At 40.1% G+C, this 42,835-nt stretch carries 34 protein-coding genes, 5 tRNA genes and 1 riboswitch; of the genes, 29 read left to right on the forward strand and 10 right to left on the reverse strand.

What is annotated here, in order from left to right:
• Positions 1-184 precede the first annotated feature (184 nt).
• The 11 genes from IE222_RS23620 (at position 185) to IE222_RS23670 (ending at position 7,160) form a co-directional block, all read left to right on the forward strand.
• Positions 185-258: transfer RNA gene (locus IE222_RS23620), tRNA-Met, on the forward strand.
• Between the two features lie 3 nt (positions 259-261).
• A tRNA-Asp gene (locus IE222_RS23625) sits at positions 262-338 on the forward strand.
• A 78-nt stretch (positions 339-416) separates the two neighbouring features.
• Positions 417-489 (forward strand) — tRNA-Phe (locus IE222_RS23630).
• A 9-nt stretch (positions 490-498) separates the two neighbouring features.
• Positions 499-589, forward strand: a tRNA-Ser gene (locus IE222_RS23635).
• Between the two features lie 8 nt (positions 590-597).
• Positions 598-671, forward strand: a tRNA-Arg gene (locus IE222_RS23640).
• Positions 672-969: 298 nt separating this feature from the next.
• Positions 970-1,159, forward strand: a riboswitch (cobalamin riboswitch).
• A gap of 166 nt (positions 1,160-1,325) precedes the next feature.
• A complete protein-coding gene (locus IE222_RS23645; RefSeq protein WP_191276849.1) occupies positions 1,326-2,324 on the forward strand; it encodes an ABC transporter substrate-binding protein in 999 nt (332 codons plus the stop codon).
• Positions 2,321-3,361 carry a FecCD family ABC transporter permease gene (locus IE222_RS23650; RefSeq protein WP_191276850.1) on the forward strand — a complete coding sequence of 347 codons (1,041 nt, stop codon included), beginning with the start codon at positions 2,321-2,323 and terminating at the stop codon, positions 3,359-3,361. The genes IE222_RS23645 and IE222_RS23650 overlap by 4 nt, the downstream gene beginning before the upstream one ends.
• A 3-nt stretch (positions 3,362-3,364) precedes the next feature.
• On the forward strand, positions 3,365-4,204 hold the full coding sequence (locus IE222_RS23655; protein ID WP_191276851.1) for an ABC transporter ATP-binding protein: 840 nt from the start codon (positions 3,365-3,367) through the stop codon (positions 4,202-4,204).
• A 103-nt stretch (positions 4,205-4,307) separates the two neighbouring features.
• A complete protein-coding gene (locus IE222_RS23660; RefSeq protein ID WP_191276852.1) occupies positions 4,308-4,856 on the forward strand; it encodes a cob(I)yrinic acid a,c-diamide adenosyltransferase in 549 nt (182 codons plus the stop codon).
• A 106-nt stretch (positions 4,857-4,962) separates the two neighbouring features.
• A complete protein-coding gene (locus IE222_RS23665; protein WP_191276853.1) occupies positions 4,963-5,793 on the forward strand; it encodes a cobalamin-binding protein in 831 nt (276 codons plus the stop codon).
• Entirely contained in the window at positions 5,772-7,160 is a 1,389-nt protein-coding gene (locus tag IE222_RS23670; protein ID WP_191276854.1) for a cobyrinic acid a,c-diamide synthase CobB, read from the forward strand. Before IE222_RS23665 ends, IE222_RS23670 begins: the two co-directional genes overlap by 22 nt.
• Positions 7,161-7,267: 107 nt before the next feature.
• Here the strand turns inward: IE222_RS23670 and IE222_RS23675 are convergent, their stop codons facing one another.
• Positions 7,268-7,873, reverse strand: a complete 606-nt coding sequence (locus IE222_RS23675) for a trimeric intracellular cation channel family protein (protein ID WP_191276855.1) — start codon at positions 7,871-7,873, stop codon at positions 7,268-7,270.
• A 457-nt stretch (positions 7,874-8,330) separates the two neighbouring features.
• Here IE222_RS23675 and IE222_RS23680 point away from each other — a divergent pair, with 457 nt between their 5' ends.
• From IE222_RS23680 to wrbA, 10 genes are all read left to right on the forward strand, one after another.
• Positions 8,331-8,681, forward strand: coding sequence for a DUF485 domain-containing protein (locus IE222_RS23680; RefSeq protein WP_191276856.1), 351 nt, complete (start codon positions 8,331-8,333; stop codon positions 8,679-8,681).
• Positions 8,678-10,231: a solute symporter family protein gene (locus tag IE222_RS23685; protein ID WP_191276857.1), complete on the forward strand. Its 1,554-nt coding sequence runs from the start codon at positions 8,678-8,680 to the stop codon at positions 10,229-10,231. Before IE222_RS23680 ends, IE222_RS23685 begins: the two co-directional genes overlap by 4 nt.
• Positions 10,232-10,481: 250 nt before the next feature.
• Complete coding sequence (locus tag IE222_RS23690) at positions 10,482-11,786, forward strand: hypothetical protein (RefSeq protein ID WP_191276858.1); 1,305 nt, start codon at positions 10,482-10,484, stop codon at positions 11,784-11,786.
• Between the two features lie 304 nt (positions 11,787-12,090).
• The gene (locus IE222_RS23695) at positions 12,091-13,335 is read left to right on the forward strand and encodes an MFS transporter (RefSeq protein WP_191276859.1); all 1,245 of its coding nucleotides are present in this window, start codon (positions 12,091-12,093) and stop codon (positions 13,333-13,335) included.
• A 50-nt stretch (positions 13,336-13,385) separates the two neighbouring features.
• Positions 13,386-14,813 carry a M20 family metallopeptidase gene (locus tag IE222_RS23700; RefSeq protein ID WP_191276860.1) on the forward strand — a complete coding sequence of 476 codons (1,428 nt, stop codon included), beginning with the start codon at positions 13,386-13,388 and terminating at the stop codon, positions 14,811-14,813.
• Between the two features lie 71 nt (positions 14,814-14,884).
• Positions 14,885-15,883, forward strand: a complete 999-nt coding sequence (locus tag IE222_RS23705) for a glutaminase (protein WP_191276861.1) — start codon at positions 14,885-14,887, stop codon at positions 15,881-15,883.
• A 312-nt stretch (positions 15,884-16,195) separates the two neighbouring features.
• Positions 16,196-16,594, forward strand: coding sequence for a DoxX family protein (locus IE222_RS23710; protein ID WP_191276862.1), 399 nt, complete (start codon positions 16,196-16,198; stop codon positions 16,592-16,594).
• A 76-nt stretch (positions 16,595-16,670) separates the two neighbouring features.
• Positions 16,671-17,639: a ring-cleaving dioxygenase gene (locus tag IE222_RS23715; protein ID WP_191276863.1), complete on the forward strand. Its 969-nt coding sequence runs from the start codon at positions 16,671-16,673 to the stop codon at positions 17,637-17,639.
• Positions 17,640-17,672: 33 nt separating this feature from the next.
• Positions 17,673-18,296: an alpha/beta hydrolase gene (locus IE222_RS23720; RefSeq protein WP_191276864.1), complete on the forward strand. Its 624-nt coding sequence runs from the start codon at positions 17,673-17,675 to the stop codon at positions 18,294-18,296.
• Between the two features lie 43 nt (positions 18,297-18,339).
• The gene (gene wrbA, locus IE222_RS23725; RefSeq protein ID WP_191276865.1) at positions 18,340-19,005 is read left to right on the forward strand and encodes an NAD(P)H:quinone oxidoreductase; all 666 of its coding nucleotides are present in this window, start codon (positions 18,340-18,342) and stop codon (positions 19,003-19,005) included.
• A 65-nt stretch (positions 19,006-19,070) separates the two neighbouring features.
• Here the strand turns inward: wrbA and IE222_RS23730 are convergent, their stop codons facing one another.
• Positions 19,071-19,448 (reverse strand): YkvA family protein, encoded by a 378-nt coding sequence (locus IE222_RS23730; RefSeq protein ID WP_191276866.1) that lies wholly within the window; start codon positions 19,446-19,448, stop codon positions 19,071-19,073.
• 248 nt (positions 19,449-19,696) lie between these two features.
• Between IE222_RS23730 and IE222_RS23735 the strand changes: the two genes are divergently transcribed.
• The 3 genes from IE222_RS23735 to IE222_RS23745 all read left to right on the forward strand — a co-directional run bounded on the left by IE222_RS23735 (position 19,697) and on the right by IE222_RS23745 (position 26,301).
• Positions 19,697-23,080 carry a S8 family peptidase gene (locus IE222_RS23735; RefSeq protein WP_191276867.1) on the forward strand — a complete coding sequence of 1,128 codons (3,384 nt, stop codon included), beginning with the start codon at positions 19,697-19,699 and terminating at the stop codon, positions 23,078-23,080.
• 307 nt (positions 23,081-23,387) lie between these two features.
• On the forward strand, positions 23,388-24,968 hold the full coding sequence (locus IE222_RS23740) for an amidohydrolase (protein ID WP_191276868.1): 1,581 nt from the start codon (positions 23,388-23,390) through the stop codon (positions 24,966-24,968).
• Between the two features lie 181 nt (positions 24,969-25,149).
• Positions 25,150-26,301, forward strand: coding sequence for a C40 family peptidase (locus tag IE222_RS23745; protein ID WP_191276881.1), 1,152 nt, complete (start codon positions 25,150-25,152; stop codon positions 26,299-26,301).
• Positions 26,302-27,031: 730 nt separating this feature from the next.
• Here the strand turns inward: IE222_RS23745 and IE222_RS23750 are convergent.
• Entirely contained in the window at positions 27,032-28,276 is a 1,245-nt protein-coding gene (locus IE222_RS23750; protein WP_191276869.1) for an aminopeptidase, read from the reverse strand.
• 109 nt (positions 28,277-28,385) lie between these two features.
• A complete protein-coding gene (locus IE222_RS23755; RefSeq protein ID WP_191276870.1) occupies positions 28,386-29,228 on the reverse strand; it encodes an alpha/beta hydrolase in 843 nt (280 codons plus the stop codon).
• 383 nt (positions 29,229-29,611) lie between these two features.
• Between IE222_RS23755 and IE222_RS23760 the strand changes: the two genes are divergently transcribed.
• Together IE222_RS23760 and IE222_RS23765 are read left to right on the forward strand one after the other, a co-directional pair.
• Positions 29,612-30,787 carry a DedA family protein gene (locus IE222_RS23760; protein WP_223282872.1) on the forward strand — a complete coding sequence of 392 codons (1,176 nt, stop codon included), beginning with the start codon at positions 29,612-29,614 and terminating at the stop codon, positions 30,785-30,787.
• 404 nt (positions 30,788-31,191) lie between these two features.
• Positions 31,192-31,626, forward strand: a complete 435-nt coding sequence (locus IE222_RS23765) for a hypothetical protein (protein ID WP_223282873.1) — start codon at positions 31,192-31,194, stop codon at positions 31,624-31,626.
• Positions 31,627-31,738: 112 nt separating this feature from the next.
• Here IE222_RS23765 and IE222_RS23770 read toward each other — a convergent pair whose 3' ends face one another.
• Both IE222_RS23770 and IE222_RS23775 read right to left on the reverse strand, forming a co-directional pair.
• Positions 31,739-33,139: a sigma-54 interaction domain-containing protein gene (locus IE222_RS23770; RefSeq protein ID WP_191276872.1), complete on the reverse strand. Its 1,401-nt coding sequence runs from the start codon at positions 33,137-33,139 to the stop codon at positions 31,739-31,741.
• A 189-nt stretch (positions 33,140-33,328) separates the two neighbouring features.
• Positions 33,329-34,486, reverse strand: coding sequence for a trans-sulfuration enzyme family protein (locus IE222_RS23775; protein WP_191276873.1), 1,158 nt, complete (start codon positions 34,484-34,486; stop codon positions 33,329-33,331).
• A gap of 338 nt (positions 34,487-34,824) precedes the next feature.
• Here IE222_RS23775 and IE222_RS23780 point away from each other — a divergent pair, with 338 nt between their 5' ends.
• Positions 34,825-36,117 (forward strand): Glu/Leu/Phe/Val family dehydrogenase, encoded by a 1,293-nt coding sequence (locus IE222_RS23780; RefSeq protein ID WP_191276874.1) that lies wholly within the window; start codon positions 34,825-34,827, stop codon positions 36,115-36,117.
• A gap of 177 nt (positions 36,118-36,294) precedes the next feature.
• Here the strand turns inward: IE222_RS23780 and IE222_RS23785 are convergent, their stop codons facing one another.
• Positions 36,295-37,044 (reverse strand): SDR family NAD(P)-dependent oxidoreductase, encoded by a 750-nt coding sequence (locus IE222_RS23785; RefSeq protein WP_191276875.1) that lies wholly within the window; start codon positions 37,042-37,044, stop codon positions 36,295-36,297.
• A gap of 209 nt (positions 37,045-37,253) precedes the next feature.
• On the opposite strand from IE222_RS23785, the gene IE222_RS23790 reads away from it, so the two are divergent.
• The gene (locus IE222_RS23790) at positions 37,254-38,132 is read left to right on the forward strand and encodes an alkaline phosphatase family protein (protein ID WP_191276876.1); all 879 of its coding nucleotides are present in this window, start codon (positions 37,254-37,256) and stop codon (positions 38,130-38,132) included.
• Positions 38,133-38,212: 80 nt separating this feature from the next.
• Here the strand turns inward: IE222_RS23790 and IE222_RS23795 are convergent, their stop codons facing one another.
• Positions 38,213-38,755: a flavodoxin family protein gene (locus IE222_RS23795; protein ID WP_191276877.1), complete on the reverse strand. Its 543-nt coding sequence runs from the start codon at positions 38,753-38,755 to the stop codon at positions 38,213-38,215.
• A 121-nt stretch (positions 38,756-38,876) separates the two neighbouring features.
• On the opposite strand from IE222_RS23795, the gene IE222_RS23800 reads away from it, so the two are divergent.
• Positions 38,877-39,770, forward strand: a complete 894-nt coding sequence (locus tag IE222_RS23800) for a LysR family transcriptional regulator (RefSeq protein ID WP_191276878.1) — start codon at positions 38,877-38,879, stop codon at positions 39,768-39,770.
• Positions 39,771-39,855: 85 nt separating this feature from the next.
• Here the strand turns inward: IE222_RS23800 and IE222_RS23805 are convergent, their stop codons facing one another.
• Together IE222_RS23805 and IE222_RS23810 are read right to left on the reverse strand one after the other, a co-directional pair.
• On the reverse strand, positions 39,856-41,964 hold the full coding sequence (locus IE222_RS23805; RefSeq protein WP_191276879.1) for an MMPL family transporter: 2,109 nt from the start codon (positions 41,962-41,964) through the stop codon (positions 39,856-39,858).
• 120 nt (positions 41,965-42,084) lie between these two features.
• The gene (locus tag IE222_RS23810) at positions 42,085-42,636 is read right to left on the reverse strand and encodes a TetR/AcrR family transcriptional regulator (RefSeq protein WP_191276880.1); all 552 of its coding nucleotides are present in this window, start codon (positions 42,634-42,636) and stop codon (positions 42,085-42,087) included.
• Between the last annotated feature and the right edge of the window lie 199 nt (positions 42,637-42,835).

The following is a 42,835-nucleotide window of genomic DNA, read 5'->3' on the forward strand; positions in this document are numbered from 1 at the left end:
CTCTTCCTCCGCCATATTTTTTTAAAGAATAATATTTTTTACTATCGCGGGGTGGAGCAACAAGCGTTGCTTCGTTGAATAATCTGCGAGTTGTACCGACTGAACCGCCGCTTGAATTAACTTTCTGAAGTCGGGACAGTCCTTGTAATTAAGGGCATGATCAATATTTGATATTTTCTACTATCGCGGGGTGGAGCAGTCCGGTAGCTCGTCGGGCTCATAACCCGAAGGTCGCAGGTTCAAATCCTGCCCCCGCAATACGGTCTGGTAGTTCAGTTGGTTAGAATGCCTGCCTGTCACGCAGGAGGTCGCGGGTTCGAGTCCCGTCCAGACCGCCACTTATACATAATTAAGTTGGTTTTAGGGAATAGTAACAAACTACAGTTAATCTATCTGTAGGGTACAAAATTTAATATGGCTCAGTAGCTCAGTCGGTAGAGCAAAGGACTGAAAATCCTTGTGTCGGCGGTTCGATTCCGTCCTGAGCCATCTTTTTATGGGGAAGTACTCAAGAGGCTGAAGAGGCGCCCCTGCTAAGGGTGTAGGTCGGGTAACCGGCGCGAGGGTTCAAATCCCTCCTTCTCCGCCATATATATTGCGCCTTTAGCTCAGCTGGATAGAGCATACGCCTTCTAAGCGTACGGTCAGAGGTTCGAATCCTCTAAGGCGCGTAATGATAAAAAACGATTGGATTTGTATATTTCTTTATTATGAACCTCCAGATGATGGAGAATGGCATTTGAATTATATTATTTCCTTTTTGAATTGTTTTTTAGTGATTAGGTCAGATAACGGAAAAAAAGCCCGCTCTTCATTGTTAATGAGTTGGCTTTTTTTGTTTTAATTGCTGCATTTCATATGTATGGCTGCTGTTAGGTTTGTGTATTAATAATTATGCAAAATATTGTTATCATTTTAACCGAAATTATTGCTATAATACTAGTTGAGAATATTGCTTGACCAATTGAATCTTATATAAGCTCATAGGTGCCTTGTCATTGGATAAGGTTAAAAGGGAAGCCGGTGTGATTCCGGCGCGGTCCCGCCACTGTTAATCGGGGACAACCTCGCAATACCACTGTTCCATCAAAAGGAATGGGAAGGAGAGGAAGTCGCGTTACCCGTAAGCCAGGAAACCTGCCTATCTAGCTTGCCAACGAAATCCTTCGCGGAAAAGGATAGGCATAATCAGTATAATTATTTTATTTGTCTGGTTTTCGCACGCCTTGTTTCCGAATGGAAGCAGGGCTTTTTTCGTTGTTCAGGACAAGACTTCAAGATATCAAGCTCATCTCGAACCATAAAAGAAGGGAAGAGGATTGAGTATGAAAAAGTTTGTGGCATTACTATTAACTGTATTGGCAGCGATGTCAATCAGTGCTTGTGGGTCAGGAGATGACGGGGGAGGAAATAGTTCTTCTCAGAAAGTATCTTCAGAAGTTGAAAGTAACGGAAAGGTTAAAAATGAATCGAGTGAGAAAGCAACGGTTTATCCGCTGACAGTGAAGGATGCAACGGGCTTAGAGTTAACCTTTAATAAAGCACCAGAGCGTATCGTTTCCACTTCTCCATCTGAGACGGAAATTCTCTTCGCTCTAGGCTTGGGCGATAAAATTTACGGTGTATCAGATTATGATGATTACCCGAAAGAAGCATTAACGAAGCCAAAAGTAGGAGGAGTAACAAAGCCGAATGAGGAAGCAATTATAGCTGCCAATCCAGATCTGGTAATTGGCGGCATTTCAATGAAAGATGATATAGTGGAGAAATTTCGTGGTTTAGGTCTTCCATTATATAAAACGGAGCCGAAAAAGATAGACGATATTTTAAACAATATTATCCAAATTGGCGTCATTACAGATACACAGGTAAAAGCAGAAGAACTTGTTGCACAAATGAAGAAGGATATTAGCGCTGTAACAGATACTGCTGCAGCTCTTAAAGAAGAAGATAAGAAAAAAGTATATATTGAATTTTCCCCAGGATGGACGGTTGGGAAGGGTGAATTTATGGATGAACTGATTACGATGGCCGGAGGCATTAATATTGCCTCAGATATGAAAGGCTGGAACGCCATCAATGAAGAGAAAATCATTCAGGATAACCCAGAAGTGATTCTGTACACCGCTAATGCTGTTGATAAGTCCGGCAAAACGCTGGAAGAACTAATTAAATCAAGAAATGGCTGGGAGAGGATTACAGCGATTCAAGACAACAATTTGACAGGGATAGAAGGAAATATTATGTCTAGACCTGGTCCGCGGATAACAGAAGCTCTTACAAAAATTGCCGAATCCATTTATCCGGACTTGTATAAGAAATGAAACGAAGATTAGCAATATGGGGGGGAGCGGGGGTCGTTCTCCTGCTTCTTTCAGTGATTGTTAGCTTGTCACTTGGATCTGCAAACCTGCGTCTTTCGCATGTTTGGGGAATTATCCTGGACCAGCTTCCTTTTCTAGAAGGTATCATAGATACAAACTGGGCGGCATCATCTGAGCAAATCATCTTAAAAGTCCGGTTGCCGCGGGTTTTTCTTGCCATCCTTGTTGGAGCGTGTCTGTCACTTGCCGGTGCTGGTTTTCAAGGGGTATTACGCAACCCGTTAGCTGACCCGTATACATTAGGGGTAGCCTCGGGTTCTGCAGTAGGTGCTGCTTTCCTCATTTTATTCGACTTTCATACGATTTTATTGGGTGTTTGGACCATCCCATTGGTTGCATTTGTGACAGGATTAATCAGTTTGCTTGTGGTGCTTCGTTTAGCAAATGTACAGGGAAAGTATAAATTAGAAACAATCATTTTATCTGGTGTTGTTGTTTCGGCTTTTCTAGGTGCCATTGTTTCCTTTATGGTTTCAATGTCGGATCAGGTGGTAAATGAAATCGTTTTTTGGCTAATGGGGAGTTTAGCCCTTAGAGGCTGGTCATTTACCTTTGTGCTTATACCTTATTTAGCCATTGGCCTTGTAGTACTGCTCTCATATGGACGAACATTGAATTTATTTGCATTAGGAGAAAGGCAGGCAGCACATTTGGGTGTCAATATTAAACGTACACGGTTAGTTGTATTGATTGTTTCCACCCTCATTACTGCTGCTGCAGTGTCTATTGTTGGAACGATTGGCTTTGTCGGACTTGTCGTCCCGCATTTACTCAGACTGATGGTCGGGCCAGATTACCGACTATTACTGCCTTTGTCAGTGATCTTCGGTGCAATATATGTTCTTTGGGCGGATACGATTGCCCGTACATTACTTAGCCCCACGGAGATTCCACTCGGAGTTGTGACCGCAGTTCTTGGCGCGCCATTCTTTGCATACTTGCTTCGTAGAAACAAGCAAATGTCAGGGGGAAATTGATGGATGTTTATTGAAGTCGATATGCTGTGTAAACGGTTTGACAATCAGTCAGTGCTTGAGGAAATTAGCTTTTCAGTTAATCGTGGAGAATGCCTGGGGATTATTGGACCGAATGGAAGCGGAAAGTCTACATTACTAAAGCTATTGTCAGGAGTGGAAAGTGCTACAGCTGGAAAAATTGAAGTAAATGGGAAACAGATTGAACAATATCCTCGAAAAGATCTGGCCAAATGGCTGGCAGTCTTGCAGCAGGAATCTCTGCCTCCCATTGGTTTTACAGTAAGAGAGGTAATCGAGATGGGACGGTTTCCTTTTCAAAATTGGCTCGGAGGAGAAGAAGAAGCCGACATTGAACGGCTTATTGATTCAATTCTCGATAAAATGGGGTTAAATGATTTAAGTGATCGGCATCTTGAAAACTTAAGCGGCGGAGAACGTCAGCGAGTAGCTCTTGGCAAGACCATGGCCCAGCAGCCAAAGCTCCTCATGCTTGATGAACCAACCACTTATCTCGATATTGGCCATCAGATACTCCTAATGGATCGAATTCGAGAATGGCAGCTGGAGGATGATTTGACAGTTATTTCGGTTTTGCATGATTTAAATATAGCTGCGCTCTATTGTGACAGTTTATTGCTTTTACATAATGGGAGAGTTGTAGCAGCGGGATCTCCAGAGGATATTATTCGAACGGATTTGATTGAGGAAGTTTACGGTACTGCACCCATTGTGATGAACCATCCTGTTTATGGATTACCGCAAATTATCCTTCAGGGAGAAAGTATCGCTCAGCGGACGATTCCTGCACAAAGGAAAGTAGAAAAGATGGAAATCGTCCAATAACTGAATGGCACAATGGAAGTTATACGTGAGTGCTGCGATTTGGGGTTATTTTTTTAATAGATATGTGAAAATGTGTTCAAAAAACCAAGAGGAGGGGTTAGTAATGAGTAAACCTAGTAAGGAGCGGGGATTAACACTTGTTTACACAGGTGATGGTAAAGGAAAAACAACGGCTGCTGTGGGGCTTGCTATACGGGCATTGGGTCGAGGGAAGCGAGTGTTAATTATTCAATTTATTAAATCACCCCAGCGTACTTATGGAGAAAAACTCGTATTTGACAAGCTGGGAATTGAAATGGTCCAAAAAGGGATTGGGTTCACTTGGACAAAGACGCCTGATGAGCATCGTGATGCGCTCAAAGATGCATGGACATATACGAAAGAGAGGGTGATGGCAGGTGAGCATGACCTTGTCATTTTAGATGAGATCAATAACGCACTTGCTATCAATAATTTCCCAATTGATGATGTACTTCCAATTAGTGAAGTACTCGAGCTAATTGCGAATCGCCCACAAGGGATGCATCTTGTCCTTACTGGAAGAGGCGCTAATTCGAAGATTATTAAAGCAGCTGATCTAGTTTCAGAAATCAATGTAAATAAGCATTATTATGATGGGGGTATACCAGCTGTTATGGGAATCGAGCTATAAGATGAAGTTAAGTTGATTATTTGCTGGCATTCTCAAAAGAATGTATGAAACCTAGTGAGTTAATTAGCAATCGGCAAAAAGAAATGAGAGAGGAGAGTGAATCATAATGAGAATTGTATCGCTATGCCCAAGTAACACTGAGCTTTTAGGTTTTATGGGATTGACATCATATATCGTCGGTGTTGATAACTATTCGGACTGGCCTGTGGAGATTAACGGTTTGCCTAGAATAGGTTCCGATTTGGATATCGACATTACTGCTGTCGAAGCCCTCCAGCCAGATTTAGTTCTCGCTTCATTGTCGGTGCCTGGCATGGAGAAGAACATTGCTGGCTTGAAGGAGAGGGGATTACCTTTTATCACGCTTAATCCTAAGAGTTTGTCTGAGATTGGGGATAATATGCTTGAGGTGGGGAATGCGACGGGACAAGAAGTAATTGCGCATGCTGCCCACCGTAAATATTTTACATTGCTGGAGAAGTATGCAGAGATTGGGCGAATGATTGAGGAACGGCCCTTGTTGTATTGGGAATGGTGGCCAAAGCCGGTATTTACACCGGGTTATGCGAATTGGTTAACAGAAATTAGCGATATAGCTGGTGGCCGTAATATTTTCGCTGATGACGAGCGGGCTAGTGTCAAAACAGATTGGGAGGATGTCCGAAAGCGTAATCCTGATTATATATTGCTGGCATGGGTTGGTGTGATGGAAAAACAAGTTAAACCGGAATTGCTTAAACAACGACCAAATTGGCCAGAATTGAAGGCGATAAAGGATAATCGGGTAATTGTGATGGAGGAGTCGCTTTATTGTAGGCCATCTCCTCGTTTAATACTCGGAATTCAAAAGTTGGGTGCCCTGCTTCATCCGAATCTTTTCACCGTATATGATGAGCAGAAAGCGGAGGAATGGTTATGTCCATCAATAGAATTGTAGTGGCAGGAACGGGAAGTGGTGTTGGGAAGACAACAGTGGCTATAGGCCTTATGGCTGCGTATAAAGCAAAGGGCTATACGGTGCAGGGATTTAAATGCGGACCAGACTATATTGATCCGACTTACCAAACCGCAGTGACCGGCAGAAAATCTCGAAATTTAGACAGCTGGATGTGTAGCGATTTAGCCGTAAAGGAGATTTTTGTACGCGGTTGTCAAGGCGCGGATGTAGCGATTATTGAGGGGGCAATGGGATTATTTGATGGGAAGGATCCTCTCTCAGATACGGGAAGTGCTGCGGAAATTGCCGAGATTACAAATAGCCCAGTGCTGCTCGTTGTTGATTGCGGCGGAATGGCACGGAGTGCAGCTGCAATAGTGAAGGGATTTCAAACATTTTCCCCTGCTATTCGCCTTTGTGGGGTTGTTGCAAACCGTGTGGGGAGTGTTGGTCATTACGAGTTAGTTCGGAAAGCAGTAGAAAAAGAATGCGGGATTCCTGTCATTGGCTATTTATCAAAGGATGATCGGCTTTGTATGCCAGAGCGCCATCTGGGACTTGTTCCTTCCATTGAACGTGGAGAACTTAAGCCTTTCTTTGACTTACTCTCAGAAACGATTCGAAATAACTTTGACTTGGATCGTCTTTATCAAATGATGGGCTCAGAAAAAATTGAATCACCGTCTATTTTATTTGGAACTCAAAAAAAGCAAGAGGGTAAAGTAAGAATCGCCGTTGCAATGGATGAGGCGTTTCATTTTTACTATCCCGAAAATTTGGAGCTATTAGAGTATTATGGAGCGGATCTAGTCTTTTTCTCACCACTTAACGGGGAACGGGTCTCTCCGGATGTACAGGGGCTCTATATAGGTGGCGGGTTTCCAGAAGAGTTTGCAGCATCGTTATCAGCGCAGGAAGATGTACTCATGTCTGTTCGGGAGGCTATCCAAAGCGGCATGCCAACGGTCGCGGAATGCGGCGGATTTATGTTTTTGTCCGAATCTATTGAAACAGTTGGCGGAGTGGTATATCCGTTGGTTGGCATGATTCCCGGCAAGGTGAAGATGCATACGAAGCTTGCCGCACTTGGTTACCGGGAAGTAACAGGAATGGACAAGAATTTCTTAATTGGACCGAATGACAGAGCCAGAGGGCATGAGTTTCATTACTCAACCTTCGAGTCATCACGAGCGATTACTCCATCCTATATTACAACTGGATTACGGGGCATGAAGCATGAAGGCTTCTTGTTAAATAATCTTGTAGCAGGCTATACACATTTACATTTTGCTTCTGCACCAGTATTAGCTCGGCGCTGGGTAGAACAGTGTACGATGTTTAAAAACGGTGTCTGTGAGCGCCTATAATAAGTCTAAACCTTACGAGGTTTGCTAATGCTTATAAACGAAGAAGCAGGTCCCAATAAAGGATAGCCTGCTTCTAAATATTAAATCGACGGGGCATCCGTCGATTTTTAATGTGTTCTTAGTCCTTTTACTGGCAGCTTCCAATCATAAGTATATGAGAGAACCCGCAGGCCCGTAACGATAACGAACAGAGTATATAATTGCCAAGGCTCAACGGCTATTTTTAAACCAATAATGACTCCTGCTACAATGGCCCAAAGGGCGTAAATCTCTTCTCTTAGAACAATTGGTTTTCTTCTGGCAAGCAAGTCACGAATAATCCCTCCGCCAATTCCAGTGAGTACAGCGGCAACGATGACAGCACTAAGCGGGTGTCCCATTTTTGAAGCGTAAATGGCTCCCTGTATAGCAAAGGCGGACAAACCAATTGCATCAAACATATTCCCCCACTTTTGCCAATGTTTTAATAGGTTTGTTGGAAATAGCATAATTGCGGTAATTGATAGTAAAGCAATTATAAATAGTAATCCCTGACTCCATAATGCCGAAACCGGGACTCCAATTAACAAATTCCGAACGGCCCCGCCTCCAAAGGCAGTTACAGTTCCTAAAATATAAACACCTAAAATATCATATTCCTCTTCCATTGCAACAATGGCCCCGCTGACAGCAAATGCAATGGTGCCAATCATACTAAGTACTTCCCATGTCATTTTCTCTGATGTCACCTCTATATTCCTTTAAGTTAACACATTGTGTTTAATAGTTTAGTAAGTAGTAAAACAGTTTGATTTTAACACTTCTCCAGCAAAATACAACTTATTTTTATATAAATTCTGATTAAGTAGTAAAGATGGGGACACGAGGGTGATTAAAAACCTTGTTTTCGCAGTTCACAACTTGTGGTCATCACTTAATTTGAAGAAGATTTGTTAGGCTGATATAATGCTTTTCTTATTATTCTAAATATTTTAAATAAACATTTACACCAATTTGAAGTTGTGCTATATTCAGTAAGGTATAACAATATTTACTATGAACGTAGTAAAAACGTATAGTTGGTAGCCGTGAAAGGAGGAGTGTCAAGTATTCTCAGTAATTATATCTCATAAAAAGTATGTATCGTATAATTGTGAAACTTAAAAAAATGTTATAAATCGGGGTGAGATTATGGAACAAAGGATACAAGAGATACCATTAAATAAAATGCAGAATAATATTTCTTATGAAACACTAATTCAAACGAGGGAATTCAAAGAGCTGGTTCAAAAGAAAAAATCATTTATTCTTCCAACTACAATCTTTTTTCTGATCTTTTATTTTACATTACCTTTATTGGCTGCTTATACGAAATTATTGCATTCAGAAGTGGTTGGACCTATTACTGGTGTATGGATTTTTGCCGCCTTACAATTCTTACTTGTCTGGGTATGCGGTTTAATTTACGTTAAGAAATCCGAAAAATATGATAATTTTGCCGAGGTTATATTACATAAATATAGAAAGGAACTGAGTGAATGAGTATTCTTTCGATTCTTTTATTTGTAGGAATTATTACTTTAACACTAGCAATCACCTATTTTTCTTCAAAGAAGACTAAAAGCACCAGTGACTTTTATACAGCTGGAGGTGGACTTACCGCTACCCAGAATGGTTTAGCTATAGCCGGGGATTTTATGTCGGCCGCATCCTTTTTAGGAATAACTGGTGCGATTTCTTTAATTGGATTTGACGGATTTTATATGAGTATTGGAAATCTATTAGGCTTTCTATTTTTACTTTACTTAATTGCAGAACCTATGCGCAATTTAGGAAAATATACATTGGCTGATATGATTACCGCTCGTTTTAAATCCAATAAAGTTCGTGGTACGGCAGCAGCCAGCACATTAGTTATTTCAATCTTTTATATGATTGCCCAATTAGTCGGCGGCGGCGCCCTGATAAGTTTAATGCTGGGAATCGATTATTGGATAGCTGTTGTGATTGTAGGAGTCTTAATGACTGTCTATGTTATTTTTGGCGGGATGACCGCAACAAGCTGGGTTCAAATTATAAAGGCCGTACTTTTGCTTGGCGGCTCGCTTGTGTTAACCTTTTTAGTATTTGCCAAGTTTGACTTCAGCATTATTAAAATGTTCCAGCAAATTAAATCAGCTAGTCCATTTGGTGCAGAATTAGCGAATCCAGGTAACAAGTACAGTAATGGATTGGATATGATTTCTCTTAATATGGCACTTGTCCTTGGAGTTGCAGGACTGCCGCATTTGTTGATTCGCTTTTTCACTGTAAAGGATGCGGCAACAGCAAGAAAATCAGTGTATTATTCCACTTGGTTTATCGGAGCATTTTTTCTAATGGTTGTCTTTTTAGGATTTGGAGCAACTGTTTTTGTCGGCTGGGACGAAATTATGGCTGCTAATCCTGCTGGGAATATGGCCGCGCCAATGTTAGCGCTTTCGATGGGCGGGGACTTCTTATTTGCCTTTATTTCGGCCGTTGCTTTTGCGACTATTCTAGCCGTTGTTTCGGCTCTTGTTTTAACGTCTGCGTCAGCATTCGCCCACGATATTTATGGACAAATTATTAAAAAAGGAAAGATTACAGAGAAACAACAAATGAAGGTAGCTCGTATTTCGTCTATCATTGTTGCCGTTGCTTCAATCCTTTTAGCATTAGTAGCTAAGAATTTAAATGTGGCGTTTTTGTCTGTGCTGGCTCTAGGGATTGCAGCAAGTGCTAACCTGCCTGTAATGTTATGTACAATTTATTGGAAACGCTTTAATTCGACAGGTGCTGTAACAGGAATGTTAGTGGGATTAATCAGTTCGGTTGTGCTTGTTTTGTTAAGCCCGAATGTCTGGAACCCAGAAGCAGGTAAAGCGATTTTAACAGGAGATCCTTTATTTCCATTAACAAACCCGACTATTTTTACAGTGCCGCTAGGTTTTATTGGCGCATTCTTAGGCACGGTCCTATCTTCTAAGAAGAAGGCTGAAACAGGATGCTTTGAAGAAGTATTATTTAAAACCAACACTGGATTTGGAATCAGCACACCTAAAGAACATTAGAAAATTAATAAAATTAAGTTCCCCAATCCAAAGGTTTGTCCGGTATTTATACGGTGAGCCTTTGGATTTTGTTGTGAAGCGAGGTAAAGTTAGATAATTATAAGTGGTGTCGAGGAACGCCAGGCCGGTTAGGGCAGCTGTGAACTCAGTTACAATGGTATAATAGACTCGTTGGCAAAGGGAATGGATTTACTCAGAACCGGACGTTAGAATATTCTTATATAAGTTTCTAGAAAGTAGGAATGAAAGAATGTATCGAATCGGCGTGGTTGGTCCAAGTGTGTCAGTAAATAGAATTCTTAAACTGGCAAAAGAAATTGAACAAGAAATGGAATTTAAACCTTACTCTTATTCAGAGGCAACAGAGGTAGAGAAAATTGTAGTAGAACATGATGAACAAGTTGATTTCTGGCTCTTTTCAGGGTATATCCCGTATATGGTTGCTAAAAAAACATTATCCTCAGATGAAAAAATGGTATATATATTCTCCACGGAATCCAGTACCTATAAGAGTTTCATGGAGCTGGTTTATTCTCAAGGGAGACTATTGGATCGAGTAAGCATCGACATGATTCCAGCCACAAATGTAGCCGAAGGCGATAGCTTGCAGCAATTAAAAGAAACGGTAAAAGAGCTTTATGTGAAAACCTTTGATGCTGATATTGATTCCAGGGAATTGTTTACCTTCCATTATGATTTATGGAAACAAAAAAAGATTGATGGAGCTTTGACATGTTATCCAAGTGTGAACGAGGCTCTAAATAAAGCAGGTGTTCCTGCAAATTTGATGTCACCTACCCGTATAGAAATTTTTCAAACCATCAGGATCTTTTTCGAAAAGATAAAGACTTCTTACTATAAAGATACTCAGATTGGCGTTGAAAAAATCGAGGTAAAAGACTTTGATTCTATTAAAGAAAAAATGGAGAAAACCTATCAAATCCAGTATTTAGAGCTAAGGTTGAAGGAAACGCTGATCCAGCTTTGTGAGAAAATAGATGGCTCTCTCTTTGAGGAAGGAAATGGGCGATATACGATTTTTAGTTCCCGCGGTGCTATCGAACGGGAGATTCAGACATTAAAAGATAAAGTCCACTACTTGTCGCTTGAAGCGAATACAACTGTTTCTGTAGGAATTGGTTTTGGAAAAACTGTATTAGCAGCAGAAATAAATGCTCATCGTGCTCTGCAGCAGTCGAAGAAAAAAGAGGAACAAGGGATTGTTGTTATTGTTCAGGATGATGGAACGATCATTGAGTCAGCTGGACAGGACGAAGAACTGACTTATAGCTATCGGACAGATGATAAAGTTTTATTGGAGAAATTGAAGAAGGGAAACATCAGTGTCAAAACGTTTAAGAAAATTGACGCTTTAATCCAAAAAATGGGCTGGCGTGATTTTACAACGAGGGATTTGTCGGTAAATCTTCAGATGGGTGAACGAAATGCCCAGCGGATTGTGGCTGAATTATGTGATGCAGGCTTAGCAGAGAGTATTGGTGAAGAGTCGCAACACGATCGAGGAAGGCCAATTAAAATATATCGATTGAAATAAGCACTCCTATTTAAGGATGCTTATTTTTTATGCGTTTGGAAAAAAAAAACTATTGAATGGGGTCGGAATATTTCGTAAAATAAAAACATAAAGCGAAAATTTCGTTAAATATTCGCAAATGGATTCTGAAATCCCACGTGTTGTGATCCCTTAAGAATCAATACCCTAGACGTCACTGAAATGAAAGCACTTCCAATTTTATTCCAAAAATGTGGGGGGACATTCTTTAACAATCGAATCCGCATATAGTTTCATTTTATCGTCGAAAAATTATTTTATTTTTAAAAATAAGGAGCTGCATCATATGATATCAAAACGTACAAGAAATTGGATTCTAGCTTTACTTTTTCTAGGTTGGTCTTTAGGTAATCTAGATCGTTATATTATGAATTATGCCGTTTTGTCCATTACGGAAGACTTACATTTGAGTGCTTCCTCTACCGGACTCTTACTTAGCAGTTTTTTTGCCGGATATGCAATTATGCAAATGCCAGGAGGCTGGCTGGCAGACCGATTTGGGCCTAGAAAAGTTCTACTTTCCGCCGTTATTCTATGGTCCATTTTTACAGGATTAACTGGTGCGGCGTGGTCCCTAGCCTCCATGGTGATGATTCGTTTCTTATTTGGTATCGGAGAGGGTGGCTTTCAGCCTGCCAGCTCGAAAATCATATCACTTACGTTTCCTAAAGAAGAACGTGCTCGAGCCATGTCGGTTATGCTGTCATCAAGCGGTATTATTGCACTTATTATCCCGATCGCATCTGCAGCGCTCCTTACGACGATAGGCTGGAGGACCACGTTTGTCATTATGGGGATCTCCGGTGTTATTATTGCCGCTCTATACTGGTACTTCATTAAACTTCCACATAGTGGGTCAAAAGGGGGTATCACCCAAACTTCAGTTTCGGGCCAAAAGGGATTATTCAGTTCGTTGTTTAAAACACCGATGGTATGGAATTTGGTTGTTGCCTATTTTTGTATTTATGCCGTTAACTGGGGACTTGCAACATGGATCCCAACCTATTTAGTTAAAACGCGTGGTCTCGATTTAATTTCACTTGGCTGGGTTCAGACGATTCCAGGTATCACCATGTTAGCAGGGATTTATTTAGGTGGTTATATCATTGATAAGATGCCAAAAGGATGGGAAAGATTGGCGGGAGGCTTTGCTTGCGCATGTATTGGAATATTGCTGTATTTAATGTTTACCGCTTCAAGTGTCACATCCTTTATTACGTATCAAACCATTGTTAATCTATTTATTGCCTTTGTCATTATTCTATTACCGGCAATCGTGCTTAAACAACTGCCGTCTTCTGTCACTGGAACGGCTATGGGAATAGCCAATACAGGCGGTCAATTGGCTGGTTTTATTACCCCAATGGCGATAGGTTTCATCGTTGATGCGTTTAATGGTTCATTTCATGCTGCTTTTTGGATGTTAATTGGATTCGCCATTGTCTGTATTGGGGCACTATTAACCATAAGTGATAAAAAAGGGGATCTTCTTAAACAAAACGAAGAAGAGGCTCTTGCATTAGAAGCCTGATCAATAAAGGGTATTAATGCTGGAAACACTTTTTATTGGAGGTCTTGTAAGTGAATTTACAAACAGTTATATCTAATCTTGTCGAAGAAAAAAGAGATAAGATTATCAAACTAAGTGATAGAATTTGGAATTGCCCAGAAATCTACTTCGAAGAACATCAATCATCGGAATATTTATGTAAAGCGTTGAAAGCTGAAGGTTTTCAGGTTGAGCAAAATGTTGCCGGACTGCAAACAGGGTTTATTGGAACCTATGGAACTGGTAAACCAATAATTGCTATTTTAGGAGAATTTGATGCTTTATCAGGCTTAAGTCAGAAAAAAGGCCTTGCCGAACATGCCCCGGTTGTTGCAGGCGGCCATGGGCATGGATGCGGTCATAACTTGCTAGGATCCGGGGCTTTTGCGGCTGTAGTTGCCGTTAAAGATTATATGGAGCAAACAGGTTTGAAGGGGACGGTACGTTATTATGGCTGTCCGGCGGAAGAAGCGGGCTCTGGTAAAGCATTTATGGCACGTGCGGGATTGTTTGATGATGTTGATCTTGCGTTTTCCTGGCATCCTTCATCAATACCTAGTATATGGAACGTCAGCACGCTTGCAAACTACTCTGCGACTTTCAAATTCAATGGGAAGAGTGCACATGCTGCCGCTGCTCCTCATTTAGGCCGCAGTGCTTTAGATGCGGTGGAATTGATGAACGTCGGTGTCAATTATTTACGAGAGCATATGATTCCGGAAGCGAGAGTGCATTATGCGATTACAGATACAGGCGGTACTTCGCCGAATGTTGTACAATCCCATGCTGAAGTTGTCTATTTAATCCGCGCATCAAAAAAGCAGCAAGTAAAAGAATTATACGAACGTGTTTATGATATTGCAAGAGGTGCGGCCTTGATGACTGGAACAACGATGGAAGTTGAGTTTGAAGGGACTGCTTCGAATTTAATCCCGAATACAACATTAGCAGAGATGATGTACAAAAATTTAACTGCCGTCGGTGTTCCTTCTTATGATGAATTTGACCAGCATTTTGCTAAAGAAATCCGCGCCACTCTTTCCCAGGAAGACATTGATGCCGATTTGGCAGGGTTGGATAAAGAAACGGCAAAGAAATTAAAAGATAAAGCCATTGTAGACATCATTCCTGCACTCGGCGATGAGGCGGCATTATCAGGATCAACTGATGTTGGTGATGTTAGCTGGGTTGTTCCAACGATGCAATGTTTGACAACATGCTTTGCGCTTGGAACCCCCCTTCATACCTGGCAGGTAGTGTCGCAAGGTTCCATGCCAATCGCCCACAAAGGCATGCTGCAAGCGGGGAAAGTTATCGCTTGCACCGCAATTGAAGCGATGCAAAATCAAGATATCATTGAAAAAGCGAAGGCAGAATGGAAAGAACGCTTGGACGGGGAAGCATATGTTTCCCTCATTCCAAAAGATGTGGTCCCGCCTCGAAAAGAAGTCCACATATAAAATCGATTTATGATGAGAATTTATTTAATTCTCATCATTTATTTTGCCTCTAAAGAAAGGAATGATGGAATATGGCTGTAGCAATCCCATTTGATCAAGATAAAACTTGCGAAAAACAAAGGGATATTGTCGATTTAGATAAATGGGTAGAGCACTATCGCTCCTATGCTGAAAAAGGTCAATGTGCTACCTATATACCAGCTTTAGAAAAGATAAATCCATCCCAATTAGGTGTTACGATGGTGGGACCTGATGGAAAGGTCTTAAAGTCTGGAGAGTGTGAAGTCGCTTTTACCTTACAAAGTATTTCGAAAGTCATTAGCTTTATAGCTGCCTGTTTAGATTTTGGAACTCCATATGTTCTAGATCGGGTAGATGTAGAACCTACGGGAGACGCTTTTAATTCTATTATTCGTTTAGAAATGCATAAGCCGGGAAGACCATTTAATCCTATGATTAATGCGGGCGCCCTTACCGTGGCTTCTTTACTTGGAGGAAGATCGTCCCTGGAAAAGATAGAATCGTTCTTATCTTTATTAGAAAAAATGATAGGAAAACGCCCGGCTATCAATGAGGAAGTGTTTCTGTCTGAATGGCAAACGGCCCATCGAAATCGGGCTTTGGCTTATTACTTAAAAGAAACTGGATTTCTGGAATCAACTGTTGAGGAATCTTTAGAGGTATATTTAAAGCAGTGTTCTATTGAAGTCAATACAGAAGATATAGCCATGATTGGATTAGTTCTTGCTTATGACGGATTCCATCCAATCCGAAAGGAACAGATTTTCTCCAAAGAAGTAGCCAGGTTAACAAAAGCATTGATGGTCACGTGTGGAATGTATAACGCTTCTGGTAAATTTGCAGCTAATATCGGTCTGCCGGCCAAAAGCGGAGTTTCTGGAGGAATCATGGCAGCCGTCCCAGCACGAGTTAGTGCTCACAATTCTCCCTTTCCACATGGATGCGGAATCGGACTTTATGGGCCGGCTATAGACGAATATGGTAATAGCGTAGCAGGGAGTATGCTGTTAAAACATATTGCAAGAGAATGGGATCTTAATATTTTCTGATGATATTATTTATGTAAATTGAGGTAATTCTCTGATCAGAAATAGCAACACGGCATTTAGAAGAGAGACGATTATAAAAAGAGCACAAAATTGTGTTCTTTTTTGTACTTTTTTTCAGCAATAATGTTTGGAAGGAATTTGTAATAAATGATAAACAATAACAAAAACCTATTGACATAAAAGTTTTTAGGTAGTAATATTATCTTGAATTCGAGATAAATGTTGTTTTATAAATAGCATAGAGAAGAAAATTAATTTTTTTGACATAATATCTTGAATTCGAGATAAAATTACATTTAGGAGGATTTTATAATGATAAATCTTGGTTTATTATTCATTCGCTTGGTAATTGGTTTGCTTTTTGTGGGTCACGGGGCGCAAAAATTGTTTGGCTGGTTCGGTGGTTACGGATTAAAAGGTACAGGCGGCTGGTTTGAATCTATTGGCATAAAACCAGGAGTTATCATGGCGCTATTCGCAGGATTAGCGGAACTGATCGGCGGCATTTTGTTTGCTTTAGGACTCCTAACACCGCTTGCTGGAATTATGATTGCCGGAACCATGGTTATGGCGATTGCTAAGGTGCACGGTGTAAACGGATTATGGGCAACATCAAATGGCTATGAATATAACTTAACCTTGCTTGCAGTTGCAATTGGAATAGCTTTAATCGGTCCTGGCCAATATGCTTTAGATGCCTTTTTATTCTAAAATATCTCGATCCCGAGATAAATGCAATTAACCTTGAATATAATGGACAAATTAATATTAAGAAGGAGTGAGTGAGATGAAACTATTAGGCTTACATCATGTATCAATTATGACTGGCAAAGCGGAAAAGAATTATGAGTTCTTTACAAAGATTTTAGGGATGAGATTGGTGAAGAAAACAGTCAATCAAGACGATACAAAGTCCTATCATCTATTCTATGCCGATGCCGAAGGTACTCCTGGTACAGAGGTCACTTTTTTTGACATCCCAGGGCTAGGAAATTCATACAGAGGAACATCTGATATTTCCACTGTATCTTTAAGAGTTCCAAGTACAGAGTCATTACTGTTTTGGAAAGAACGTTTTATTCAGTATGGGATTGAACATGGTGAGATTGAAAAAAGAGCGTATCGTGATACGTTAGCTTTTAGAGATTACGATGGAACTCGAATCATTCTTGTTGCTGATAATGGTGAAAAAGGTGTAAGAGCGGGTATTCCTTGGCATCGTGATGATATTCCGTTAGAACATGCCATTATTGGCCTAGGACCTGTAACCCTTACGGTTGGAATCGCGGAACCAACGATTGGAGTGCTTACTGAAGTGATGGGATTCCGCTTTGTTGGCTCCTATCCATCTCTTGAAGGAGATCATCCTGAGATTTTAGTTTATGCCACTGGTGAAGGCGGCACCGGGGCTGAAGTTCATATTGAAACAAGACCAGACCTGCCAAGAGCACGACTTGGCCGTGGTGGTGTGCACCATGTTGCATTCCGAGTCCCGAATGAAGAAGAATATGATCAATGGGCTCAGCGTTTAAAGGATAACCGCCTCCCAAACTCAGGTAAGGTGGAACGTTATTATTTTAAAGCGTTATATTTTAGAGAGCCAAATGGTATTTTGTTTGAATTATCGACAGACACACCAGGGTTTGCTACAGATGAACCAATGGAAACAATGGGGCAAACATTGGCCTTACCGCCATTTTTAGAGCCGCGCCGCAAAGAGATTGAAGCAAACTTACGGCCTCTAGAATTAAATTGAATTAGGACAATGAAGTAAAGAGGGAGATACCTAATGAAACATATATTCAATAAGGGTAAAGATCCGACAAAGCCAACGTTAGTATTGCTTCATGGGACTGGCGGCAATGAATTAGACCTGCTGCCGCTTGCGGGAATAATTGATGATAAGGCATCTGTTTTAAGTGTCCATGGGAATGTATTAGAGAATGGAATGCCGCGATTCTTTCGAAGATTAGCGGAAGGTGTGTTTGATGAGGAAGATCTTATTTTTCGAACGAAGGAATTAAATGGATTTCTTGATGAAGCGGCGGAAAAGTATAGGTTTAACCGTGATAATATTATTGCTATTGGCTATTCAAACGGAGCGAATATTGCCGCCAGTTTATTGTTTCACTATCAACATGCATTAAAAGGTGCGATTCTCCATCATCCAATGGTGCCGAGAAAAGGAATTGATCTGCCTGATCTATCAGGAAAGTCCGTGTTTATTGCTGCTGGAACGAATGACCCTATTTGTTCACCTTTAGAATCAGCTGAATTGCAATCATTATTAGAAAAGGCAAATGCAAAGGTGGAACTTCACTGGGAGAATCGGGGGCATCAATTGACAAATGAAGAAGCGGCGGCTGCGGCCCGGTGGTATAAACAATTCTATAATAAAAACAATAGTTTTTAGGGATATTATTTGAGAAGAGCGAAATAATAAGGCAGGGATAAAAATGAGTTTTTTATCAAAGTTATTTGGAAGTTCATCTGAAAAGGAGACAAAAACAATGACAAATGTGAAATTGGCAGTGATTTATTACAGTATGGGTGGAACAAATTATCAATTATCAAAGTGGGCCGAAGAAGGAGCAAAAGAAGCTGGGGCAGAAGTAAAGGTATTAAAAGTTCCTGAACTAGCCCCACAATCAGCGATTGAAGGGAATCCTGTTTGGAAAGCACATGTAGAAGCAACAAAAGATGTACCAGAAGTTAAATTGGATGACCTTGAATGGGCAGATGCTATTATTTTCAGTGTGCCAACTCGATTTGGTAATATGCCATCACAAATGAAGCAATTCCTAGACACAACTGGCGGCCTTTGGTTTAATGGGAAGCTGGTGAATAAGGTTGTGAGCGCCATGACATCGGCGCAAAATCCTCATGGCGGCCAAGAGGCAACCATTTTATCACTCTATACGTCAATGTATCATTGGGGTGCAATTGTTGCTGCTCCTGGTTATACTGACCCTGTAACATTTGGAGCAGGCGGTAACCCATATGGAACAAGTGTTACAGTTGGCCAAGATGGAAAAATGATTGAAGATGTGCAGGCAGCAGTAAAACACCAAGCGAAGCGGACTGTAACGGTTGCAGAATGGGTGAAAAAAGCAAATCAATAATAGATACGAGAGCTAATCGACAAGTTCGATTAGCTTTTATTTTGGGAATATTTTCCAAGTCCTAATTACAAAAATAATGATACAATCCAGAATAAAATGCCAATCCAAAGTAGTATGATGATGGTCCCCGCAATCCAGTTTTTCTGTTTTACCTTTTCAGACTTCTCCACATTTTCCCGGCATTCCTCTAGAACTTCTTTTGGCATCAACTTCAATACTAAAATAATTCCTAATGGGACCAAGATCATATCATCTAAATAACCTAATATAGGAATGAAATCAGGAATTAAATCAATCGGACTAAAGGCGTATGCTACAACAAACATTGCCAACAATTTAACATATATAGGGGTAGTCGGATGTTTAGCTACTTCAACTAAAACGAAAATATCCCTTTTCATCTTTTTGGCTTTTGTTTTTAAATTAGCAAGCGCCTCTCCCATTTTATCTCCCCCAAACAGAAATCATGTCTCCATACCTCACTCATTCTAAGTTTATTATAAAATATCAATACGTAGAAGGTGAAACATAAGGGACGGTCTGCTGCTTTATTCGAAAGGAAGCGAGGAATTGTTCATTTCATTTCGTTTTTCTAAATATGGATTTATAACCCTAAACTAGAAATATATTCTATTATTTGGTAAACTATTCTAGTGTTTTGCTAATTTAATAGAATTTGGAGGGGGATTGTATGAATAAAAGAGTTTTTGGAAGGTTTGCATCATTGGTGCTTATCTTTTCCTTATTTGTCAGCTTGCTTCAGCCGATTGCTGCGAAAGCTGACATCGACATACCGGATGAGACGTTTCAATTGGAAAAAGGACAAGTTATTGAGAAGGAATTTAATCAACCTGGGCAAATTCATTGGTACAAAGTAGTCCCAACTCAAGCTGAAATCGCTAAAGATACCCATATGAGAATCAAAATGACGGGGTCGTTTGAGGGGGCAATCTCGGTATATTCTAATCTCGAACGGGCAAAAAAAGATGAAACATTTGATGCTTATCGGGCATACATAAGTGAGGGGCCGGTACAAATTGATATGCCTCATGCTTGGAAGGGTCCTTATTATATTAAAGTAGAGTTTTACGGCGGATATTATGGTGAAATGGAAATGGATCCAGAAACAGAGGAACCTTTTGAGCCGATAAACTCCATCTATCAAATTGGTTATGAGGGGATCAACCTGCCTCCGGGGTCGATAGTAGGCGAAGCATGTCCTGTTGAATTAAGTACGGAAAAAAAGGCATCAGGTGTAGAAATTTTATCACAGCTTCGGTCTGTAAGAGACAACCTTTTATCAAAAACAGAGCAAGGAAAACAACTATCAGCTCTTTATTATAAGGCGGCACCGTATCTTGTAACAAAAATGGTCTTGGATAAAGACGTAAAAGAGACGGTGTACAAAGATCTTGTTCAACTGAAACCGTTCTTTAAGGACATCGCAGCAAACAGCGATCAAAGCAGCTACCGCTTCTCAGCTGATGATCAAAAAGCAATTAACGAGTTATATGAAATTGTTTTGAAAAATGTACCTGATCATGTAAAGGCAGAAATTGAAAAGAAGGCAAAAGAAATTGGGCTTGTCACACTTACCAATCAAAAAGTTTCGGATGTTTTTAAAAAGTCAAACTTGGCGTTTTCAAACAGTGACACAAATCGAATCATCGTAAAACTGAAAGATGGAAAAATGGTAAGCAACCTTCAGCAAAAGTCTAGAACACTTGGCTTTTCCGCAGCGTCATTAAAATCAAATGACCCTGTACTTGGCAGCACATTTGTTTTAAAGGTAAACAGCAATGTACAGGCACTGGCAAATCAATTTGCGAAATTGCCGGAAGTTGAATATGCGGAGCCGGTTCATAAATATCATAAACAAGCTCAAGATATTTACTATCAAAATCAGTGGTCCTTGGAAAATACAGGACAAGATTCGGGCAAAACAGATGCAGATATTAAATTTGGGAAATTACAGCAGATAGTAAAACAAAGAAAGCTTCAAGATGTTTTAATTGCCGTTGTTGATACAGGCGTTGATAATACATTGGCTGATTTTGAAGAGGAGACAATAAGTTCAGAAGGCTATGATTTTGTCAATCGTGACAACGACCCGTATGACGATGAAGGTCATGGGACACATGTGGCTGGTATTATTGCGGCTGCTGCTGATAACAATTATTCCATAGCCGGTATAAACCCAAAAGCAAAAATTTTACCGGTAAAAGTACTTGATGCCTCTGGATCCGGCGATAGTGACCAAATCGCTTTAGGGATTAAATATGCTGTAGACCATGGCGCAAAAGTCATTAATCTTAGTCTAGGCGGAGGGAAAAGCAGGGTTATTGAGGATATGCTGAAATATGCTGCGTCAAAAAATGTGACTGTTGTCGCAGCATCCGGAAATGATGGAAGTATGCAAGTATCTCACCCGGCTTCTTCAGATCGAGCCATTGCTGTTGGAGCAACAAGCAGACTTGACATCGTTTCTGATTATTCCAATTACGGTGAGGGTCTTGATTTAGTCGCACCAGGGACGGAGATTCCAAGCTTACTCCCTAATGGAAATGTAACGTTTTTAAGCGGTACATCCATGGCGGCACCACATGTGTCAGCAGTTGCCGGGCTGCTCCTTGCACAAAATCCAAATTTGACACCTGATGAAATAAAGCAAATTTTAACGGAAACTGCTGATGATGTGGCTGTTGAAGATGTCAATAATGATGAAGGTTATTATGACCCTGAATATCCTTTTCCTACTCAGCCTGCACAACCTGGATATGATAATGCATCAGGCTGGGGAAGATTGAATGCGTGGAGCGCATTCAGTGCAGCAGATTTAAAAATATCCGTTAATGATTTAACGGATAATGACACGAAAGTAACCGGTACCGCTGAAAAAGACACCCGAATTGAAGTGAAGAACGGGGATACGCTGCTAGGAACAACAACAGCAAAAGCTGACGGTAAATTCAGCGTTACCATCAAGCCGCAAATGGCTAATCAAGTACTTCAATTGACTGCCAAAAACGGAATGTCTGAGACAAAGGTTAAAGTGATTGTAAAAGATACGATGGTCCCTGAAATTCCATATGTTAATCAAGTAAGTAACCTTGATGAGGCAGTGACCGGAGAAGCGGCAGTAGGAACGACTGTAAAAGTGAAAACAAAATCAACAGTACTTGGTGAGGCTGATACCGACGCCAACGGTCACTTTACAGTAAGTATTAAAAAGCAAAAAGCTGGAACATCATTGTTTGTGACAGCGACGAGCATTTCCGGAAAAGAAAGTGAAGCGGCAAAGGTTATCGTTTTGGACAAAATTCCTCCTGTCGCGCCGAAAGTCTTGGCCGTCAGTGACCGTGATCAGTCCGTGACGGGAACAACGGAAGCTAATGCTACGGTCATTGTGAAGAATAATGGCAAAACAATCGGAACGAAAAAAGCCGATGCAAAAGGAAAGTTCAGTGTAGCGATTAAAAAGCAAAAGGCAGGAACGGTTCTTTTTGTTACGGCAAAAGATGCTAGCGGGAATGTGAGCAAGGCTTTAAAGGTAGTTGTAAAGGACAAAACCGCCCCAGCTGCACCAAAAGTAAATGTTATGACCGACCATAGTAAAGTGGTGACGGGAAAAGCAGAAGCCAAAGCAACAGTAATAGTCAAGCTTAAGGGGAAAACAATCGGAACAAAAAAAGCCGATGCAAAAGGAAAGTTCAGCATAGCGATTAAAAAGCAAAAGGCAGGAACAGTTCTTTTCGTTACGGCAAAAGACGCTAGCGGTAATGTAAGTAAAGCAGCAAAGGTGGTTGTAAAGGACAAAACCGCTCCAGCTGCACCAAGAGTAAATGTTGTGACCAGCCAACATAAGGTTGTGACAGGAAAAACAGAAGCCAAAGCAACAGTAGTTGTTAAGCTTAAAGGAAAAGTAATTGGAACAAAAAAAGCTGATGCAAAAGGAAAGTTCAAAGTAGTAATTAAGAAGCAAAAAGCAGGAACAGTCCTGACGGTTACGGCAAAAGATGCTGCAGGGAATACAAGTAAGGCGACAAAAGTTACTGTGAAGAAATCGAAGAAATAGACAAATTAGAGCACGGGACAGTTCTCTTGCTTCCTTATTAGGGAGTCAAAGGAACAGCCCTGTGCTTCTTTTTTTATGTGTTAATTGTTGGGAATGGAAAGGCAAAAGAGATCCAACAGTTTAAGGATAGACTAACTAGATAAAAAGGTGTGGAATATCGACAGTTTATGATGACAACGGTAGAACAGTTATAAGCAACCCTTTCGATAATGCAGACGAAAGAATATTAAAAACTTGCTGAATTTGCTATACAATAGTAATTTTAGGATAGTAGTTTCGGTAAGATTTGAAAAAAGGGGTCCTATTTATGAAACAGCTATGGTATGGCGGAACGATTTACACAATGGTAAAAGAAAATGAAACGGTAGAAGCGGTCCTTGTAGAGGAGGATACAATTCTTGCGGTTGGAGCATTTTCTGAGCTTAGCGGAAAAGCGGATGAACTAATTGATTTGCAAGGTGCTGCAATGTATCCAGGGTTCGTCGACAGTCATCTTCATATGATTTTTCAAGGGCAAAAATTAATTCGCTTAGACTTAACGAAGGCAAGTTCAGCAGAAGAAATGCTAGAAATGGTGAAAGAAGCTGCGAAGACAACGCCTGCTGATAAATGGCTGTTTGGCGAAGGCTGGAATGAGAATAATTTTGCGGACAAGCGGATTCCGACGATGGAAGAACTGGATGCCATCCGTAAAGAGCCGATTTTATTAACACGTGTTTGCCACCATGTTGTCCTTGGGAATTCAGCGACACTTGCCGCCGGGGGGATTACTGATATAAGCGAATCTCCGGCTGGCGGTGAAATTGGTCGTGATGCTTCGGGGAAACTAAACGGTCTTTTATACGATAGAGCTTCTGAGTTCGTGACAAATGCTATTCCACGGGAAGGGGAAGCCTATATTGATTCTTTGGTTGACGAGTTGAACCTGGCTGTTGATAATATGCTGTCACTGGGCATAACGGGCGGACATACAGAGGATATGAGTTATTTTGGGGCCTTTATGAATCCATTAACCGCCTTTCGCCGAGTTATTGGCGAGAAGCGTCATTTCAGAGTGAACCTGCTCCGTCATAATGCCGTATTTGAAGAGATGATGAAAGCAGATGTTCAATTTGATGAACCATTTATTGAGCCGGGTGCGATGAAAATTTTTGCTGACGGGGCTTTAGGAGGTTCGACAGCAGCCTTATCACAGCCGTATGCTGATCAGCCCGAGCAAAATGGGTTATTTATTCAAACAGACGAGCAGCTGGAGGGATTAGTCAAACTTGCCCGTAAATATGGTGAAGCCGTTGCTGTTCATATCATTGGCGATGCCGGAGCAGAACAAGTTTTGAATGCGATTGAAAAATATCCAGTACCGGAAGGAAAGCGCGATCGCTTGATTCATGGCTGTGTGTTACGCGAAGATTTAGTCGAGCGAATGGCACAATTACCGATTGTTGTCGATGTCCAGCCAGCCTTTGTTCCATCAGACTTCCCTTGGGTGATCGACCGTCTCGGCGAGGAGCGGCTGGAATTTGCGTATCCTTGGAAAACCCTTTTGGACAGGGGGATTATGTGTGCAGCTGGAACAGATGCACCGGTAGAGGATATTAACCCGCTTTCATCTATTTATGGGGCAGTTGAACGGAAAAAGCCATATGCCGAGCATGATGGTTACATTCCGGAACAAAAGATTTCTCGTTTTGAAGCAATCCGAATGTATACAGTTGGCAGTGCCCAAGCCATTAATAAAGAGCACGAGCGAGGCCTTATTAAACCAGGCTACGCTGCCGACTTCTCTGTTTTCGACCGAGACTTATTTGCCGGAACATCAGAGGACATGCTAGAAGCACAAACTGTAAAAACAGTTGTTGCAGGACAAATCGTATTTGAAAGAGCATAATGAAACACGGAAGCGATTCTCTTGCTTCTTTTTAAGGAAGCAGCAGAATTGCCTCCGTGTTTTTTTATTGGAAAAATTTTTAGGGTACAAGCAATCACTAATACAGGTTATGATAGTTTCTGTTGAGCGGATGAAAGAAATTATACAAGAGATTAATTCTATACATGGGGAGAGTGTTGTATTGAAAAAATACATTATTACGTCTGTTGCTGCTATTGGAGTTTTGGCTGTTAATTATTCCAATCAAGCGAAAGCAGAGGAGTTAATGTATAAAGTTCAATCTGGTGATTCCTTGTGGAAAATTGCTTCAGAACATCATCTTTCCGTACAAGAGGTTATGGAGTATAATCATTTATCATCACCGACAATTTATGTTGGTCAAGAACTTTCCTTCACCATTCCAAATTCACCCCAAATACAAACAACGAAGTACACAGTAAAAGCTGGTGATAGTCTTTCACTAATTGCAAGAGTGCACAATACTACTGTTTCAGAAATAAAATCCATCAATCATTTATCTTCAGATATAATTAATATAGGCCAAGTGTTAGAAGTACCAATTATCACAGGTGGCCAAACTCCTATTACAACTCCAATTACTAAAGAATATACAGTAAAGTCCGGCGACAGTTTATCAGTTATTGCCAAAGTTTATAATACCTCAGTTGCAGAACTTAGAAAGATAAACAATCTTTCGTCAGATGTAATTAAGGTGGGACAAGTCATAAAGATTCCAGCAGCATCCAACAGCCAGCTGCCTGTGGTGCCGGAGACAGCCAAAACATATACCGTCAAAACCGGTGATTCTTTATCTATTATCGCAAAAATCTATGGTTTGACTTTAACGCAATTAACGTCCTATAACAATTTATCGAGCGATATCATATATGTAGGACAAGTCTTGAAATTATCTTCAGATGGCATAACAGTGCCGGCTCCAAAAGCACCCGAATTACCAAAAGTGAATTCTTCAATTAATGCTGATGAACTAATCTCGGAGGCTAAGAAATATATTGGCGTATCATATGTTTGGGGTGGAACAACGCCTGCAGGTTTTGATTGCTCAGGCTTTTTAAATTATGTTTTTAATAAGAAGGGTATATCGATCGCAAGAACTGTTGCGGCTCTATGGGATGCAGGCACTTCTGTTTCCAACCCGCAAAAGGGTGATATTGTTTATTATAATACATTTGGAAAAGGTCCATCCCATGCAGGCATCTATATTGGGGACAATAAGTTTATTCACGCTGGGACAAGTACAGGTGTAATGATCACCGATATGAATAACTCATATTGGAAAACTCGTTATTTAGGAGCCAAATCAGTAAAATAAAGTATATAGTATTGCTTGGGGACGGCTGTTTTGCTTCCTTTTTAGGAACAAAAGAGCCGTCCAAAAGTACAGAAAAATAGTAGGGAAAAAATTAAGAATTAATAATGGATATAAGGACAACTCTTTGTGATCTGTTATCCTTTTTTGGGATGACACGATTGCTTATTGTTGCCATCTTTTATTGTATCCCTTCAATGTACACTTCATTGGTGATTTCTCTTGTACTCGCGTTCATAGACCGCGTCAATGTGCGCTTCATCGGCGATTTCTCTGGCACTCGCGTTCATTGGACGCGTCAATGTGCACTTCATCGGTGATATTCTAGGCACTCGCGTTCATTGGACACGTCAATGTGCACTTCATCGGTGATATTCTAGGCACCCGCGTTCATTGGACGCGTCAATGTGCACTTCATCGGCGATTTTCTAGGCACTCGCGTTCATTGAACACTTCAATGTACGCTTCATCGGCGATTTCTCTTGTACACGCGTTCATAGACCGAGTCAATGTGCACTTCATCGGTGATTTCTCTGGCACTCGCGTTCATTGAACACTTCAATGTGCACTTCAAAGGCGATTTCTCTTGTACACGCGTTCATAGGCCACGTCAATGTGCGCTTTATAGGCGATTTCTCTGGCACTTGTGTTTATTGGACGAGTCAATGTGCATTTTTTCCTTGCTCACCATCGCCGTAACTTTTTCAGAAGATTAGAATGTCCCCATGTTTCTTTAAATTGCCCAGTCTCCGTTACGGAAGATAGGTACAACTGTGCCGTCTTGTTTGATGCCGTCAATGTTCATTTGGTTGGAGCCAATCATAAAGTCGACGTGGACCGTTGAGGTGTTCATGCCGTTTTTCAGTAATTCTTCCTCACTCATTTTGGTACCGCCTTGAATGGTGGTTGGGTAGGCTGCTCCAATTGCTAGGTGATTGGATGCATTCTCATCAAATAGTGTATTAAAGAAGATAATCCCGGATTGTGAAATCGGTGATGGGTCTGGTACGAGAGCGACTTCACCTAGGCCTGTACCGCCGTCGTTATCAAACACCAGCTTCTTGATCGCTTCATCCCCTTTTTCAGCTGAAATATCAACAATTTTGCCTTCTTTAAAGTGCACTTCAATTCCTTCAATTAGCGTGCCGGCGTAGCTTAAAGGCTTTGTACTGCGGACAACACCTTCCATACGGTGCGTATCAGGGGCGGTAAAGACTTCCTCAGTCGGCATGTTGGCAATGAATTCTTCGCCTTTTGGATTATAGCTTTCTGCACATGCCCAAATATGGTTTTTAGGCAGGCCTAAAGTTAAATCGGTGCCAGGTGCTGTATAGTGCAGGGCATCAAATTGGATTTCATTTAATTTTGCCGCTTTTTCATTTAATGTCTTTTTATGTTCGTCCCAAGCAGCAATTGGATCGTTCTCATAAACACGGCAGGTTTTGAAAATTTGATCCCATAAGGCATCAACTTGTTCTTCAGAAGTTTTCAAGTCAGGGAATACTTTCGCTGCCCAGCCGGCACCTGCAGCTGCGGCAACCGTCCATTTCAGGTCATCGTTTTGGGTCGCTGTCCGCTGTGCCTTGAACGCTTTTCCAGCAACACTTTGATAAGCAGCGACTTTGGCAGGATCAGCTTCATTAAGTAAACCTGGATCACTTGAGATAATAGACAGGCGGCTGACGCGATGGTTTAACACGTGATCCTCGGATTCTTGGATTTCGTAATCAGGAATATTCGTTAGTACTTCTGTTGGCTGGTGTAAGTAATGCTGTTTCGTGATTTCATCATCGGACCACTTCACGATTACTTTTTCCGCGCCTAAAGCATAAACCTCTTTAGTAACTAAACGGGCCAAAGGAGCCTGATCAACGTTTATTGTCATTTTTACCCAATCGCCGGGCTGAACATTGATTCCTTTTGCCGCTAAAAGCTTTGCATATTTTTTTAAATTCTCTTCAAAGTTAGGGAGTACCATCTTATTACCTCCAAAATTTAGTATTTATCATTATAGTAGCATAGTTGTCAGAAAACTAACTATTTTTTACTCCCTTTTAATTTTTGCCTTTGACCAAAGAAGGCAATAGTTATCTGCTTTGATTGTATGTTTTTAAAAAACCAATCACAGCTGTTGTCATATTTCGTGCCTCTTCTGGACTATTTCCTGCCCCTAGCAGCTTAGTAATTTCTTTGTGTGTCAGTGTGTGTGTTTTAAACATCTGTACGCTATTACTAGCATTTGTAGTTTCTTTTATAAACAAAGAAGTGGAACTTCTTTCAGGCCCGACCAACAGCATTGGCGGCAATTGCTGCTGTCCGGCATAGGAAACAGGAGATGCTTCAGCCCATACTTGACGATCTTGTCCGAACACCTTTTTATATCTTTCATTTTTTGGGATATATTCTACCAAATCAATGGGACCATCTAGGTTTACCACAGAGTTGACCATTTCTTGGGTAAGACCAGCTTGATTCAAAAAGTGAGGGTTTGTTGCAATGAGGGTCACCAAATGTCCTCCTGCAGAATGGCCCATCAAATTAATTCTGTTTTTGTCGATATGATATTGCGCAGCGTGATCATGGACCCATTTAATAGCAGAGGAAATATCCTTGGCCATTTCCTTGTACGTAACCTTAGGTGAAAGGCGGTAATTAACAGAGACAAATACATATCCTTTATTTATAAAAAAAGAAGGCTTATCTGCGACATTAAATTTATCTCCCCGCATCCAGCCCCCGCCATGAACATAAATGATAACGGGATATGAATGGCTGCTTTTTATATTAGGCGCATAAACATCAAGTTTTTGTCTCGGATCGTCCCCATATGTAAGGTTCCTTTGCTTAAATTCTTTTCCTTCTGCAGTCTGACAAAAATTCAATCCTGCTATAAAAACAATCATCATCAGCAGCAAATATCGTTTCTTCAATACAAACCACCCTTTCTTATAGGTAACATGGGGAACGAGTTTTCTTACTTACTGGAAGCAGATGAAACCGTCCCTTATGTGTCAAGGTTAGATTGTCCAAAAAACCCCTTTTCAATGCTAATTTCATCTTAATCTTGAACTCTAGAACCTTTCCTTTGGTTTAATAAAGTATTAAAAATGTATTAAGGTGGTAATTTAATTTAAAAATCGTGGTAAATTAATAAAAAGAATTACAGCTGCAGCACCATATTAATGTTTAGTGCATAAATTCGGAGGCATTTATGTCTTATTTACTCTCTTTATTTGAACAACACAGCTACCTTATATTATTTGGTGGGATTTTTTTAGAACTTATGGCACTCCCGATATCGGGAGAATTTTTAATGAGTTATGCAGGATACTTTGTCTATCAGGGGAAGATGAATTATCTTTTGGCGCTTCTGACTGTCTTTTTTTCAGGGGGAGCAGGGATTACAATAACGTATTGGATTGGCAGGGCCGGAGGATATAAGCTGATTGAAAAATATGGGAAATATATTCACCTTGGACCTGAAAAATATAAAAAAACAGCCGCTTGGTTTGAACGGTCAGGGAGTAAATTATTAATCTTTGCTTACTTCATTCCTGGAGTCAGACATTTCACTGGTTATATTTCTGGGATTTCTAGATTGTCATTTCAGAAATTTATTATTCCAGCGTATACAGGTTCCTTTTTATGGGGCTTTTGTTTTATTACATTAGGAAAAGTATTAGGACCACAATGGCAGGCATTTCATCATGCAGCAAGTAAATATTTTGTTATGTTTATTATCGTTTTAGCAATTTTATTAGCAGTCTTTTTGATCTATCGATTCTATAAAAATCAAATTAAGGACCTTTTTATTCAAGTATTAAAAAGGTTGATGCTTCACCTAAAAACGATAAGAGCAACCGAAATATTTCTTATTTGTCTCGCTTTAGTATTAATTGGAATGGTCTCCTTCATGATGGGGCTAGCTCAAGACTATTTGGCTAACGACTTTACCGAGTTTAATGAAGTAACTAATTATATGGTTAATTCTGTAGTTTATCAGTCTTGGATGAAAGGATTCTTTATTTTTAGATCCACATATGTACTTTGTTTTATCATAGTGCTTACCATTCTGCGCATTTGGAGAAAGGGAAGAAACAGGGCTCTAGAATATTTGCTGCTCTTAGTAACCATATTGGGAGCAAAGCCTTTTCATGATTTTATAACCAAGGCATTATCGTTTCTGGAATCCTTTGGTTTCGTAGGCAAATTTCATTCTGAGAATTTCCCTGATTTACATGCTGCTACGATCATCATCATTTATGGAGTTTGTTTCTTTTTACTTGTCCGTCATGCAAAAACAGGAGTGGCTCCAGTTTTTGCAGCGTTATTAATCTTATTCATATTAATTGGTTTAGCAATTACAAATATAGCAATAATCAATGTACTGCCTAGCGATATTGTCGGGGGATACGTGTATGGTGCTGTATGGATCTTTTTTAATTTCTTGTTATTTGAAATGTTACGGCTTGTATTGGAAAAAGCTTAAAATATGGGACGGTTCTTTTATTTCTTAAAAGGAAATAAAGAACCGTCCCTATATTTTTTAACGGGTTTTCTTTTGGGAGAGTAAAGTTGAAAATAAATATCGAATCACAGACAAAGTAACAAATTTTTGTTCTGTGATTTTTGTTGTTAATTAAGGTTTCTTATTAAAATCATAGATAAAATAGCACAAGATTAGCATATAAATTTTAGTTGGACATTGGTATTGTCTTTATTGATGATAATGCTAAATCTATGGTTACATTGATTACTCAACCTTGCACTACTACTTGGGATTAAATAAGAAAATTTAAAATCAATGACATACCTTATTTTAGATAGTTAAAGGTTCTATTTGGAAAATGCTGTATAATCTAATAGAGACTTAGATAATAGGAGGATTTTTTGTTGAAACGCACGGATATTTACCTTATCATCAGTATTACTTTCGCAATGTTTCTAATAGGCTGTACAAATAAAACCCCGAATGAATTTAATTTAAATCAACTTATTAGAGTAGATGTTGAAGTGGTTAAAGATGAAAGTTATGAAGAAGCTTTAGTGATTGCTGATAAAGAAACGATAGATGTGTTAAGAAAAACATTTAAACAAATTAAGTGGGAACCTGATATAGAACCTAAAATAGCTAGAAAAGAAGATGTAAAGGCAACTTTATTTTTTAAGTACGATGAGAATATGCCTGAAAGGTTATTTGAATACGGGATTTGGTTCAATCAAAGTAATGATACCGCAACAATTATTAGCAATAATGAAAAAGAAGGGTATGGAACTTTAGATAAAAATAATGCAAAGACATTAGAAAATATTTTATTCAATAAGTAAAGAGCAGGAATTTCCTGCTCTTTTATTTGTGATTTGTATTGTTATTTTTACAGCGATTTACCCCTTAAAATAGGAGCCTTCCCTATCAAAAAAGAACCCGTTATATATTTTTCTAAAGGTTTAATTTTTTCATTCGATATTGCAGGCTTTGGCGGCTTAGTCCGAGTGCTTTGGCTGCCTTTGAGATGTTGAAATCATGTTTTTTTAAGACGTGCTCGACGTAGGTTTTTTCGAATAATTCCATTTGTTCTTTGAGCGGTACAGTCACATCAGCATTTTCTTTCATGAACGTATCCACAGTGGAAACAGGCATCATTCTTTCTCTTATTTGCGCTTTGCTTCGATATTGGTATGGTAAATGAGAGTACATAATGTATTCCTCATCGATCATAATGTTCATGGCTGCTTCGATAATATGCTCAAGTTCACGAACATTCCCATGCCAATCATACTCTAAGAAAGAAGATTTGACCTCCTCGGATAATCCTTTTACATTCATATGAAAACGCTGATTATATTTTTCAATGAAATGATCCACCAATAAGGGTATATCCTCTTTACGATCTTTTAGCGGCGGGACAAAAACGGTAACGACTCCCAAGCGATAAAATAGGTCTTTGCGCATCCGATTATTCGCAATGGCTTCAATTGGGTCTTCATTCATATTCGCAATAACCCTCACATCAACAGGTGTATCCTTCGTATCCCCAATGCGTCTAATTGTTTTCTCCTGCAGGACGCGAAGCAATTTTGCCTGTAGATTTAAATTAAGGGAGTTAATCTCATCGAGCAGCAAGGTGCCCCCGTTTGCCTGTTCAAATAATCCAGGAGTATCCATGGCGCCAGTAAAGGCTCCCCGTTTTGTACCAAATAGAAGGCTCTCAATTAAATTATCCGGTAATGCAGCACAGTTCTGTGAAATAAACGGACCAGATAAACGGTCACTTGCGTTATGAATGCTTTGGGCAAAAAGCTCTTTACCAGTACCTGTATCTCCGACGATTAATACATAGGAAGAGGTTCTTGTGGCCCGGCGAGCTGATTCAATTACTTCCTTAATGGCAGCACTTCTTCCGATAATATTATCAAACGTATATTTAGCGGGCCCCTTGTTCATATTGCTTTTCATCAGCCGTTCCAGCTTTGTTACATCGTTTGCAATTTCAACAGCACCCTGCAGTTTCTCACCATCATAGATGGGAATCGTATTGTTGATGGTTGTAATTTCATGACCCTTATTATTAAAATAAGTCTGCTTTACGTTACTTGTTTCCTTACCATCTTGGAGCGCTTTTACAAGAGTACTAGCTTGGTCATCTTTAAACATAAACACGTCTAGTAAATTTTTATCGATTACATCGTGAAGATCCATCGACTCCATTTGCATCATTTTTTTATTATAAATAATCGTTTTTCCTGTTTCATCAACAGCATGTACCCCAACGTCTACCTCGTCTAAAATCCGTTTATACATCTGGGTTAAATATATCAAATCAGTCTGTGAATTTTTCATGATGGCACATACCCCTTGTCTAATCCTAATGCCTCTATTTAACCAAAAAAAACGGATTGCTGCAAAATAATTTTGCATTATCATAAATGGGGCATCTTGGTTTTGGGGGAAAAAGGAAAATCCCTTATGTATAGAATTTGCCTTACAAAAGGGATACAGTATATGAAAACATATCTTTATTTCTGTTGGTTAACCCAATGCCATTTCGAGATCCTTCCAAATATCTTCTACATCCTCAATTCCGACTGAAAAACGAACGAGCCCATCATCGATACCTGCTTTTTCACGTTCTTCCTTAGGGATTATGGCGTGTGTCATTGACGCTGGATGTTGAATGAGTGTCCCCACATCTCCTAGTGAAACTGCTAAAGTACTTAGTTTAACTGAATTCATAAGTTTGACCCCTGTTTCATATCCTCCCTTTAAAATAAATGAAATCATCGCTCCAGGACCTTTCATTTGTTTCTCCATAATATTTTTATCTTCGAAATTTGCCAGTCCAGGAAAATATACTTTGTCAACGGCCTTATGATTTGCTAAGCGCTGAGCCAAAATTTGCGCATTTTCCTGCGAGCGGTCCATGCGAATGTGTAAGGTTCGGATCCCTTGATAAAGCAGCCAGGCATCCATTGGAGAAAGATTGGCACCCATATTTTTCTGCACTTCTTTTCGCATTGGATCGATAATATCCTTTCTAGAAATGACTAATCCGCCGATAAGATATCCATGCCCGGATAGATACTTTGTGGCGCTATGGACGACAATATCGATTCCATGTAGAATAGGATTTTGTAAATAGGGTGATAAAAATGTATTATCAACAATGGTCAAAGCTCCCTTTTGTCTGGAAATTGCTGCTACACTTTCCATGTCCACTAATGAAAGTGTAGGATTGGAAGGGGTTTCAAAATAGACCACTTTCGTTCGATCTGTGATGTGAGGTTCAAGCTCTTCACCGGTTTTAAACGGTACAAATGTCACATCAATTCCAAACTTCTTTATAGTTGTAGTTAAAAATGCGTGAGTAGCTCCATATAATGCTGTGTGTGCAACCACGTGATCTCCTGCTTGTAAAATTCCTAAGAAGCAGCCAGTTATGGCAGCCATTCCTGATGAGAACGCCAAGCAGCCTTCACCAAACTCCAGTGCAGCTACCTTTTCTTCCAACTCACGAACATTGGGGTTTCCTAGACGAGAATACATAAATCCAGGGTCTTCCCCCGCGAACCGCTTTGCTCCAATTTCGGCATCATCAAAAACAAACGTTGAAGTCAAATAAACGGGGGAGATGTGTGACCCATGTCCGGGATCCTTATTTACTTTTACCAGTTTTGTTGAATAATTCATTTATGATTCCTCCTTAATAGTCTGAAAATTGCTCTATATTAATTTTATTATGAAGTATGTATGCTAAAGAAGTAAACCTAATTCAATCTGCTGCCTAGTGAAGAGTGGAGATGGTTATTTTACATCCATTGAAACACAAGAACCGTCCACAAATTTTAGATGAGCAAAATTATTTTGCGGTTATCTTTCAATTGTTTATGTTTACAGCAAAAAATATTGGCGTTTGATAGGGGTAAATGCTTATAAGACAACGAAATTTTATTGGCACGAAACTTGCAATATGTATTGTGAGCAAAAACGTTCAACCATGCTTACCAATATAATAAGGGGTGTCATGTATGTCTAAAAGTACACTGACAAATGAAATAACAAAGGAACAGCAAAAAGAACAGGAGTCATTAAATTTATTTTATTCGACCCAAACCGTAATCCAAAAGGCACTTTCAAAATTAGGTTATTCAGATGAAATGTTTGAGCTATTAAAAGAGCCAATTCGCATGTTGACGGTCCGGATTCCAGTTAGAATGGATGACGGTTCTGTCCAAATCTTTACAGGTTATCGTTCTCAGCATAATGACGCAGTAGGTCCGACAAAAGGTGGAGTCCGTTTTCATCCGGAGGTAGACGAAGAAGAAGTAAAAGCTTTATCAATTTGGATGAGTTTAAAGTGCGGCATTACTGATCTTCCTTATGGCGGTGGTAAGGGCGGAATTATTTGCGATCCTAGAAAAATGTCTTTTAGAGAGCTTGAAAGACTAAGCCGCGGCTATGTTCGCGCAATTAGCCAAATTGTAGGTCCAACTAAGGATATTCCGGCACCGGATGTATACACGAATTCACAGATTATGGCCTGGATGATGGACGAGTACAGCCGGTTACGTGAGTTTGATTCACCAGCATTTATCACTGGGAAACCGATTGTCTTAGGGGGCTCAAAAGGCCGAGAAACTGCAACAGCAGCTGGTGTGACGATGTGCATTGAACAAGCGGTAAAGAAAAAAGGAATGGAACTGCAAGGCGCACGGGTAGTCATTCAAGGCTTTGGTAATGCCGGCAGCTTTTTGGCTAAATTCCTGCATGATGCAGGTGCCAAAGTTGTAGCTGTTTCAGATGTCTATGGCGGTGTGTATGACCCTGAAGGACTAGATATTGATTATCTTTTAGATAAAAGAGACAGCTTCGGCACCTTCTCGAAATTATTTGATAATACGATTACTAATAGTGAATTGCTTGAATTAGAGTGTGATATTCTTGTTCCTGCGGCGATTTCAAACCAAATTACGGCTCAAAATGCAGGGAATATTAAGGCTTCCATCGTTGTTGAAGCCGCTAACGGTCCTACAACCCTTGAAGCTACCAATAGTTTAACAGAGCGCGGCATTCTGCTAGTTCCTGATATTTTAGCAAGTGCTGGGGGGGTAACTGTATCCTATTTTGAATGGGTACAAAATAATCAAGGATATTATTGGTCAGAAGAAGAAGTTAATGAAAAGCTTGTGGCAGTCATGACCAATTCTTTTGAAAATATTTATCAAACAGCTGAAGCACATGGTGTGGATATGCGCTTAGCTGCCTATATGGTCGGAATCAAAAAAGTCGCAGAAGCATCCCGCTTCCGTGGCTGGGTATAAATGATAATTGAAAGAACTCTTTCCTTTAAGATGGAAAGAGTTCTTTTGCCTCTCTGGTCCAAATGTAGATATCAATTTCAAAAAGTGTAGATATCCATTGAAAAAGTATAGATATTGTCACAAATAGTGCAGATAATCGGCATAAATCAAACGTTTGATTGAAACACCAGCCAACTATTACTCCTCATAGATCATTTTTCGTGTCATCCCGCCGTCAACAACAAGATTTATGCCTGTGACAAAGTCATTTTCTTTGGCCGTTAAATAAAGACAGGCACGGGCAATATCGTCAGGTTTTCCAACACGCTTTGAAAAATGCTGCTCATGATCCGCTTTGCTTAATTTCGCGTAATCCCCTGTTTCAATCCAACCTGGAGAAATGGCATTGACTGTAATCCGGTCTTCGCCAAATGAGGCAGCAAGGGCATGAGTAATAGCGACAATCGCGCCTTTTGTAGCTGCATAAGCCTCAGAGTTAGGCTCTGACATGATGGCCCTTGTCGAGGCAATATTGACGATGGAGCCACCATCCTTGTTTTTTCGCATATATTTGGCTGCTTCTCGCGACCCAAGGAACACACTTCTTAAGTTGGTGTTAATCACATCATCCCACTCTTCAATTGTAAGTTCGTAAGGTGACTTGAACATTCCTTTTCCAGCATTATTGATTAAAATATCAATCTGACCATATGCTTTATAGGCTGTTTCCATCAGCTCGACAATATCTGCTTCCTGTCTAACATCTGTATGTACAAAAATAGCCTTGCCGCCCTGAACGTTGATCCTCTCAGCAGTTTCAATGCCTGCCTTTTCATCCATGTCCGCTAATACTACATTAGCTCCCCTATCAGCATAAAGCAGTGCAATTCCTTTCCCAATTCCATTGCCAGCGCCTGTTACAATCACGGTTTTATTGGAAAAACTCATTTTCCACACATCCTTCCTATTTGAAATATAACACACATGAATCACGGGCATGTTGCTTCTGTTTCGTGCTTTTTATAATTCTAACTTTTAAGCTTTGACGACGATGCTTGTCCTCAAGTCAAGCCTTATTCTTTTCGCAAATACTGTTCATTTTTATGCTCCTTGGTTAATAATAGAATTAAGAATTAAAAGGAAAGAAGGCATACGAATTGTTAAAAAAATGGGGAATTCTCATCATATTACTCTTCGTCATATTAAATGCATGTGCACCTAATCATCAGCCTAAAAAACAGAATCCATCCTCCCCAAATACAGCTGCAGAGGAAAAGTCTCCAAAAATTGATCATATCGTCATTGTGGTTGAAGAAAATCGGTCACAAGAAGCAATTGAAGGGAATAAGAAGGCACTTTATATCAATTCCCTTATGAAAGAGGGTGCAAACTTTACCAATTATTATGCGATTGAACATCCGAGTCAGCCTAACTATTTGGATTTGTTTTCAGGGTCCAATCAAGGTGTGACCAATGATAAGGTTCCTAAAGTGAAATTTTCAACAGATAATTTGGCAAGTGAGCTGATTGCTAAAAACTATACGTTTGTTGGCTTCTCGGAAGATCTTCCTTCCGTTGGCTTTGATAGGGAGTCTACGGGTTCCGGCGGCTATGCACGTAAGCATAATCCATGGGTGAACTTCACCAATGTTCCGAAAGAGGCAAATCAGCCATTGACAAATTTTCCAAAGGATTTTTCGAAATTGCCGACGGTTTCATTCGTTATCCCTGCCTTACGCAATGATATGCATGACGGCTCCATAAAGGAGGCGGATGATTGGCTGAGGAAATATATCGACCCATATGTCCAATGGGCAAAAAACCATAACAGTTTATTGATCGTAACATGGGACGAGGACGATTACTCACAAGACAACAAAATCCCAACCTTTTTCGTCGGCCCAATGGTCAAGCCTGGCCAATACAACGAAAAGCTAAATCACTACAATCTATTAAGAACCCTTGAAGACCTATACGGTTTAAAGCATTTGGGTGAAAGCGAGAGGGTAGAACCTATAAAGAACATATGGAAATAACATAAGATTAAATATGGACGGTTCTCCTGTTTCATTGGCAAGAAATGAAAAGCAGGAACCGTCCCCGTCTTTTAGCAAATCTAATTGATAAACCCTTTTTGTAGTTGATTAGCTGCGAATAAAGCATTCTTATCATTCAGAATGTCTCCCGGTTTATTTCCTTCTCCTAGAATGTACCCTTCAAATGAGATTCCCATAAAATCAAAGATATGTTGAAACTGTTGTATCATTGGTAATCCTTTGATAGTAGGGTCATCTCCTCCTACAGCAATAACAAAGGCTTTTTTCTGTGACATTTGCTTTTTAAAATCTGCGTATTTTTCATCTCTTAATGTTTGTGACCAGCGATCAATAAAATTTTTCATTGTGCCAGACATGCTATACCAGTAAATAGGTGTAGAAAAAATGAGAATGTCATGTGGTAAAACCCGATCAATAATGGAGTTATAATCATCATCTACAGCTTGGAATCCTTCTTCTGTATGTCGACCATCGATAATCGACTGAATATGAAAATCCCGTAAAAATATTTTTTCTACCTTGATCCCTTGAATGGCTTGTTCCGTTAATGTTTCTGTGTTTCCGTCTGGTCGGGTACCTCCGTAAATAACCGCGATTGTCATCAGCTCATTCTCTCCTTTAAATAACTTTTATTACGATCATTGATATTTTATAATGTAATTATCAATCAATAAAGATGATTATTTTGATTGAATCAATCGATAATAACGATTAGGTGATGGAATGGAAATCAAACAATTGATAACATTTACAATAGCTGCAGAAAATTTAAATTTCACCCAAACAGCTAAACTTTTAAATTTTGCACAATCAAGTGTAACGGCGCAAATAAAAGCCCTTGAGTCTGAATTGGGAACACCGCTGTTTGAACGACTAGGGAAGCGGTTATTTTTAACAAAGGCTGGATACCAGTTTAAAGCCTACGCGGAAAAAATGATTAGAATAAGTGAAGAGGCAAAGTTGATTGTAAGTGGATCAGAAGAACAGACAGGCACACTGATAGTAGGAGCTCAGGAAAGCCAATGTACCTATAGGCTTCCACCGATTTTAAAAGAATTTAAATCTCAATTCCCTAAGGTTAAGCTTGTTTTTAAACCGGCTCATTCTGATGAAATGGCAAGGGAACAGCTAGCAGCGGGGGTACTCGATGTAGCTTTCATTATGGATACATGTAGGCCTGGGGAAGCGCTGGTAATAGAACCATTAATCAAAGAGGAACTTGTAATCGTCGCATCATCTACCCATCCGTTAAAGGAGAAATTTGAAGTATCGTCAGAAGACCTGCAACATGAAACACTTCTGTTGACGGAAGCCGGCTGTTCCTACCGTAACATTTTTGAAGGCATTTTCCGTTCAGCAGGAGTGTCCTCATTAAATAAAATAGAATTTGGAAGCATAGAAGCAATAAGACAATGTGTAATAGCAGGGCTCGGAATCGCTTTGTTACCAATGATGGCAGTAGAGGAAGATATTAGAGTGGGGAGAATGAATAAGCTAGGATGGAAAAATACCGCAGCTCCCACGTATACTCAAATAGCCTGGCATAAAGACAAATGGATGACACCGCCTTTAAAGGCTTTTATTGATTTAACGCGACAAACATTTAAAAACTATTAATTCAAAAGACTAGTTATTTTTTGAAACAAGGGGACGGTCCCCTTGCCTCATTCAAAGAATGAGACGTATGATCCGTCCCCATGTTTTACTTATTCTCACTAACCCTTTTATCTTTTTCCAATAAAACAATTAACCCTGGTAATAATATTCCTCTAATTAAGAAGGTATCAAGCAGGATTCCTACAGCAACAATAAAGCCGAAAATAAAAAGCAGTTGGATTGGCTGTGTCATTAAGACGGCAAAGGTGGCTGCCAGTATCAAACCGGCCGAGGAAATGACGCCGCCCGTGTTGGTAACCGCAATTTCTACCGCTTCCTTAACATTATGCTTCGCTCTTTCTTCCTGGAACCTTGAGACGAGAATGATATTATAGTCAATTCCCAAGGCGACCAAGAAGACGAAGGCATAAAGCGGCACGCGGTCGCTGATGGTATCTATCCCGAAAATCAGATTACTTAAGAAGGTGCCTAATCCTAATGCGGCAAAGAACGAAATTAGGATAGTGCCCATCATATAAATCGGCATTTTAAACGACCTTGTTAAAACAATCAACAAGACGAAGATTAAAATCGTCTCCAGCGTCACAATCACAGCAACATCGCGGTCATTGACATTACGGTCATCCACTTTAACGGCCGTTTCACCGGCAAAAAACAACTTGCCCTTAAGCCCGCTGTCAGTAACAATTCTCTTAGAATGATTAATGGTTTTTTCCAGTGCGTCAATTGTTTTAACCGAATACGGATTTCCTTCAAATGTTAAACTGTAATAAAGCACCGAGTCATCTTTTGCTTTACCGCTTAAGCGAACGTTGTCTACGAGGGGCTGACTCTCCAATGCGGCTTTTAATTTTTCCTGCTGTTCAGCCGTAACGGTGCCCTTAGATTCAAACACCACAGTGGTCGGCGCCAAATCACCGCCCCCAAATTCCTTAGCTAAAATTTCATAGCCCTGACGTGAAGGCATATCTTTAGGGAATGATTTCATCGTGTCATATTCATATTTTAGATTAAATAGGTTACTTGCTGATACTAATAGGAAAATTCCGATAACAATAACAGATAGAGCAGGCTTTTTAACAACAAAGCGCCCAATTTTCCCCCAAACAACATGCTTGCTGGCAAACTGCTGACCTACATGAGGTATTTTCGGCCAGAAGGACTTCCTGCCAAACAAGGTAAACAAGGCAGGAACAAGCGTGATGGATGCCACCATAATCACGGCCATTGTCGTTGCAAAGGTTGGGGCAAAGTTTCGGTAGTCGCCAAACTGAGCAAAGAATAACACCAGCATGGCAGCCAGAACCGTTCCACCAGAGAAGAAGACCGGCATACCCGTTTCCCGCATTGCTTCCTTCATCGCCTGAAACTTGCTTTCATGACTTGTGAGTTCTTCACGGTACCGAGAAAAAACGAATAAGGAATAATCAATCATTGCAGCAAATAACAGAATCGACATAATCGACAATGTCTGATTACTTAAAGCAAGCCCCGCTGCGCCCATGATTCCCAAAATCTGATTGACTACCTCATAGACAAAGGCAGCTGCAAGAAGTGGAATAAAAGCCAATAACGGCGAGCGATAAATCACGATTAACAAAACAAGAATTAAACCGACTGTTGATAAAATCAGAACCACATCAGCGCGGGAAAATAGATCAAGAGAATCAGCAGCAATCCCGGCAGGTCCGGTAACATACAATTTATAATCCGTCGCATCTTTGGCAACTTCCTTAACCGCAGCCAGGGAATCTCTTAATTCCTTGGTTTCAAGTGAGGCATCAAAGGTTAACGGAACGATAGCTGTTTTCTTATCATCTGAAAAAAAGCCGGCAGCTGCTTGAGGTGGAAGTGAGGCAATCGGGATAATCTGATCGATTCCTTTAATATTTTTTTCCTTTATTTTGTCTAGGACCTCACTAAGCTTTTGAACCTCTACTTCTCCATCTTTGGATTGAAAAACTAGAATAGCAGGGGTTCCCTCATTATTAGGAAAATAATGATCCATCTTTTTTTGAGCAATAACGGATTTTGCATCATTTGGCAGAGAATCGATTCGGGATACTTCATAGTCCTTGGAACTTGGCGCAAATACCGCTAGTAACATGGTGAGAACCAACCAAGCAGCAAGCGTGATCCACATTCCCTTTTTAGTCGAAACGCGATCGGTAATCGCTTGTAGAAATGACTTCATCGAGTTTATTTACTCCCTTCTTTATAGGAATCCTTAAAGTGACATGAGTGTCACTTTTGAAAAAAATAAAATGACATATATGTCACTTTTATTATCATTTAAAGTAACATATGTGTCAATTTAGTTGTTTATGAACATTCCATGACAAATAATTTCTTTAATGGAGCTGACCCAAACGGGATGGGGGATATCCGCATGATTGGGGATGGCAACAGATTGGAAAATGTACCCCAAAATCAAATTATTTGGAAGGTCGCGCTTCAGTTTCCCTTCCTTTTTCCCTAATTCCACAAAGTCTTGTAAGTATTGGTACATATCGGTATGGAGTGTCTTAAATTTTTCTTCATGGTCTGGTACCCGCTGGCCGATTTTGATTAGCTTCTGAATGTCAGAGTAACTAAACATCAGGTTCAACAGGTAGTTAAATTGTGCCTCAAACCCCTGGTGTAGATCTATTTGTTTCAGCTTGAGCAAATATTGGTCCATTTCATAAAAGTAATAGTTCGTGATGAGCTCTTCCTTATTTTCATAGTATTTATAAAGTGCACCGCGAGATACCTGTAAGCTGTCAGCCAGCAAACTAAACGTAAAGGCCTCATAGCCATGACTCAGCAGCAGTTCCTTAGTTGCTTGAAATAATTCATCTGTGGAGAATTTGCGTTCCCGTGCCATACACTCACCTCAGCCCTATTATATACAACGAAATGCCTAATGAGAAATAAAGTCATAAAAACTGTTTAAAATTCGTTGAAAATAATAGGGGAGATTATTAAAAGAAGCAAATGGCTGCATTGCCCGAAAACCGGGAAGAGCATCTATTTTGGTCAAAGGAAGAAGGCTGCATTGCCCAAAAACCGGGAAGAGCATCTAT

It is taken from the genome of Neobacillus kokaensis (assembly GCF_014656545.1).
Lineage (GTDB): Bacteria > Bacillota > Bacilli > Bacillales > Cytobacillaceae > Neobacillus > Neobacillus kokaensis.

Excerpts from the sequence above, each read along its gene's own strand:
- IE222_RS23695 (WP_191276859.1), top strand. The coding sequence starts at position 12,091 with ATGATATCAAAACGTACAAGAAATTGGATTCTAGCTTTACTTTTTCTA.
- IE222_RS23675 (WP_191276855.1), bottom strand. The coding sequence starts at position 7,873 with ATGACATGGGAAGTACTTAGTATGATTGGCACCATTGCATTTGCTGTC.
- IE222_RS23685 (WP_191276857.1), top strand. The coding sequence starts at position 8,678 with ATGAGTATTCTTTCGATTCTTTTATTTGTAGGAATTATTACTTTAACA.
- IE222_RS23680 (WP_191276856.1), top strand. The coding sequence starts at position 8,331 with ATGGAACAAAGGATACAAGAGATACCATTAAATAAAATGCAGAATAAT.
- IE222_RS23810 (WP_191276880.1), bottom strand. The coding sequence starts at position 42,636 with ATGGCACGGGAACGCAAATTCTCCACAGATGAATTATTTCAAGCAACT.
- IE222_RS23655 (WP_191276851.1), top strand. The coding sequence starts at position 3,365 with ATGTTTATTGAAGTCGATATGCTGTGTAAACGGTTTGACAATCAGTCA.
- IE222_RS23720 (WP_191276864.1), top strand. The coding sequence starts at position 17,673 with ATGAAACATATATTCAATAAGGGTAAAGATCCGACAAAGCCAACGTTA.
- wrbA (WP_191276865.1), top strand. The coding sequence starts at position 18,340 with ATGAGTTTTTTATCAAAGTTATTTGGAAGTTCATCTGAAAAGGAGACA.
- IE222_RS23740 (WP_191276868.1), top strand. The coding sequence starts at position 23,388 with ATGAAACAGCTATGGTATGGCGGAACGATTTACACAATGGTAAAAGAA.
- IE222_RS23805 (WP_191276879.1), bottom strand. The coding sequence starts at position 41,964 with ATGAAGTCATTTCTACAAGCGATTACCGATCGCGTTTCGACTAAAAAG.
- IE222_RS23785 (WP_191276875.1), bottom strand. The coding sequence starts at position 37,044 with ATGAGTTTTTCCAATAAAACCGTGATTGTAACAGGCGCTGGCAATGGA.
- IE222_RS23710 (WP_191276862.1), top strand. The coding sequence starts at position 16,196 with ATGATAAATCTTGGTTTATTATTCATTCGCTTGGTAATTGGTTTGCTT.
- IE222_RS23715 (WP_191276863.1), top strand. The coding sequence starts at position 16,671 with ATGAAACTATTAGGCTTACATCATGTATCAATTATGACTGGCAAAGCG.
- IE222_RS23750 (WP_191276869.1), bottom strand. The coding sequence starts at position 28,276 with ATGGTACTCCCTAACTTTGAAGAGAATTTAAAAAAATATGCAAAGCTT.
- IE222_RS23650 (WP_191276850.1), top strand. The coding sequence starts at position 2,321 with ATGAAACGAAGATTAGCAATATGGGGGGGAGCGGGGGTCGTTCTCCTG.
- IE222_RS23730 (WP_191276866.1), bottom strand. The coding sequence starts at position 19,448 with ATGGGAGAGGCGCTTGCTAATTTAAAAACAAAAGCCAAAAAGATGAAA.
- IE222_RS23705 (WP_191276861.1), top strand. The coding sequence starts at position 14,885 with ATGGCTGTAGCAATCCCATTTGATCAAGATAAAACTTGCGAAAAACAA.
- IE222_RS23645 (WP_191276849.1), top strand. The coding sequence starts at position 1,326 with ATGAAAAAGTTTGTGGCATTACTATTAACTGTATTGGCAGCGATGTCA.
- IE222_RS23780 (WP_191276874.1), top strand. The coding sequence starts at position 34,825 with ATGTCTAAAAGTACACTGACAAATGAAATAACAAAGGAACAGCAAAAA.
- IE222_RS23770 (WP_191276872.1), bottom strand. The coding sequence starts at position 33,139 with ATGAAAAATTCACAGACTGATTTGATATATTTAACCCAGATGTATAAA.
- IE222_RS23760 (WP_223282872.1), top strand. The coding sequence starts at position 29,612 with ATGAGTTATGCAGGATACTTTGTCTATCAGGGGAAGATGAATTATCTT.
- IE222_RS23795 (WP_191276877.1), bottom strand. The coding sequence starts at position 38,755 with ATGACAATCGCGGTTATTTACGGAGGTACCCGACCAGACGGAAACACA.
- IE222_RS23775 (WP_191276873.1), bottom strand. The coding sequence starts at position 34,486 with ATGAATTATTCAACAAAACTGGTAAAAGTAAATAAGGATCCCGGACAT.
- IE222_RS23660 (WP_191276852.1), top strand. The coding sequence starts at position 4,308 with ATGAGTAAACCTAGTAAGGAGCGGGGATTAACACTTGTTTACACAGGT.
- IE222_RS23665 (WP_191276853.1), top strand. The coding sequence starts at position 4,963 with ATGAGAATTGTATCGCTATGCCCAAGTAACACTGAGCTTTTAGGTTTT.
- IE222_RS23670 (WP_191276854.1), top strand. The coding sequence starts at position 5,772 with ATGTCCATCAATAGAATTGTAGTGGCAGGAACGGGAAGTGGTGTTGGG.
- IE222_RS23735 (WP_191276867.1), top strand. The coding sequence starts at position 19,697 with ATGAATAAAAGAGTTTTTGGAAGGTTTGCATCATTGGTGCTTATCTTT.
- IE222_RS23800 (WP_191276878.1), top strand. The coding sequence starts at position 38,877 with ATGGAAATCAAACAATTGATAACATTTACAATAGCTGCAGAAAATTTA.
- IE222_RS23690 (WP_191276858.1), top strand. The coding sequence starts at position 10,482 with ATGTATCGAATCGGCGTGGTTGGTCCAAGTGTGTCAGTAAATAGAATT.